The organism is Robbsia andropogonis (assembly GCF_034047095.1).
GTDB lineage: Bacteria > Pseudomonadota > Gammaproteobacteria > Burkholderiales > Burkholderiaceae > Robbsia > Robbsia andropogonis.
The window spans coordinates 115,343-173,013 of sequence record NZ_CP139168.1 but is presented as its reverse complement, the minus strand read 5'-3'; the positions used below and the strand labels follow the sequence as shown (position 1 = coordinate 173,013).

Sequence of the window (57,671 nt, the reverse complement as noted above, 5' to 3'; positions counted from 1 at the left end):
GCAGCAAGCTTGAAAACGCAAGGCACGCTTGCTGATACGTGGCCAGACTCGCCTAGATATGCCCAAGTCCAGTCTGCTGCTGAAAGTTCTGACGCTAGGCTTTTCGCGCTTATCCGCAAAGCAGTGCTTACACAGAATTAGAAGATCGCAGCGCGTCATGTATCGCGCGATGCATTGAAAGATGAACATCACCTTGCTCGCTGCGTTCGCGCAGCGATGCGTTCCGCTATTTTTCCGCGCTTGTCCTGTGTATCCAGTACACGCAGTGTCGTCTACGGAGATACCATGACGCCAGACATTGATCGAAAGCCCCTGCCGTTGCCCGGCCGACACGGCAAGGTGCTCCTGCATTCGTGCTGCGCGCCTTGCTCGGGCGAAGTAATGGAGGCCATGCAGGCATCCGGTATCGACTTCACGATCTTCTTCTACAACCCGAATATTCACCCGCTGAAAGAATACGAATTGCGCAAACAGGAAAATATCCGGTTTGCCGAGCAATTTGGCATTCCCTTTGTCGATGCCGACTACGATCGGGACAACTGGTTCGCACGTGCCAAGGGCATGGAGAACGAGCCGGAGCGTGGCATCCGCTGCACCATTTGCTTTGATATGCGTTTCGAGCGCACGGCTTTGTACGCGCATGAACATGGTTTCCCAGTCGTTACCAGTTCCCTGGGTATCTCGCGGTGGAAGAACATGCAACAGACCAACGATTGTGGCGTTCGCGCAGCGTCACACTATCCGGGCATGTTGTATTGGGAATATAACTGGCGTAAAGGTGGCGGCTCGGCGCGCATGATCGAGATCAGCAAGCGAGAGAACTTCTATCAGCAGGAATATTGCGGTTGCGTCTATTCGTTGCGAGACACCAATCGACATCGCGTGGAAAACGGCCGGGAACGCATTCAGCTCGGCGTGAAGTTCTACGGCGATGAAGATACGTCAAACGAAGCTTGAACGGAACAGCAACTCCTTTTGTGGCGTCGCAGGGCCATCCGGGCCAGGAAAGCAAAAAAGTCCGTTTGAGCGCAGGTCGAATTCATGACGGTTTATAATGAATAAATGAAATTAATTCACTTTTTCTCATTTACGCTCCCGCATAAAATCCGTTTCAAATATTGTTCGGCCCGCTGGTATGTTCCCAGCAAGAAGCATCGCGCGGACGGTCGAAAAATACCGCGCCATCTCGAAATTTAGGGCATCAGTCAAAATGAGCACAGACTTCACTTTTGCGATCAACAGCATTAATTTCGACGAAGACTACCAACCCGCGAAGAGCACACGTGCGACCACCAACTTCGCGAATCTGGCGAGAGGCGCAAGTCGCCAGGAGAATCTGCGTAACACCTTCAAGATGATCGACAATCGTTTCAATGCTTTGGCGCATTGGGATAACCCGAAAGGAGATCGTTATACCGTCAAGCACGAGATCATTTCTGTCGAGATGCGTGTGGATGGAACAAGCAGTGCGAATTCATTGCCACTGATTGAGATATTGAAGACGAATATTCTTGATCAGAAGACTGGCGAGCGTACTGACGGCATCGTAGGAAACAACTTCTCATCCTACGTGAGGGACTATGACTTCAGCGTACTGCTACTAGAGCACAACAATCGTCAGTCTGACTTCAGCACGCCCGACGATTTCGGTTTGTTGCATGGAAATCTTTTCAAAAGTTTCGTCAATTCCAGCGCTTACCGAGAAAACTTCAAAAAGCAGCCGGTGATCTGCCTGAGCGTTTCGAGTACTAAAACGTACCAACGCTTGGCAAATCAGCATCCCGTGCTGGGTGTCGAATACCTTCAAGATGCCTATTCGCTCACTGACGAATACTTCGAGAAAATGGGGTTGAAGGTGCGGTACTTCATGCCACCGAATAGCGTCGCACCACTGGCTTTCTATTTTTCTGGCGACTTGATTGCGGATTACAGCAATCTTGAGCTTATTGGCACGATCAGCACGATGGATACGTTCCAGAAGATCTATCGACCAGAAATTTATAACGCGAATTCCGCAGCAGGCGAGACCTATCAGCCCAGCCTCAAGCATCAAGACTTTTCGCTTACCCGCATTGTCTACGATCGGGAAGAGCGTAGTCGTCTGGCAATTGAGCAGGGCAAGTTCGCCGAAGAACATTTCATCAAACCGTATCAAGCATTGCTGCAGCAATGGTCTGCTAGCTACGCACTCTGATCTATCAAAAACGCAAGGTTATCTATTGTGAAAAAATTATTGCCCACTTTGACGGCGGGTAGCCTGCCGAAGCCCTCCTGGCTCGCAGAACCCGAAAAACTGTGGTCGCCGTGGAAACTGCAAGACGACGGACTCGTCGAAGGCAAGCGAGATGCTTTGCTTTTGTCGCTGCAAGAGCAGCAACATGCCGGCCTCGACATCGTCGGCGATGGCGAACAGACGCGTCAGCATTTCGTGACGACGTTCATCGAGCATCTGGAAAACGTTGACTTCGAAAACCGCAAGACGGTGCGCATTCGTGATCGCTATGATGCAAGCGTGCCGACTGTGATAGGGCCGGTATCGCGCAAAAAGCCAGTGTTTGTCGAACACGCCAAATTCCTGCGTCAGCAAACAGACCAACCCATCAAATGGGCGCTACCCGGCCCGATGACGATGATTGACACGCTCTACGACGATCATTACAAAAGCCGTGAAAAGCTGGCATGGGAATTCGCTAAAATTCTGAACCAAGAAGCGAAGGAACTGGAAGCCGCTGGCGTGGACATCATCCAGTTTGATGAGCCAGCTTTCAACGTGTTTTTTGACGAAGTGGAAGAATGGGGCGTTGCTACACTTGAGCGCGCTATCGAAGGGCTTAAATGCGAGACAGCTGTCCACATCTGCTATGGCTACGGTATCAAGGCCAATACAGATTGGAAAAAGACGCTTGGCTCGGAGTGGCGCCAGTATGAGAAGATTTTTCCTAAGCTGCAAAAATCTAGTATCGGCATGGTCTCCTTGGAATGCCATAACTCGCATGTGCCGATGGAGCTCATCGAGCTGATTAGGGGCAAGAAGGTGATGGTCGGCGCCATTGACGTCGCGAGTGAGACCGTCGAAACACCTGAGGAAGTGGCGGCTACCTTGCGCAAAGCGCTTCAGTTTGTCGACGCAGATAAGCTGTATCCTTGCACAAACTGTGGCATGGCGCCTTTGTCTCGTGCAATTGCAAAGGGGAAGTTGGAAGCGTTAAACGCTGGTGCGGAAATCGTTCGCAATGAACTTGCCAGTTTGAGCTAAGTTTATGGCCGACGCGGTATGCGGTGTATCCACGTCCGGCGTGACAGTCGGACGTTTATCGAGCGGTGCCGTCGCACCGATTCAACCCTGTCCCGGCCGATGGCTGGCGAGAGTGCGGCTTGCTTGGAAGCCCTAGGCAAGGCTATTTCGAAAAACAACGACTTTGAGATGTTGACAATCAAAGGTCGCTGCCAGGCTCCGTAAGCCACGCAATTCCGTTTTGGGGCTCCATAGCAAACCGGCAATCAACTGCTGGTAGGGTGTGATACCAGATGCCGAGGTCGCTCGCGTGAAACATCCTATGGTTTTGTCCGAATTTATGCCCTAGGGGCTTGGCGAGCGGTCCGCGTGCCGAACTGCGAAGTAGATGAAGAGAATTTGACAACCGGGGGGACGCGCACAGGGCTAAAAAGCGATCTATGAGATCGGCCATTCATCACGATGTTTAGTTTAACCGTGAATTTGCAAAACAGTGCCTCGACGACCAGGCGTCGGAGGCGTACCAGACAGGGCCCGAGCGCCGGTCAAACGGCTGCTGAAAAAGCGCTTATCACACAACGGGGGCGAAATGAAACGGTTACTGATCATCGGGATTGGTGTTGGAAATCCGGAATATGTCACTATTCAGGCCGTCAGTGCACTCAACCAGGTCGATGTATTTTTTGTTATTGACAAGGGAGCCTCGAAAGAAAAGCTCGTTAAATTGCGTAAGGAGATCATTGAGCGGTATGCCACGCATCGTCGCTTTCGTATCGTCGATGTTGAACTGCCAGAGCGCATTAAAAACGACTTTCCCTATGTGTCGACTGTCGAAGAGTTGAATCGCAACAAGCAGCAGATTTTCGAGCGAATAATTTCTGAGGAGCTTGTTGACGGCCAATGCGGCGGCTTTCTTGTTTGGGGTGATCCGTCGCTATACGACAGCACTATGCGCATCATGGACGCCATCTCTCGCACAGGTCGCCACGGGTTCGAATACGAAGTCATACCAGGTATCACCAGTGTGCAAGCATTGGCTGCGAAGCACCGCGTTGCGCTGAATTCAATCGGACAATCGGTCCAAATTACAAATGGACGCGGGATTTTGGAAGGGTTTCCAAACAATGTGGAAAGCGTGGTCGTCATGCTTGACACACAGAACGCGTTCTCGAAGATCGCTGACGCGGATCTGGACATCTATTGGGGAGCTTATGTAGGAACGCCAGACGAAATACTTGTCGCTGGAAAACTTAGCGAGGTCGTCGGTGACATAGAACGAATCCGTGCAGACGCCCGTGAACGGACTGGATGGATTATGGACACTTACTTGCTTAAGAAACGGGCCGACGCGGACGAGTAGGCATGCATCCCCGCAATAACGGAATGAATGCGTCCTGCCGCTCTTGCTCGATGGCACCTAGACTGGCAGCAATAGTTACAGAATGCACCATAATTCGTCGCTGGTTTTTGTTTTGCCATGGCTGCAAGTTAATAGCCGGCTTGCTCACTTTCCAGTTGCGTTCGCGGCACTAAGTGCTCGTAATTTCAGCCCGTTCGATCACGCAATATTAACGCGTAAAATGACGAAGCTGGAAGTCGGAAAGCGACTGTACGTCGGGGCGGTCTCGCCACTGTAATTGGTTTAGTACATCACGAAAGCCAGGCCAAGTCACTTGTCTGGCTAATTATTATCTACCGGGGCGCATATCCCCTAGGAAAGTTCAAATGAATGATGCAGTTATGAACCCAAGTGCATTACCAACCCCCATACCCCTGCGCGAGTTCGCGGTCGAGCATTTCGTAGAGGTCTAGGCCATCCATGCAATTGAGGTTCTGGTGCAAATAGGCGATGCGAATCGGTTAAAGTATTGAGCCTAACAATCAGGTTATCGCTGATGAGCAAGCCAAAAGGTCAGAGCGGGCTGTTTGATGGTCGACATTTTGATCGCGAAATCATCGTTCTGTGCGTGCGCTGGTATCTTCGCTACAAGCTCAGTCTACGCGATCTGGTGGAAATGGCTCTGGTGCAAATAAGCTCGGTGGATCGGTTAAAGTAACGACTGGATGAATCTGGTAGCCGGTGATGAGCAAACGAAAGCGACCCGAAGGTATGTTCGACGGTCGTCATTTTGACTGGGAAATCATCGTTTTATGTGTGCGTTGGTACCTGCGCTATAAGCTGAGCCTGCGTGATCTGGTCGAGATGATGGCCGAGCGGGGACTGTCACTGGCCCACACGACGATCATGCGGTGGGTCAGGCGCTATACCCCTGAATTCGTCAAACGCTGGAATCGTTTTGGCATACCCGTAGGGCGATCATGGCGTGTTGACGAAACCTATATAAAGGTTCGTGGCAAATGGGTTTATCTGTACCGGGCGGTGGATCGAAGCAGCCAGACGGTGGACTTCTTGCTCAGAGCCAAACGCGATGTGGCCGCAGCGAAAGCCTTCTTCAGCAAGGCCATCCGGCATCAGGGGCCGGTGCCCGAAACGATTACGCTGGATGGCTATGCGGCCTCGCACCGGGCTGTGCGCGAGATGAAGGCCGACGGCTTGCTGCCAGCTGAGACCGAAGTCAGATCGTCGAAGTATCTGAATAACCTGATCGAGCAAGATCATCGGAACATCAAGTCGAGGACAAAGGTCATGCTGGGCTTTAAGCGGCTCAGGAGTGCCGCGACGACGATTTCAGGTATCGAGTTGATGCATCGCATCCGCAAGGGCCAGTTTGATTTCAGCGCGCTCGGGCTCAAAGACAACGATACGCCAACGCTCTGGAACGCGGTTCTGTTCAGTTAATAAGGCATACTTATCTTATCTAAAGAACAATTTTAGCCCGACTAGATATTTGCACCAGAACCCTTTTACTCACCCTCTCAGTTGGTTCAGGACGCAAGACGCCATGGCGTCACCGTCTTGCCGGTGGATATCACCGCGAGCGACTGGGATAGCACCTTGGAAGGCGATATGGAACGCCCGGCCGTGCGCCTCGGCCTATCCCGAATTAACGGTCTACGACAAGAGGCTGGCTGGCGTATCGAGGCCTCGCGCGCAATGCGGCCCTTCAAGGATGTCGCAGACCTCGGGCGGCGCGCCGATCTCAACCGCCGCGACTTACAGATCCTGGCTACGGCCGACGCCCTGCGGTCAATCGCCGGGCACCGGCGCGAAGCCCTGTGGCAAGCGATCGCATCGGTACCGGAAAAATCGCTGCTTCGCGACGCTGGCCAGGACGATCACACACCGAGCCTGGCCGCGCCACGAGAAGCCGAATCGATCGTCGCGGACTACCAAAGCACGGGCCTTACCCTTGGGCGCCACCCCGTCGCGCTCTTACGCACACACCTCGACAAACTCGGACTGGTGAATGCCCAGACGCTGGCCACTTATAAAAACGGGCGCGTCACACGCGGTTGCGGCATCGTCACCGTGCGACAGCGCCCTGGCACGGCCAAGGGCGTGCTGTTCATGACCCTTGAGGACGAAAGCGGGTCGATAAATGTCATAGTTTGGCCATCGCTCCTGGAGCGGTACCGTAAGGAAGCGCTTGGCGCCACGCTGCTCGGCGTGCATGGCGCCTGGCAAACTGACGGCAAGGTCAAGCACTTGGTCGCCAGGCGGCTTTTTGATATGACGGCCCTGCTCGGCGATCTCACAACGACGAGTCGTGACTTTTGCTAAACGGCGGTAGGCAGTTTTTTACAATGCGTTGACTAAAGATCGCGCTGTACCGTTTCAAGATGGCTGAACTGGGATTCCCGACAACGCAAAAGTCCAAACTCAAAAATGTGAAGATCCAGCCGATCTACCGAGATCCAGAGACTGGCTGGACGTGGTCCGGTCGCGGCAAGCCGCCGAAGTGGATTGCCGGAAGGGATTACGATCAATTCTTGATCCAACGCACATCGTAACGGGCGAGCCTGAGCGCTTTCGCTTAGCCTGACGAAGCATCAGATTGCCCTAAGGTCCTCCGTGTCTTGCATCGATAGGCATTACCGCCTCCATGGCTTTTCAGCGCGCGTCGTCTTCATCTGACCAGGCTCGGTTTGGCCTATGAATTCCTGGAAGAGTCAGACAAGGCCGGGCTCAGCCAGGGTGGCATTGACGTCCGCGAATCAAACGAGTTTGTCGCTCATTCAGATATCCGAGTAGCATGGCAGCAGGTCCTGATCGACCAGGCGGATCTCGATGCGGTTGGCAATCTCGACGTGCTCAGGGTTGTCCACAGAAAACACAGCGTCGGTCACGCTCACGATGATAGTGCCGGTTTGTTTGCTGCCGGCTTCGGGAACGGGAATCAGTGCGCGCGCTTCCGGCACCTGCTGCACGGTGAGGATCTTCGGAAGGTAGAGCATCCAACCCACGCCGGGCTTGTCGTCAAACACCTGCCTTGCTGCATATTTACGTGGCGCTACCGTCACATATGCAGGAGCGTACACTTCAGCAATTGTGGCCACGACTTCCGCGACAGACTCGAAGTTGCCGAGTCGCGACGACTCAGCGTTTTCTTCGCCAATCGACAGATCAAAGTCGCGCGGCATCGAACCATTGTCGAATGCGAGCGAAAGTGCCGCTCCGTCTTTCTTTGCGGTCTGCCCGTTCCAGATGCTAATAGATTTCGCTAGGTGATCTTCGCCACGATACTCTTCTTTGAGCACTGCGACGGCGGCCGTCGAAGGCGTGTCCGCAGTTTCGTAGACTGGATAAAGGAGAGCATCCGCCTGCGTATTTCCTGTCAGAAACCATTCCGACAGACGACTATCTTTCGAAGCGAGCACTTCGATGACCAGCCATAGTCGCTTTAGATGGAAAGCGTAATCGGCCTGACCGACGTCGAGCGTCTCGCGAAATTGAGCTATGAGTTGCATGGCTTCACGGTTGATAGACAGAGGAGACGCGCGCCCGACGCAGATCGGGCAAGAGATACTCGCGCGCGTGCGGTGTCATGAAATACCACATGAGGCGCGCGGGCGGATTAGCATTTACTACGACCGCCTGCCGATTCAACTGATCACGCACGCCCTTGAAGCCCCTGTACCAGAAAAGTGGCTCCTCATCATCGTCAAGAAATTGATCGTAATCGCCCTTGGTCTCCTGCAGAAGGCACTCGCCGGGCTGAAAGCCATCGAAATCGATGGTAAGCCATTTCCACTCTTCGCTCCAGCGGCATTCCTCAGCATCGAATGCGAAACCAGTTATCCGCGCTTGGTAACGGTAGGATATCCAGTTCACGCCGTGATTCTGGCGAATTTTCGCGCCGGATTCCGGCGGGCACTTCTTGCAGCTCTCGCCGGTGCGCGGCAGCGTGCGCGCAGCGGGCGAAGCCTTGCTGTCGTCCTTTGCGGTGTCGCCCGAGAGGCTAGCTGTTCCCGCCGTTGCCGCTCCGCCCAATAAGGCTGCGCCAGCGCGCGCCAAGACTGGCCCAAGCTCGGCTACTGCGGCCTCCAGTCCGGTCAACAATATTCCCGCCATTTATCACTCCCCCTACAAACTCAGGATGTTGGATCTTCCAGCGCATGACGCGCAGATAATCATGGAGCCTTTCGTCTGCCGAGCGGCCAGGGCGTGTCAGCCGGGTGCGTGTGGCCGGCTTGTCGTAAAAACCCGGCGCGTAAGCTTCCAAACGCAGGAACGCGACGAGGTTGTCATCATCCCGAATACCAAACGCCCTTGCGGCCTTGAACGCGCGCCAGAGCCTCGGCGACAACGCTGAATCCTCGGCGAGCCGTGGGTCTGCCTTCACGAGATCTTCTCGCACCCGTTCCACAAAACCCTTGGCGTCGACCTCGGCAAGGGCGGCTACCTGTTCGGCAGTCAACTCAAGCATGTGGATGCACCCTGAACAAATCGCCGTTGATCTGGACCAGCCAGTCGAACGTCGGCACAAAAAATTCTGCCCGCTGGGAAAACGACAGCAACCCGGCGATTTGGCCAATGACCCGTGCATCGTAAAAACGCAGCAGCGCCGTACGCCCATCCGGCATCCGGACATCCAGCCGCTCGCGCAGCTCGTGGGCGAGCCCCCGAAATGGGTACGCGCTAATGAGCCACGACACTCCCTCTACGCCGGCGGCAAGCGCGAGCAGCGTGCGCTTGATATCAACCGACGCGTCAGCGACATCGATCAGCCACGGGCCAGCATCGGCCAGCGAGGCGTCGGCGGTTCCATCAAACAAGGCGACAATGCCTGTTGATCGCTCGAGCGCGGTTGCACCAGGCGCTCGCGCATAGAGCAATGCATCGACGAGGGCGTAGAGCCGAACAGGCAGTGAAATTTCAAGCTGGCGTTGCGCAAAATACAGGTCGATCTTCGACGGCTCCACCGGCTACTCCCGCATCACAGTCGTTGCGCCGCTCTCGGCTGCCGCTTTGAGGCATTCCAGGCAAAGCGTTGGGCTGGGTGAAAGCGCTTGGCCCGTCGATGCGGCTGACGCCACTGCGGCGGCACCGGTGTATGAGTCAGCCTCGCCATCATCCGTGATTGTCGACGATGACTGCGATGCGATCAGAACAGCGCCACATGCCGTGCGCATGCCTTCAACGGCCGTATCTCGGCCGTTTATGCGATGTGGGTAACGTCGGCCCAACAGGTCCGGCAAAATCGCAAAGACGCCTTTGCAGCGCGGGCAGGAAACCTGATGTCCGACGCCCGCGATGCATCTGCCGTCAATCTTGCCTGCGGGACTTCCTTCGATTACCGTGCCGCCATGCGACGTGGTATCGCCTTCGCAAATGATGGCGCGTTTTACCAATTGGCCCTCTCTAGGATGTTCTTTAGTATGAATTTACCACGCGCGACGATACATCCCTGCGCGCGCCTGTACCGCAGCAGGTGAGTTTACATTTGCTTTACGGATTGTCACAACAACTCGCCTCCTTGATTGTCCGCCTCAGGTCGATTACTCGAACCGTTCGGCTTCGCTGGATTTTGATCCTTGAGATCGGCAAACTTGGCCGCCATCGCCGGATTGCCCCGCGTCAATCTCTTGATCGTCACGTCCTGCGCCTTGTCGTTAGCCAGGCGCAGGTTCCCACTTCGTCAGCAGCCGCGACAGAATCGCCGAGTTGTAGAAGATGATCACGTTGGCGATCAGCCGGGCGCACTGGTTACTGATTTCGATGTCGGTGCGGCCGGTCAATTCCTTCTTGCGTCGATCTCGACCACTTCGATCTACCAGCACACCGATGATGTCAAGCGTGCGCGGCAGTTCGGGCAGGCATTTACTGACTGAATGACTCCTCCGTCACCTCAGGCAACAAGCCGATTGATGTTCACAATGTGGAACGGGGCTAAAAGTGCCCAACGCCCATAAATGGAAAATCCATCCGTAACCCTTGTCAGATGAGGCTTTGGGGAGGGCGGGCGAGTCGTTACGCGGGCGAGCGTCGCGTGAAGACATGCTCGATCTGTTGCGTGCGCCGCACCTCGTCGTCGTCGAGATAGACCGAGGTCGTGGAAATCGATGCGTGCCGCAGGTTATCGCGCACGGTCGTGAGCGTTGCCCCACCGGCCAGTGCGTGTGTCGCGTGCGAGTGTCTCATCCAGTGCGGCGTGGCCTGTCGCAGTTTGTCTGCGAGAGGTGGATGGTCGGCTTCGATGGCATCGGCCGCGTCGCTAAAGAACCGGCGCAGCATCTGCCTCAGGCGCGGCGTGGTGATGCCGCACGGCTCGCCGAGGTGACCCAGTATCGGCGTATCAGGTGCCCATCGGGACGGCGTGACGGGCAAACCGCGTTGTGCCAGATACTGGTCCAGCGCGAAGCTTGCGAGTGACGGCAGGACCACCTTGCCGGGTTTCGCTCCCTTACCCGTGAGGTGAAGCCAGCGCTCACCGCGTGCGCCATGCTCGATGCCGCCGAGTGTCACACCAACCAGTTCGGCGGCCCGCAGGCCGGTCGCGTAACCGAAGTCGAGCAGAAATCGCAGGCGCTGTGCAGCCGGCACTGCCCAGCCATACGACCACTCGAGCCCGTCGGCGATCGTGCGTACCAGCTCCCATTCGCCAGTCGTAAAGGCCCGGGATCTGTCCAGTTTGCCCTTGCGGCGCGCACCACGCACCTTGAGACCCGCGAACGGATTGGCCAGCACATAACGTTGCTCGATCAGCCAGCGGAACATGGCGCCGAGCACCGACAGCGCATAGGCGATGGAATCCGACGACAGTGCCCCCGTAAACGGCCGCCATTCGGGCGACGATCGTGGCCGCGCGGGTGCAACCCAGCGAGCGCGGGGCGCGGGGTGGCGCAGGAAGGCACGCCAGGCCGCCGCATCCTCGCTGGTCAGTGACGATAACGCCTTGCCGCGTTCGACAATGCCCCACAACAGCAGCCGTTCTGCCTCGCGGCGGTAGGCGCGCTGCGTGTCACGGGCTTCGTGCCGTTCGAGCCACGCGTTGATGGCCTGCCAGTCGTTATCGGCCTCGAGCGCGCACATGGATTTCGGCGCACGAAAAAGGCCGCGCGAACCATCGACTTCGCGTGGTACGAGGATGTTTTCCCACGGCACCACACCCTCGGGGGATGTAACGGCAACCAGTGCGCGCGCCCGCTCGGTGAGCGCGGGATGAGCCGCAAAGAATGCTTCGATACAGCGTGCGCTGCGCTCGCCGAGTCCGGCCACCGGAAGCCACCAGCGCCGCCGGCGGGGGATGCGTACGGTCAGATCGGCGAGCGTATGGATACCGTGCCGATGCAGGACTGCTACAACCCGTGCCGGTAGCCAGACGTCGACCTGGTCAGAGACCTGAGGTTGTGGGATCTGCAGCGATGGCAGTATATCAAGCGCCCGGCTGGCCGCCTTGCGATAAGACTCACGTTCATCCGCGGGACACTGGAAGAGTCTGGCCACATCCTCGCGATGCCGACTGAGGGCAAATTCGACGATCTGCCGGCGAATGCGGCCGATTACGCCGCGTGCTGACGTACCGTCCCCGAGCGCTTCAGGTTGATAGCGCTCGACAGCCTCACGCGAACCCATGCCAGCGTACCACGCGCGCAGCACGGATAACGACGGGGTATCGGGAAATGTGAAGGATGGGTCTATGTTCGGCATCTTTCGATTATAGATACGACAGCGCGATGGTGTGCCAGCCAGGTGAGACGCGTTTTGCAAAACGGAAGTTTTAGTATAAAACAGAAGTCTATCGCTAATAAGCCTTAGCGATAGACATTCGAGAGCGCTCACCTCCATGTGACCGACGGACCGATTCAGACGCTGTGCCGTCGGGTAAAATGTGCGCAGCGATTGCCTTCCATTGTCTTCAGCGAAAATCTCCTCATGACCAGCACATCGCGGTCCATCAGCATTGCGCACGACCACACTCCGTCAGCACTGTCAAAAGCCCGGAAGACATTCAACTCACTGATCGGGCAGATAGGCAAACGACGCAAGCGCCTGCGCGACTGGGAAACGGTGACGCCAGTCTTCCAGAAGCAATATGTCGATGAAATTCTGCCCCTCGATAAAACGTCGGCACAGTTGCAGGCACCGGATGGCGCGCCGTCTCGACCAGGCCCATGACCAGTTGACCCAGGCTGAACGCCGCAAGGTGGCGCTCGTGATTGTCGATCTGGCGGGCGAGCTGATAGGCGGCGAAGACGACGAAGGGCAGATGAAGATCATCCACGACAGATACAGTCCAGAGAGCTACGACAGTCAGGTGGCCGCTGAGGTCGACGGGATGAAGAGCATGATCGAGACGATGTTCGGCGTTGACCTGGGAGACGATGAAGACCTGAATTCCCCGGAAGATCTGCTGCAGCGTGCGCAGGTCCATCTCCAGCAGGCCCAGGCGCAATGGGAAAGCGAGAATGTGCAACGCGATACCCGGCGTGCGAAACGGAAAAAATCATCCAGACAGCAGGCCGCCGAGGCGCGGGCACAGGAGCAGCAGGCGCAGGTCAACCTGTCCCTGCGCGAGGTTTACCGCAAACTGGCCAGCGCGTTGCATCCTGATCGTGAAACCGACCCTCAGGAGCGGGAGCGCAAGACCTGTCTGATGCAGCGTGTGAACGAGGTCTACCAGAAAAACAATCTGCTGCAGTTACTGGAACTGCAGCTTGAACTCGAGCACATTGACCAGCACGCGCTCAACGGCCTGAGTGAGGAGCGGCTGAAGCACTACAACACGATCCTGCGGGGTCAGGTGCGCGAACTCGATCAGGAAATCCTTCACGTCGAATCGGCCTTCCGGGATGCGTATGGGATGGATCCGTTCGGCCCGATATCACCCGATACGGTCCTGCGTGATCTTGCCAGCGAGATCGGGGAATTCCAGAACAACATCTGGACTCTCGAGCAGGACCTTGCAGCGTTCGAAGATGTCAGGAACCTGAAACGCTGCAAGCTCGTACGCGCCAGGCCAGAGTTCGAATTTGCACCGTTTTGATGTGGAAGGAGACGCCTGTGCTTGACTATCAGTTGCTGAAAAATCATGCCGGCATTTTGCTCGTCGGCGACTACCATTCGCTCATCGAGCTGCACGAGGTCGTCCATGACGTCAATGAACGCTCTCCCTTGATCCCGCAGGAAGAAGGGCCATTTCTAGGCCTCGCGTATGATGTGCGCAAGGTTTATGAGCAGCAGCGGGAAATCCTGCAACCGCCCGAAGGCTACGAGGAAATGGGCGTGCGCTACGGTGTGGAGATTCTCTGGCCCGTTCTCCTCGTGCAGCATCGGATGCTTCGGGTCTCACTCGGATACCTTGACCATTCCAGGCGGCATCAGGCCATCACCTACTCGCTGGAAGCGGTCATCGAGGCGGCATTGCGGGAAGACTTTGGTGCGCAGGGGCAAGCGATGGTCGATCACTGGCTACGAATCGATCCCACTGCGGACATCTTCGAAAAACTCGACAGCCGGGGCGCCATGTTCTGTTCCTGGTCGAAGGCCGAGCGGGCGGGTCGCCTGGCTTCGCTGCTGCTGAGCTTCGACTTTATGTACGACCGTTATTCCACGCCTGCGAACGGACGGCACACCCCGGAATCGATATCACCTCGCGAACTAAAGCGATGGGAAGGCGTTGAATGGCCTGACCCGAACTGGTAACCAGAAACCGCCCATGCATGCACCGGAGCGCTCGCACCGTCTGTCGATCCTCACCCGGCAGGAGATCGACGATCTCTATGGCGTGCCGCGCTTTACCGGCGAGGAGCGTCAGACGTATTTTGAACTCGACGAACCGGAGTCGCGTGCGGTCCACTCCCGCACGACACCTGTTGCCGTTCACCTGACGCTGCAGCTTGGGTACTTCCGGGCGAAGCGGCAGTTCTTCGATTACAGCCTGGAGGCGGTGCGGGAGGATCTGGACTATGTCGTGCGGCGGCACTTTCCCGAGGTAGATCCGGCTACTATCAGTCTGCCGTCCCGTCCCACACGGCGAGCCCTGAGGGACACCATTCTCGATCTGTCCGGATATCGCCTGTGCGACAGCGTAGCGCGCGAGGACCTTGAACGTCGCGCACAGCGTATCGCCATGCGCTCGACGCAACCTGTCTACCTCCTGCGCGAGATGTTGCAGTACCTGAGCCAGCAACACATCGTCGCCCCGGCCTACGCCATCCTGCAGGACATGACCGGTCGGGTCGTGACCAGCGAGCGCCAGCGCATCACTGCACTGCTGGATGAGGCGCTCACGCCAGACATCGCACACCAGATTGACGCGCTGCTGCAGGCCGACGAATCCGCCTACCGGATCACGCTTCTGAAGCGCGAACCGCGGGATTTCAGCTGGCGTGAACTGCGCGAGGAAGTGGCCCGCCGACAGTCCTTCGCCTGCCTGCACGAATTTGCCCGAAGCTTTCTCGAGCTCGCCGGCATCTCAACCGAGAGTGGCCGGTATTACGCGTCGCTCGTCCGGTACTACACCGTCTACAAGCTCGGACGCATGCCGGCGCGGGTCGCGAGACTTTATCTGCTGTGCTTTGCGTTTCACCGGTTCCGGCAGATCAACGACAACCTGATCGATGCATTCATCCATCTTGTTCGCCAGTACGAGAAGTGGGCTCGCGCTGCAGCCCAGGAGGCCATGCTCAAGGCGCAGTCTGATGCGGGTTCGCGCCTTCAGGCCGCGGGCAAGGTGCTGGGCCTGTTCGTCGACGAGACGATTGCGGATAGCACGCCGTTCTCGAAAGTTCGAAAGCAGGCCTTTGCGCTACTCGAGCGCGAGCAGTTCGAGCCGGTGTCGGGCTATCTGCGCAACGTCGCCTTTGATCGCGCCGGCTTCGAGTGGGCGCACTACGCAACGCTGTCAGCGAAAATCAAGCGCAACCTGCGGCACCTGTTCTGTGAACTTGAGTTCTCCGGTCGCATCGAGGATGCGCCGCTCCTAGAGGCCATCGCATTCCTGCATGATCTGCTGCGCAATGGCCGCTCGCTGCGGCAGGTGAAACCGGCCACGTTTCCCGTGGCGCTGATCCCGAAGAACCTGCAGCGTTATCTTTATACATCGGAGCCGGGCCGGAAGAAACAGCTCGATGTCGACCGTTATGAATTCCTCGTCTATCGGCTCCTGCGCAATGCGCTTGAAGCGGGTGACGTGTACGGCGAGGACAGCACGGAGTATCGCCGGTTCGAGGACGATCTGATCAGCGATGTCCGTTGGGAACAGAAGGACGCGCTGCTCAGGGACATCGGCGCGCCGGTTCTGCTCGCGCCCATCGAACAGACCCTGACGATGTTCCACGATGCAATCGACGCCAGCTTCAAACGCGTCAACGAGCGTATCGACAGCGGCGAGAACACGCACATCAACATCGGCCAGCGCAAGGGCGTGCGCCGGTGGACGCTGCTCTACCCTGAAATCGACGAAACGGTCAACGGATCGTTTTACGGCCAGTTGCCAGGCGTGAGCATCGCCAATCTGTTGTGGTTCGTCGCGGGCCGTACGGATTTCCTGAAGGCATTCACTCATGTGCTCGAACGTAACGCACGCCAGGATGCCGATCCACGTGAAATACTCGCCTGCGTGGTCGCCATGGGCACGAACATGGGGCTGCGCCGGATGGCCGAAGTCTCGGGCCTGAGCTACGCGAGCCTGCTCACCGCCGCCAGGAACTACCTGCGCCCGGAAACCCTGCATGGGGCCAACGATGCGATCAGCAACGCCACGGCCAGCCTGCCGGCGTTCCGGCTGTTCGACATCCGCGACGAGATTCATTCGAGCAGCGATGGACAGCGTTTCGAAACGCAGATCGACACGTTCAACGCCCGATACTCGCCAAAGTACTTCGGTCTGGACAAGGGCGTGAGCGCCAGCACGCTGGTCGCCAATCATGTACCGGCCAATGCGACCATCATCGGCACACACGAGCACGAATCCCATTACGTATTCGACCTGCTCTACAACAACACGTCCGACATCCAGCCCGATCGCCACTCGACCGACACGCATGGCACGAATCAGGTCAATTTCTTCACGCTGTTCACGTTCGGCTACCAGTTCGCGCCGCGCTATCGCAATCTGCACAAAAAGATCGATCGCCTGGTCGCCCGTCACCCGCCGGGTCATTACAATGAAGACTGGCTGATCCGGCCGTCGCGCAGGTCCGACGACGAACTGATTATCCGCGAGTGGCCCAACATCCAGCGCATCATGGCCTCGCTCGCGCAGAAGAATGTGACGCAGGCAACCATCGTACGCAAGCTCAGCAATTATGCCCGCCAGAACCAGACAAAGAAGGCGCTGTGGGAACTCGACAATCTGTGCCGCACGCTCTACATTCTGGAATTCATCGATGATGTCGGGTTGCGCCAGAGTGTGCAGAAAGCCCTGAACCGCGGCGAAGCCTATCACCGCCTGCGCCGTGCGATTGCCTTCGTCAACGCTGGCAGGTTTCGCGTGCAGACAGAGGCTGAACAGCAGATCTGGAATGAATGCTCGCGGTTGATTGCCAATGCGATCATTCACTACAACACGGCATTGCTTTCGCGGGTGTACGAGCAGAAGCGCGCCGCGAGCGACGATGCCGCAATGGCGCTGATCGCCAGCATGTCGCCCGTCGCCTGGCAGCACATCAACCTGTTCGGGGCATTCGAGTTCACGCCGGGCGGTGCCAACGTCGACATCGATGCGCTGGCCGCGTTCTATGCCGATCCAGCGTGGTGGAGCAGGATTGCCCGGCCGGGGCAGACACGGCCGGACGTATAGCTGCCATGCGCAGCATTCGCCCCACGGGAAGTCCGGCGGACCGATCACGGAGAATCGCATGGGTGAGGCAAAACGCCGGGCAAACGAGGCTGCTGCATCGATTACACCGCAACAGCGGGAGCTCGCTGAGCGCATCGACGCGCAGATGCAACGTTTCCAGGCCGCAGGGCTGGACGAAGCGGAGATCATGGCGGCAATGGTCGACCATATGCCTGACTTCCATCGCCTGATGACGGAGCTGGAAAACGCCGCCATCAATCTTCTGGCGCGTGAGTTTGCCGGCTTCTATCGCTATGCGAAAATCGTTGAAACGGTTGCCTCAGGTATTGCAACGGGGCAGATTCAGGTGCCCGGCAAGGAGCGAAGATTTGCCGACGAGCACCGGATCGCCGCCGCGATCGACCAGCGCGTGCGTCAACTTGAAGCAAACGGCATCCGCGGCGCAGCCCTGCTTGCGCATATGGCTGCCTATACGCCCGAGCTGCAACGGCTCTGGAACACCACCTCCAACGAACTGCTCGTGTCGCTGTGCCAGACGTACCCAGGCCTGTACCGCTATGGCGAGCTCTTCGAGCAGGCATGGCTCAAGGATGCCGGCAGGACAAAGTCCGGACAGGAGCTGCCTGATTCCATCAAGCCCACCGTCCTGCGCCTTCTCTCGGACGGCGCGACGCTCGAGCGCGAGTTCCAGACGATTCTCGATGCCCGTCCGCAGCGCGATCTCTGGGTGAAGGCCGAACTGCTGGAGCACACCTGGCAGCAGTGGACCACCTTGCTTGCGCAATTGCCTGCCCTGTTGCTGCAGGCCGATGTCCCGGAAGTCTCCCGGGAAACGATGCGCGCCATCTTTGAGCCCATGGCGCTGCGGATCGAAAACCTTCGCACCCAGGTTCAGCGCCCGTAAACCCGATACGTCCTCCCGAAAGCCTTGTCTGGCAGGAGGTACAGGGGGATTTTCCATTTATGGGCGTTGGGCACTTTTAGCCTATGTGGAAGCGCGATCACGACGTGGACGTGCACCGTCCGCGCCTCTTAGTCGGGGCGTTCGGTGAGGCTTGAGCCGCGTGAGTTGGAAACTCTCACGCACGGTTCTTAGAGGCGGGATCGGCGGTAACGCCGATCTCCTACTCGGCATCAAAGCCGAGGATGGCAAAAAGCAACCGTATCTGCTACGTCCAAAGGACCAGAAGCCGCTTTTACTCGCTGGGATGACGAACGTGACGGTCGAAGCGGATTCAGGAATGCGATCGCCTGAGGCCGGCGCGCTCGTCGACGGCGTGGTCATTGTGACGGATGCATCCGACCAAGGCATGGTGGACATTCACGATAGACATCCCGTCGCGCTGAACGAACAGGACGCCAATACTTGGCTGGATTCGCAGACGCCGCTCGAGCTGGCCGCTGAAATCGCACGCCACGGCAGTCGCGCAGTGAACGAATTCGAATGGTATGAGGTCAGCCGCGAGCTCAATAATGCGCGGCATGACAGTCCCGAACTGGTCAAGCGAAACGTTTGACCCCATCGAATGCTAAACGATGCCGCATCACTGCCCTTGCCTGCATCGTGGATGACGTAATTCACCTCTTTTCGGTGCTCGCGTCATACATGTGGTCAAGACAATAGATGTTTGCTTTTTAGCCTGAAATGGCATTGCGCATCGAAGCATCGCTCGGCGAGCGCAGCGGCCGGGCCGACGTCTGGCTGGCCCGTCAGGCTACTTATGACCTCTGGTAGGCACGCCGGACGAGCTCGCTACACGTCGAACGGGCGCGACTAGAACAAGGGGCGCGTTCGAACGAGGCGCGGTCGAGGTCGCCCGCCGCGTGCCGATCGGCGCGCCCATTCGAGTTGGTCGAGCAATAGGGTGTAGCAGGCTTGTAATTCCCAGGGCGCAAAAACCTCGGAAAGTGCGGGTACGCGGTTCGTTCGAGCATAGCCATGGGAGCCACTCGTCCGACTACGGCAGACCCCGCTTGGATTAGCATCGCTTCGGCGGTATGCTTATCTGCAATACTTCCACACTTGCGCAAATAAAACGGGTTTTCCAAATCGGTTGTTACGAGGCACATATAATGACGAACATCGACGCAGCCAAGCTAACATTCGATCGCCTCTGCTCTGAGTGGGAAGAGCAACGCACCGAAATCGAGACCGAGCAAGACGCCCGATTTCGGATCATAAACGTTCTGCTCACGGACGTTCTTGGATGGCCACATAATCACGTACGGACTGAAAAACACGTAGATGATGGTTACGTCGACTATCTGATGATCGAGGGTGCCCGGAATCGGCTGGCAGTAGAAGCGAAAAGGCAGAGCGTTTTGTTGATCGATACTCGTCTTCCGGGCAGGCAGGCATATAAAATCAAGGGTCCCGCCTTAAAAAGTGCTCGTGACGGCATTAACCAGGTCGCGGCGTATTGTTCCGAGACAGGGGCGCCATTTTGCGCCTTGACTAACGGCTTCGAATGGATCGGACATTGGCCTTTTCGCGGAGATGGGCGACCGGCCTCGGACTACTCTGCAATCGTGTTTCCGAGTCTTGAGGCTATTGCTCAAGACTTCGCTGAGTTTTACGATCTTTTTTCGCGAGAAGGCGTGGCCCGAGATCTTTTCAAGCTGCGAATAAATGCAGCAGAAGGCCTAGCTATAGCCCACCATGAACCGCTGCGGCCGTTGAGGGACGCGAAATTTCTGCGCCGCCTTGAAAAGAACCCCCTCGCTCGCGACTTAAGCGACGTGTTAAGAGGTTTTTTTAGCTCAATGAACGGCGAGGACGATCCTGAGATGCTTGCGTACTGTTTCGTGGAAAGTACGGAGAGCAGAGAGGCAGAATCAAATTTGCAGAAAATAGCTCAGAACATATTGCACAACATCGAACTCGTTAGCAATGATAGTGCGGAAAACCTTCAGGACGAAATAAGAGGTGCAGTTGAACTCGAGCGCAAAGAGTTTGTTCTCATTGTCGGCAATAAAGGTTCCGGCAAGTCTACATTTGTTGACCGGTTCTTCGGGCTTACACTAGATAGATCGCTCCGGGGCAAATGCACTCTACTGACAGTGGATTTACGGGACAGCGATGGTCAAATCGAATCGATCCAACGCTGGCTTACCGAGCAGTTAATTATCAAAATTGAAAAAGCACTTTTCCCCGGTGCCAATCTCAGCTATGAGCAATTGCAGGGAGTATTTCACAAACAATATACACGATGGGCCCAAGGAGAGTTTCGACATTTGCATGAATCCGACAAAATCGCATTTAAAATAAAATTTGGCGAATATGTCCACGAGCTAAGAAGAAATTATTCGGTCGAGTATCTTCAAGCATTTCTCGCTCATACTGTGTTTGCAAGGCAACAAATGCCCTGCTTGGTATTCGATAATACAGACCATTTCAATCAAGAATTCCAAGAGGCGGTTTTTCAGTATGCGCAATCAATTTACAGGGCAATTTATTCGTTTATAATTTGCCCTGTTACTGATAGGACGATATGGCAGCTTTCCAAGCATGGGCCAATGCAGTCATATGAAACCAAATCGTTTTACCTCCCCGTACCGTCGACGAAGGACGTACTCCAAAGAAGAGTCTCATTCTTAAAAGAAAAGCTTCTTTCTCCGTCAAAACAAAGGGATCAATATTTTTTATCTAAAGGCATAAGACTTTCGGTTAAAGACATGAGCGCGTTTGCGGCATGCGTTGAAGAAGTCTTTATTAATACTGAGTATATTTCTAGGACTGTCAGTTGGTTATGCAACTATGATATTCGACGAGGATTGCAACTTTCAGAGAAAATCTTGACATCACCACAAATCCCTATTGATGATCTGGTAAAAACATACGTTTCTGGGCGGAGACTTACAATTCCAGAATTTAGGGTTAGGAAGGCGCTGTTTTTAGGTGATTACAATCAATTTAGACAGGAGGATAGCGGGTTCATTTTGGATGTATTCACTATGTTTCCGGATGCCATCGGGACGCCGTTTGCAAAACTCAGCATAATACAGGTGCTAAAGGATAAGCAGGCTCAGGCGGACTCCCCCGCGGATGCATACATGGAGATCGGAGATGTTGCCGCGTATTTGGAACCGATGGGCATGCCGCCGGCGACTACGCTACGTCATTTCCAATCTCTGATGGACTATCGTCTTGTTGAGCCCTACGACCCAACCGTCAACACTTCTGATTACTCTGTTCCGGTGAAAGTAACCCCGAGTGGGCTCATCCACCTGGAGTTCGCGTTGGCCGATGCGGCATATCTTGAGCATGTGGGATTAACGACCTCGGTGAGGGAGGATAAAAGCGCGGACGAGATCCGGAACATTATGGCAAAGAAATGGAACCCCAATGAGGCAGCCGAGCTTTGGGACGAGCTAAAGAAGACCTTTGCTGAATATATGCTTGAAGAGGACCTGCGCTACTGCGTTGTACCGGAACAGTTCGACGGGCAGCGCCTTCTTCGGTCTTCCTTCCGCTCAAAATGGGTTGACATGTTTATTTCCACTCGTAACGAAATAAACTCGTCAATTCGCATAAGTCCGCATTAAATTTGTCAATTCATGTTCTTGGGAAAGTCTGCACAAATGCGAACAAAAAGTGCTTGCCTGACTGGGCAGGGGCCTCAACGGGAGCTGCCGAATGTTCCTGGATCTCCGCACGCACGAATTATCAAAAACTCAATGCTTGCTTTTCATCGATATTTTCGTATCAGCGTAATTTACGCCGATTTCTACACGACGGTTGACTGCATTGCTGCGCTTCATATGATGTGGTCGAGGAGTCTTTAGGGCAGGCCACCTTCGGCTCGCGATTACCGGCGCGTTCTGATGGCATCAGTTGCGTGAGGTGGCGAGTGGTAGCCCCAGTAGAATACGAAGCGTTACGTTTTCCAGAGACATTGAATGAACGACAGCGGAAGCACTCCTGTGGACTGGACGAAGCTCTACGACTGGTACCGGCACAATACGGAAGCGCTTGAAGAGCAGGTTGAAGCGATTACCGACTACTTGCCCAAGGTGAGGGAAGAAGTTGCGGCTGCACGAAAAAGCGCACAGTCCATGGCCCAGACGGCCGAGACAATTCGATCTCAGGTCAGGCTGGCGCAAGAAGCCTGGGACAAGGCTGAGGACATCGCGAATACCGTTGGCCTCACTGCCGCGTCTTCCGCAACATCAGCAGTGGCGACCGCGACGAATGGCATGGTGTCGTCCTTGGAGCAGGCCACGAAGCATGCGGGAGAGGTCGCTGCGGCCTTGAAGAGAACCGTCTCTCTTAGTCGTGCGACCTTCATCGCATATTTGCTGTTGTTGATCATCGCCTGCATCGCGTGCTCTTACCTGGCTTATAGAAAGGGCGTCAGCGACGAAATGGCGCGTAATACAGAGCCGTCGGCGGAACGCAGCGCGACGCTGCTGCACGAGGGTGTGGCGCTCGAAAAGATGTATCAGGAAGGGTCAGCAAACGACAGGAAGAAACTCGAGCAGCTCTATAACCGGGCCACGAAGTTGCCATCGTGATACATCAGAAACGCATGCCAAAGTGCTCGATGCTGCGGTCTCGTTCTAATTCAGGAACTTCCTTCTGGACGGCCTGCGCAGGCAATTCCCTGCCGAGGGTAAGCGAGAATAGTTGCTCCAGGCCGCGGAACCGAACCGAGCAAAGCTCCGCAGGGCGAAGATCTTCCTTTGGGATATACACATAGACAGAGCCTTCGATTGATTTGAGTTCATCTCCCGAGCAGGAACCGGCAATTGTGAAAAGCAAAGCCAGGTACTTCTCAAATTTGGCTGCGCTTGAGCCGAGCAGTTTGCTTTCGAGAAACATCTCGATGAATTTATCTGCATTGATTTGTGTCACCGGTGCCTGAACAGGAATGCCAAATAGCGGGCAGATAGTGCCGGGATAATTTGCGAATGCGATTGATTCGACCTCCGCCGTGCCGATCCCGGGAAGCGACTTGGAGGTCTTGGTTCCCCAGCCTATAAAGTGCGTGGATCGCGCCCAACGCAGTGGATTCATCTGACCCGAGAGTATCTTGCAAAGTGCAACGCGCAACTCCTTACGCGCTTCCGACCGAAAAGCTGCTTCGTTCGCCTTGAATTCAACGAGACAGTAGCGGCCGCGTCGCGCAACGATATAGTCAGCCAACGCCTTATCTTGGCCACCGAGCGCGGTCGCACTGAGCGCATCGGGGATTTGAGGCTGTCCCGCGTAAAGTGCGGAAAAGCGCCGGTCGAGTTGCGTAGAAAATCGAGCAACAACGTCGGACTCCAGAGCCCGGGCGGCGGTTTTGCCTAGTTCATGCGTCGTCAGGGGGTCCTCCCGATTGAGCTGTTAACCACTGTTTGACGGATCATAGCCGAACCGCATCGTCTTGCGTCAGAGACGCAATAACGTAAGCGCCCACCCAAGGCATCTTTCGTCGTGACATGAACGTCATCATGCTGTCGGATTTTCGACGGATACAGACGATGGAAGGTAAGCAAGTGGTACCTGTCACGCCGCGCACAGCGCGACGCCGTTTCACCAAGGAATTCAAGCGCGAGCTGGTGCGCGAAGCGATGCTGCCGGACGTGTCGCGTGCAGCGCTAGCGTTGGGCAATGGCGTCAACGCCAATCAATATGTGATGACACGCCCGTGCCGACGCTGGCACTGGATAAAGGCACGATGGTGACGGGTCGCCTGTGGGCGTCTGGGCGTGACGAACGCGACGGGCATCATGTGCGGTTATCGTACCAAGATCAGTCATGGCACGTTAGATCTATCTCTAACAATGAATAATTATTAAAAGACCTGCTTCGATCGCTTTCAATAAAGATCGCGACGGGTGGTCCTCCGGCGCGTGCAGCATAAATATTGCTTGTCGCGAAAAGGGCAGGCAATAAATACCCCTTAATCGAAGGTTGCCGTCATTCGCTCGCCATTGTCTTCAAAACAATATTGAACTGTCTGGTAGTAGCCGGTACTATTACCGTTTAGTATTAACGACTTACTTAAAAGGATTAGTCATTTCGATTTTGGATTATCCATCTTGTTTGCACTTGCAATGCGATCATGTGTTTCGGTTCGTGCTTGTTCGACCAGCTTTTTTGTAGCCGAGAGACGCGTGCCATGCTCCGGCGGCTGTCGTGCCGTTACGTGTGCGGTAGACGGCGCTACTCGCTGTTCCACTAAGCCAAGCCGGCTTTAATGAAATCGATGACCAACAGCGCGTAACCGCGCTATGAAACGAACTCAAAAATCATGGATGCCTACGAGCAGATCCAGTCCAGTAACCCGCGGGGGGTACAGAACAACCGGCCGCTGAAGCTCGATACGCCGGCGGGCAAGGATGTATTGATGCCGTTGCGCGCGGTGGGGCACTCACGCATCGGTCGCGGTTACAGCTTCACGGTCGACATGGTGTCAACGTCGCGCAAGCTCGAACTCAAGCAGTTGATTGCACAGCCCGTCACGCTTTGGATACGCCAGAACGACAAAACGTACAAGCCGCATCATGGTTACGTGCATACAGTGCGTCGCCTTGGCATGGACGGTGGGCTCGTCCATACGCAGCTGGAATTTGCGTCCTGGCTTCACTTCCTGCGCTTTCGTAAGGATGCCAGGATCTGGCAAGGTAAGACGGTCATCGACATACTGACTGACGTGTTTAATGCGCATCCTCAGGCACGGGGCAGATTTAAGTTCAAGCTGTTCGGGGAACTGCGCGATCCCTTGCCGCAACGCTCGTTCTGCATGCAGTACGAGGACGACTGGAACTTCGTGCACCGGCTTCTGGAGTCGGAGGGATTGTGGTTCTACTTCGAGCAGTCGCCGGATGGGCAGTCCCACACGATGATCATCACGGACTACAACTACTACTGCGACGAACTGCAGCCCGGTCAGATCGATTTCTCCCGTGCACAGATGGATGCCGAGGTGGAAGGATTTTCGCATTGGTCCGGCACCCGCAGGCTGCAGAGCACGCGCTATACCGGTGTCACCGGCGACTACAAGTCCCCGGGCTCAAGCAACGCGCGCAGCAAGGATACCCTACCCAACCAGGGCGATTTGCCGCAGCAGAACGAAGTCTACGAATACACCGGCAAATATACGTGGCCCGACTATAAGCGTGGCGACCATCTGGCTACCTTGCGGATGGAGGAGATGGAGTCACGGGCCAAGCGGTTTCATGGCGCGGGCAGTATCCGCCGGATGGACGCGGGCCGATATTTCGAGTTGCGAAATCATCCGGACCATCAGAATGATGGGCAGCAGGAACGTGAGTTTCTCGCCATCGACGTGCGGTGGTTTATCGCAAATAACTTGTCAACGGGTAACACCCGACCATTGCCCGGGAGCCTGGAGACCGAAGTAGCCGATGCACGTGCAGACTACCTCGGTGACCAACTGGGGGCTGAGAAGACCGGGAGCGCAAAACTGAGTGCGTCCGCGCGCGGTGGGAGCGCCGGCTTCTTCCTGACGCTGGTTGAAGCGCAGCGCATGAGTGTGCCGTACCGCAGCCCGTTCGAGCACAGGAAGCCGCAGATGCGGATTCAGACGGCGACCGTGACGGGACCTGCGGGCTCGGAGGTCTACACGGATTCGCTGAACCGCATCAAGGGCAAATTCGAGTGGGACCGGCTGAACAGCGGAGACGAAAATGCCTCGTGCTGGCTACGGGTGGCGATGTCGGATACGGGTGGAAGTTACGGCGGCGTGCACGTGCCCCGTGTGGGCGAAGAAATCTTGGTAGATTGGGTTGACGGGGATTGTGACAGGCCGATTGTGACGGGGCGCGTATACAACGGTTCGAAGACGCCAAATTGGCATTCGAACGGACTGCTGTCGGGTTATCGGTCAAAGGAATACGGCGGCAGCGGGTATAGCCAGATGGTACTGGATGACTCGACGTCCCAGCCACGTATGCAACTTTACAGCTCAAGTGCGAATTCTCAGCTCCACCTGGGGTATCTGGTTGCGCACAACGGCAACACGCGCGGGGCTTACCTGGGCAGCGGCTTCGACCTGAAATCGGACGCGTATGGTGCAATTCGCGCGGGCCAGGGACTGTATGTCTCGACCCATCCGGCAAACGCTGCCCAGCCGATGAACGTCACGGCGGCAAGCGAGCAACTGGCGAGCGCGGAAAGTGTCACCGAGCTCGCGTCGCAGGCCAGCACATCAAATCAGGCTGAAAGCCTGCAGGACGGCTTGGACGCACTCAAGAAGCTTACCGATGCGACGCAATATAACGTGGCGGGCAACAGCGGCGGTGTCGGTGGTAACACGGGGGGCGGGGGCACGGGTAACGCAAATGGCTTCTCGACCCCAATCATGCTGATTGCAAGCCCTGCGGGCGCTGGCCTGTCCACGCAGGACTCGGCTCATATCACTGCGAACCAGCAAGTCAATATTGTCAGTGGCAAGAGCACGAACGTGGCAGCGGGTAAATCGCTCATCGCCAGCGTGATGGAGAAGATCAGCCTGTTTGCGCAGAATGCGGGGATCAAGCTTTTTGCCAGCAAGGGCAAGGTCGAGATCCAGGCGCAGAGCGATGAGATGAAGCTCGCCGCGCTCAACGACGTGACGATTACCAGTTCGAGCGGCAAGGTCGTGATCTCCGCGGATAAGGAAATTTGGATCGGCGCGGGCGGTTCATACATCAAGATCACATCTGAGCTCATCGAAAACGGGACAAGCGGACAGATCTTGGAAAAAGGCGCGTCTTGGAGCAAGCAGGGGGCATCGTCAATGCGCTTGCCCACGCCGATCACAAGCGTTACGAAGGGATGTTCCTGGAAAACCGCGACCGCATCCGCTAATAGCGCGTCAAGCGTACCGCTGGAGTAGGCATGGTCGAATCTACGCAGACACACGGGCGCGACGATCGCCCTTATCCAGCCACTGTTGATCTCGGTGCACCTCAGGTCCGGGAGCAGGTGGCGGCTCTCAAGAGTTGGTTTCGTCGACACCCAGATATGCGTTGCCTGCTCATTATCGATCCGACTCAAAATGATCCCGCCGCCGACGGTAGCCAATTGCTAGCAAGTCTCTCCAGGATTGACTTGACGATCGATCATGAGGCAGTGTCGCCAGCGCATTACCCTTATCTTCTTGAGCTGGATCTTGAAAGTACCGCGGGGGCCGATGCGCTTGCGCAAAGCGTGGAATTGGCATTTGACGATCGTCGGCCGCAGGCGATGGCTGAAGGCATGGGGCAACGCATCGGTGGTTGGCTCGCGACTACGGCGGCACCGCAAGAGGTTGCGTCGCATTGCTCTCGCATGATGCTTCAACGTGACGATCGAGATCGTCTTTGCCTGTTGAGGTTTTACGACCCACGAGCATTTGCGCTTCTATGGCACGTGCTGTCGCCGGTACAGCAACAGTCCCTGTTGGGACCGATCCAGGCATGGCACACGCTCGACTCGAGTGCGATGCCAGTGAGCCGATTGAATACCATGGGCCGTCGGGACGAGTTCGAGCTCGACGCCGCGCAGTGGCAGGCGATTCATCGCCACGGCATCGTGAACCGTGCGCTTGCGCTGCATGCTTACGACCAGGATCGTCAACCGCACCAGCATGAAGTCGACGTGGCGGTCGCGGCGGCCGCGCGAGCGCGCCAATACGGCTTGATTGACGAGGAAGATGAGGTGACGTTTGTTAGTCACGCACTAGCATGGCACCCAGAGTTTGATATGCATCCCAAGGTTTTACAGATTCTTGGTCGTAAAGCAGACGATGAGTTTTATGCTGAACAAATCGAACAACTCACGCCGGAAGAAATCGAGGAAATTTGTGAAGGGGTTTGGCATGAGCGCCTGAGAACCTCGAATAACGCGGGTGGTCGTACCTGAACATCACGATAAGATCATGGAAAACGCTGCTTCAACCTCTACCGAAAATTGCCCAAATTGTGATAAATCCGGACTTGCGATTTTGCCGGTTCGGTACACGGTCGTGCCGCAAACGATATCGAGTGCCATGCCTGCGGACATCATCGGGCTCGGTGTGATGGATGTTCCGCTGAGCGCACATCACTACAGCTTGCGAACCTTGCGTGAAGGCTGGCTTTATCTTTTCTACGAAAAAGGTGCGAGAGGCAGCAACTACTGGGAAGCCTACCGAGTAACGGAAGACGGGCGGCTCTGGAACCACAAAACGCCTGTGCCTTCGGAGCGCAAAGCGCATGCTGCCTGCGGGAAGCGCGGTAGCGCAGTTCCTATGGAGGTGATTGCCATCGAGAAACCTGAAAAGGCAACAAAGGTGTTCATCGCGTTTTCAGAGTATCCGTGGAACAAAAACGTTTTCGAGAAGTACGCGTCCAACGCACAGTTGCGTAGCGATCGCATGCAGGTGATCATGCCGTCCACGTGGATTCAGACGGGCAGTGGTATGTTCGGCATGAGGAAAGGTGAGGCTGGGCATGCGACGGCAGCCACTCAGGCCAGCATCGACCAGATCGTCGAGTACCAACCGGGTTTGAAATCCGACCTGCTAGCGCCTCCTGCTAAGCCGATCACGACGGATGCCGATGGCCGAGCTACCGACGATAGCCTGTGGGCGCAGGAAGCAACGCGTTATCCATTGTATATTCGTCAAACCTCTCCGTCCGGTTCAGCCAGCAAGGACCTGGTCAAACTCATGGAAGAGATCGGCAAGAATGAGGGCGGTACCCCGCACAAGCCGATGCTCCTAGCGCTTTGGGATGGGGTAGGCATCGCCCACGAGCTCGCGGGATTCCACAACGACCCAGCGGGTGCGCTGATGCGCTATACCAGTGCGCAGACAATGCGGGTTGACGCGGCTCAATCCATCGATTCGGCTGAAGCGGCCGTTCGCAGTGGTGCAGCCTTGAGTGAAAGTGCCTGGCGCCAGTCCCTCATGAGTAGTGCTCTGGGCGGCTATGAAGGAATGGGACTCATGATGCCTGGCACACAAGAGCAGATCGACAAGGCCGGGCAGCTCACGCCCGAAGAAAAGCAGGCTGCGGGGGATAAGGCTTGGAAGAAATACCAGGCGAGCCTCAAAGGGGGCAGGTGGCCGAACAGCTTTAGTAAGTGGTTTGATCAAGTGACTGACAAATGCGAGCAGTTGCAGAAGCAGCGTGTTCCTGATCGCGATGCTTGGCTATCCGCTGATACCTTCCGCCACGCACTGAATGACTATGATCCGAACGATGCGGGCGACGGAATGGCGTTTACCGGCGTGATCGACGAGGCGTTTGCCGGATTGCCAGCCACCGATGCGGGTTTGCATATTGTTGAAAAGGTGATCAACAACATGGACCCGATGGACGAGCGTAGCTACTTTTGGCGGGCGTTCGCTTATAACCAGACGGATATTCGTCAAGATTTAAAGACGTTCCTGGCTGGGGTAAAGGCGAAGAAAAGTGAATCAACGCTGGACCAGGTGGCGTCGTGGTACGAAGACAGGCAAGCGGACATTTCCAGCTATCTCGGCTATCTTAAGTCGTTTACGAAATTTTACGAGAAGATGGATGAAGTGTTCAAGCGTGAGCGCGCGGGATCGGCAACCGAGCAGCCGCTCAAGGCGCTGCAGGTCGATCGGCTGACGATGTGGTCCGGGCGTGCATTGGTCAACGTATTTGGTCCGATTTCACGCAGTATCGGAGGGGCTTTGATCAAGGGAGCCTTGATGGTTCGCGGAGGAATCGCACTTGAAGATGCCAAGCGCATCACGGTCAAGCTTGCGGCGTGGGAAGGGCAGATGGACTCGTTGGTGAGACTGAAGGTTAGCGAGTTCAAGGCTCAGAATCCAGAAATGAGTCCGCTGCAGCTTCGTGCGAAAGCATATGAGGCGTTAGCGAACGATGAGCGGGGAGCACTTGTACGTAGGCTCTACGCGGATGTGCAGGTGACATCGAATGCGACTCGGGATAAGGCGATCGCTTCTGTGAAGCTGTCCGGCGCATTATTCGTTATCGAATTGATGAATTATTTCCTGTTGTGGACCAAGCCAAATAAGACGACGGATGATGATTTGGCGATTGTGAGCGGGACATTTTCACTGGCGGGCGCCGCACTCAACGTGCAAACCAAGTGGCTGGGATCTTTTGCAAAGTCCGCTGCCAGCCTTACGCTTTCGAACATGAAAGTGGCGGCTAGCTGTCTGGGGGGGATTTCGTCTTTTATATCGCTTTGGACTGATTCAGGAAAAGCAATGGCTGGTAAAAGATCCGGAAATACAAGGCAAAGTGTCTTTTACGTTTTTAAAGCCATGCTTGATCTCGCCTCTGGCACAGTATCAGTTCTAACGGCACTGAGTTCGTCCGCGCCGTTACTGATGAAATCTGTCTCGCCGAGTAAGCTGAAATTTCTAGGGAAACTCTCTGCGCGCGTGGCGGGTGCCCAGGCCCAGATAGACGGAAGAGCAGCTGGTCTGACAGAGGAGGCTCTAGAAGCAGCAGTGAAGCGCGCAGCATGGAAGGCCGCGGGGACTATTACGGGCGAAACGGTTGCTGCCGGGATCGCATCGGAAGTTTCGGCAGGCGGATGGCTATTGATCAGCGGGCGCTTGATCCTGATCGCAACCGGCTGGGAAGTTGCGTTAATCCTGACGGTCATTACCCTGGTATACAACTATTTCCAGCCGGACGATCTAGAAAACTGGCTCGCAAACTGTCCTTTTGGGACGGCGCCAAAATCTGAATGGACGCTGGAAAAACAGCGTGAAGCATTTGAGTCGGCCTTGGCCGCGACGGGATATAACTGACGATGGAAAATCAACAGAGTGCGGGCCCAGTACTTCTGCGCGGAAGCATTACTGGATTGACGAAGCGCCGAGCGTCCTATAGAACCGCCTTTACGGAATCAGACAAGCAAGCCATGGAGCGTACTGCGCTCGTTGCGGCGCTTGCTGGCCTTAACGATGTTGCATTGAATCTGAGTGCTTCGACCGAGTTCACGGACACGGTAGCCGATCTTGTAACGTTTAATCTGAACGGTGAGGTGGTCCGCGCGTGGATCTGGCTGTCGGTCTTCGAAAATGGGGATGAGGTAGAAGTCGTGGCCGAGCGCGCAGGCGAGGACTGGATAGGGTATGCGATCAGGCGATGCTCGGACGGCGTTCTGTCCGTTCATCCGCACTGTGAGCGGGGGAGCAAAGCGAACTTCAAGTTCTTTCTCAAATGGTCAGTTTCATTTTGGAGCGGATGTGCATTGGTTGTAACCATCCTACTACTACTCAGGTCTTTAGACGATATGGACATGTGGTTTGGCTTACTTAATAGTATCGCGATAGCCACGTTGATGGTAGAAGCTCTGGCAGTTTTTATCGCATATAGAATCAGTCGGCGTTTCAAGAGACAGCTGCCGATGGCAAACAAGATATTCGCGACCTTTGGCTGGTCGGACCCGCCCAACGTCGATTTGCCAAAAGCTTCGAAAAAACTAAGACAACCAGAGGATACCTGGGAGATGGGGAAGCTGATTTTCCGCTACGGTAAGGTATGACTTGTGCAAGATAAATGTGGATGCTCATAGCGATATGCAAACTCGTCCCTATGGCGACCTATGGCATTCGCTCGGGCGGCTCAGGTGCCCTGACAAGATGACGGATGGTCCACTCAACACGGCCACCGTACTTCTGCGTGGAAGCATTACTGGATTGACGAAGCGCCGCGCGTCCTACGAAACTGTCTTCACGGAATCAGACAAGCAAGCCATGGAGCGTACTGCGCTCGTGGCGGCGCTTGCTGGCCTTAACGATGTTGCACTGAATCTGAGTGCTTCGACCGAATTCACGGACACGGTAGCTGATCTTGTGACGTTTAACCTGAACGGCGAAACGGTCCGCGCGTGGATCTGGCTGTCGGTCTTCGAAAATGGGGATGAGGTAGAGGTCGTGGCCGAGCGCGCGGGCGAGGACTGGATAGGATATGCGATCAGGCGATGCTCGGACGGCATTCTGTGCGTTCATCCGCACTGTGAGCGGGGTAGTCGGGCGCTTACAAAATTCTTTATGAAATGGTCACTGACATTTTGGAGTGGATGCGCTTTAGCCCCAACACTTTTTTTAGTATTGCCGCCACCTGATAGTTACGAGGAGTGGGTATTTGTTGGAAGGGTCTTATTCGTTATTTGGTTAGTCATTGAAGTAATGGCGGTTTTTATCGCATATAGAATTAGCTGGCGTTTCAAGAAACAGCTACCGATGGCAAACAAGATATTCGCGACCTTCGGCTGGTCTGACCCACCCAACGTCGATTTGCCAAAAGCTTCGAAAAAACTAAGACAACCAGAGGATACCTGGGAGATGGGTAAGCTGATCTTTCGCTATGACGTAAAGTAAAAACCAATCGAACGCTAGATCTTCATTTGAGAGACGATGAGTAAAGAACTCGTGTGTGATGGCGACGCGACTACTACAGGCGGCCATGTCATCGCGGCAGTTTCAAGCATGTACGACGGCGAGAGGCGCGTCGCGTTGGATGGTGAAATGGCGACGTGCGGCAATTGTCCGGGAGAGCATCCGATCCAGGGCTCTGGCACCGATATGCAAGAAGACGGACGCGCTTGCGTGCTTGATGGCGATCTTGTTCTTTGCCCCTGCGAGAAAAACCACGTAAAGGCCAGTGCTGATGCAGGCTGCAAGTCTGCTTAACGCAGATCTTTCTTCTCTATACGTTCAGCCAGGTCGACGTGCCGGACTTGGTAAAGTTTGAGAAGTACTGCTGGTCTTGACCAGCCGTTTGGGACGATCGCTGAGCATAGGCGGCATCGCCGCCCGGCTGGCGAGCAACGGCTGGATCGAGGTGTAAGGTTTTTCAAGATAAGGCGCGTTCTCCACATTCCCGCATTACATGATCATGAATCGACCGACATTGACTTCCGACGAAAGCATTCCGGAAGTTGACATTGAATCGCTACGCTTTGCGCTCGGGAAGCACGTCTTGCTTTCTGATGGCGCAATGCTTGCCTCCGGCGACCTTTTCAAGGTGGTGCTGTCTGGCTCGATGGCGCTGGATGGCCAACCTCTACGGTGCGCTGGTTTCTTACCAGGGGTCACGCTATGGTTGAGCGCGGGTCACGTGCGTCCGATGGACGGCGAAGACCCAGATGAACTGCTTGACTACATCTGGCAGAAGATCCGCCCGAGACTCATCGAGTGGTTGGGCGTGCCCGCGTCGCCCGCAGCCGTAAAAATGGCGTTCCGTGATTTGCGCCTCGAAGCCGGGTGGGACGATCGGCATCGTGGGCAGGCCGGCGCCATGGAGATTGAGGTGCGGCACGCGCCAGAGGCAATCGCCCAGTACCGCAAACGTCGCCGCTCGCAGCCACTTGTAGAGCGAGCGCCCACACGGGAAGAAGAAACCCGTCAGCAGCACGCAACGATTCGTGCCTTGCTCATCGAAGCAATCAGCCGCAGTAGCGATACAGCCAACCCGAAGCTCGCTCGCTTGCCGGGCCTCGTGCGGTATCGTGTGAGTGGCGCAATGAAAGCGTGGCAGGCCGCCCGGGACGCGTTAGACGCGGTGGACTCGCAGAGCTTCACTCAGGCGCTAAGGACAAAAGGGGTGCTTACGCTGATGCGATTCATCGATCCGTTCATCCGGGACATACTGCCTAACGGGGCAGACGGATTCAACGCCATGCAGGTCCGGATGATCGCGCAATACAGCATCATCTGGCTTGCATTCGAGGTGCGTCATGGTGTGTTCTATGAGCCGACCCCCCCCTTGCACCGACTGCTCGACGACTCTTACATTGCTGACGACGTGCCGGTCGGAATGATCACGCTGCCAGCCGACACGGTGTGCATTATTCCCGAACCGTCGCGGTGGAAGAAGGCGGGGGATGTCGAGGCGATCGCCATTTTTCGCACCGAACAGACGCTCGACCTGGTTGCGTGGACATGCCAGGATAGCGCGACGACCGGCGCGATGGACGTCATCAGCTTGTCGTTGGACGATCCGGATAAAACCATTCATGCGCTGCTCGATGAATCCTTTCGCAACTCACGGGACCCTGAGGATGCGGAGACACTTGCGCTCTGGCGCGGCGCCATGGATTACAGCATCAAAATGTTGCTGTACCTGAATGCGCGAGATGCGCAGATCGTACACGAGCAGGCGTATACCAAGGCACCGCGTCAGTTCAATGGTCTGGGCAAGCGCCGGCGCGCTGAACGACTGGCTGAGATCGAACAGCTCTATGACCGACATATTGTCGGTCCGGCGATTCTGGATGCGGGGCTGGCACCGTCACTTGGTGGAGACGGAGACCATCACGAGGTTCGAGGACATTGGCGGCGACCGCACTTCCGGATGCAGCCGCATGGGCCGCAGGCAGCGCTGCGCAAGTTGATTTTCGTGGGACCGACGATCGTACGGCCGGACCGTCTTAACTGATCATTGACCTTCTAATCGTCGAAGGCAATCCGAATTTCATTGTTGATGGGAAGGCGGTTGCTCTCGATGGGCATAAAACGTGCTGTGGGGCCGTGTTGATATCGCGCCTGTCCACGGAAATAAAACCGTATGAGTGGTGCCGCGGCGGGTGTTCTGAATAGTCCGACTTATGTGCTCCGGGCGAGTGATCAGCGTCTTTTCTCGAAAAGTTAAAAATGATGCGCCAAATAATTATTTGCGTCGTGAAGTGTTTTTTCGGCAAGCATCAGTGGCAACAACACAGGGACTATGGATATCTCCTTCACGGCATGGGCATTCATACCTATCGATGCAAGACATGCAGGACGATAGAAGAATTTGGTGCCCCGCCGGGTTAATGGAAGACGCTCAGGCTTGCGCGTGATCATGGGCGTTAGATCAAGGATTGGCCATGATCTTTGTCGACAATCGACTGCGGCCGCTTGCCGCGACCGGACCAGGTCCGGCCAGTCTCTAGATCTCGATATATCGGCTGGACTTTTGCGTTTTCGGGACGCCCAGTTCAGCCATCGTGAAACGGTACAGCGCGATCTTTAGTCAACACATTGTAAAAAACTGCCTACCGCCGTTTAGCAAAAGTTGCGACTCGTCGTTGTGAGATCGCCGAGCAGGGCAGTCATATCAAAAAGCCGCCTGGCGACCAAGTGCTTGACCTTGCCGTCAGTTTGCCAGATGCCATGCACGCCGAGCAGCGTGGCGCCAAGCGCTTCCTTACGGTACCGCTCCAGGAGCGATGGCCAAACTATGACATTTACCGACCCGCTTTCGTCCTCAAGGGTCATGAACAGCACGCCCTTGGCCGTGCCAGGGCGCTGCCGTACGGTGACGATGCCGCAACCGCGGGTGACGCGTCCGTTTTTATAAGTGGCCAGCGTTTGGGCATTCACCAGTCCGAGTTTGTCGAGGTGTGTGCGTAAGAGCGCGACGGGGTGGCGCCCAAGGGTAAGGCCCGTGCTTTGGTAGTCCGCGACGATCGATTCGGCTTCTCGTGGCGCGGCCAGGCTCGGTGTGTCATCGTCCTGGCCAGCGTCACGAAGCAGCGATTTTTCCGGTACCGATGCGATCGCTTGCCACAGGGCTTCGCGCCGGTGCCCGGCGATTGACCGCAGGGCGTCGGCCGTAGCCAGGATCTGTAAGTCGCGGCGGTTGAGATCGGCGCGCCGCCCGAGGTCTGCGACATCCTTGAAGGGCCGCATTGCGCGCGAGGCCTCGATACGCCAGCCAGCCTCTTGTCGTAGACCAGTAATTCGCGATAAGCCGAGGCGCACGGCCGGGCGCTCCATATCGCCTTCCAAGGTGCTATCCCAGTCGCTCGCGGTGATATCCACCGGCAAGACGGTGACGCCATGGCGTCTTGCGTCCTGAACCAACTGAGAGGGTGAATAAAAGCCCATTGGCTGACTGTTAAGCATGGCGCAGAGGAAGGCGGCCGGATAGTGGCACTTCAGCCAGCTACTCGCGTAGACGAGCAGCGCGAAGCTTGCCGCATGGCTTTCCGGAAAGCCATACTCGCCAAACCCCTCGATTTGTGCAAACAAGGCATCCGCGAATGCCTTTTGGTATCCGCGCTCAAGCATTCCGTTGACGATGCTGTCGTAATAGTGGCCAAGTCCGCCCTTGCGCTTCCATGCTGCCATCGCGCGGCGCAGCTGGTCGGCCTCGCCGGCGCTGAAGCCGGCGGCCACCATGGCGATTTGCATCACCTGTTCCTGGAAGATCGGCACACCCAGGGTGCGCTCAAGCGCGCCTCGCACCTCGTCGCTCGGATAGGAGATTTTCTCCAGGCCTTGCCGGCGCCGCAAGTACGGATGCACCATGCCACCCTGCACGGGGCCTGGGCGCACGATGGCAACCTCGATGATCAGGTCGTAGAATGTGCGCGGTTGCAGACGCGGCAGCATGCTCATCTGCGCGCGTGATTCAATCTGGAATACGCCGATCGTGTCCGCCTGGCAGATCATGTCGTACGTCGCGCTGTCCTCAGGCGGGATATCCTGCAGTTCAAAAAACTCACCGCGTTGCTCCGACACCAGATCGAGCGTGCGGCGAATCGCGGTGAGCATGCCGAGGGCGAGCACGTCGATTTTAAGCAGGCCAACGGCGTCGAGATCGTCTTTGTCCCACTGGATCACACTACGATCGGGCATCGCGGCGTTTTCGATGGGCACCATGCGCGATAGCTTGCCCGCGCTGATGACGAAACCACCGGAGTGCTGCGATAAATGCCGGGGAAAACCCAGCAGTTGGATGGCCAGCCTCGCCCACTGCTGAATCATGGGCGTATCGGCATCCAGGCCGCTTTCCACAAAGCGCGCAAGCAAATCCTCTTTCGAGTCGAACCAGTGGTGGGACTTGGCGACCTTGTCGATGATTGACGGATCGACACCGAGCGCACGGCCTGCGTCGCGAAGCGCGCTTTTCGGTCGGTACGTGGCCACCGCCGCGGCAAGTGCTGCGCGATGACGGCCGTACTTTCGATAGATGTACTGGATCACCTCCTCACGCCGCTGATGCTCGAAGTCGACATCGATGTCAGGGGGCTCGTTACGCTCCTTGCTGATAAAGCGCTCAAACAGCATATTGCCGCGCTGTGGATCGACCTCGGTGACGCCCAGGCAATAGCAGATAGCCGAGTTGGCGGCGGAGCCGCGGCCCTGACAAAGAATGCCTTCCTCGCGGGCAAATCGGACGATGTCGTAGACAGTGAGAAAGTAGGGCTCGTATTTCAGATCCGCGATGAGTTGCAATTCGTGTTCGATCTGCGCCTGTACGACATAGGGAATGCCGTTGCGATAGCGGCGACACGCGCCGATATACGTTTCCTGGCGCAGATAGGCAGCGGGGGTGACGCCGGGGGGAGCCAATTCGTCCGGATATTCATAGCGCAGCGTCTCGAGCGAGAAAGCGCATTGCGCGGCGACGTCGAGCGTTGCTGCAAGCATCGCCGGCGCATACACGTTAGCCAGGCGCAGACGCGCACGCAGGTGCCGCTCGGCGTTGGGCTCCAGCGCATAGCCGCACTCGGCGATCGACTTGCGCAGTCGCGTAGCCGTGAGCGTGTCTTGAAGCGGCTTTCGGGAGCGCACGTGCATGTACACCCCGCCAAGCGCGACGATCTTCACACCGTACGCTGCGGCGGCGCTCTCGGCGCGCTCGCGCAGTAAATCGTCGTCTGGTCCGCCATGCAGTGCCAAGCCGATCCACAGTCGCGCGCCGAACGTGTCAAGGGCCCAAGCGACTTGCGCCAAAAACGCCTGGTCCACCTCTGCGGCACCAGGCGGAGTGCCGATGATCACGGTGCAGTCGGGAAGGGCGCGCAGATGGCCATAAGGGCGTGCGGGCCGTGCGAAGTCGTCCCGGCCAACCTGGTAGGTGCCTTTGTTCGCGCGCGTGCGCGCCATCGTGATGAATTCTGAGAGGTTGCCGTAACCCTCCCGGTTGCGGGCAAGGATCGTGAGTGAGGCATCGGGTTGACCATCCGGCCCGCTCAGTTGGAAATAGGCTCCGATCAACAGCGGCATCCCTGCCGCTTTCGCTTGCGCATGCGCGCGAACCACCCCCGCGAGCGAACACTCGTCCGTGATGGCCAAGGCCGTATAACCGAGTGCCTTGGCGCGCGTTACCAGTTCCTCGGCGTGCGATGCGCCGCGCAAGAACGAGAAATTCGTGAAGCATTGAAGCTCCGCGTAGGCGGGTAGGAAGACGGATGCGAGCATGGCGTTTTACCCGAACAGTCCGTGCAGGAACCAGCGTGGGTCGGTATCGTCGGAGAGACTGCCGCGTTCCCGATAGATCCAATAGCAGCGATGGTCGGCGCCCTGCGCGACGAAGTAGTCGCGCGCGGCGAATGGTTCGCTCCACCAGCCAGCCTCGATGCGCTCAGGCGCGGATGCCAAACGCAGCGCACTTCCGTAGAAGGGGCGGTGATTGCGGGTTTTAAGCTCGATCGGCTTGTCCAATAACCAAAGCGGGCGACGCAAGTGTTTCGCGGGCGCGATTGTCCCTGGGCGATGATAGGGAACCCACCGGTTGGCGACCTCTGGTCGATGATCGGCAATCGGTGCGGGCCTGCGCAACCGCTCCTCGCCAAGGCGCGCGGCGAGCAGCTCGATCAGGCGCGCGTGATCGGCGGGAGTGCCGCCGGGCTCAGGAAAGAGCGAGTCGCTCAATTGCTCGGCAGCTCGAACATCGTCAACGCGCAAGCGCAATATAATCGTAAGCGGCTGGTTATCCCATCTGGCATTCGGTATGAGCGCGTAAGAGCATACGTTTCCACGATCATGGATGCGGACACGTGTACCCTATAGAAGAGCAGTCCCGTAAAGGACGAACCCATCGTACCTATTCCCCTGAATTTCGCGCCGACTTGGTCGCTCAAAGTCAGCAACTCGGCATGTCGTGCTCCGCCCTTGCGATCTCCCACGGCATGAATCCCAATGTGCTGCGTCGTTGGATCAAGGAGGCTGGCCAGAAACCCGCACCGAAGATGGCAATGCAGCACATCGATACGGTGCCGGCATTCATCCCGTTGCCAATGGCAGTAACGTCACCTGCGCCCGAGAGCCCCGCGGTGCCGGTGCGCATCGAAGTGCAGCGCAACGGCATCACGATTGCCATTGATTGGCCTGCTGAGCGCCTGAACGACAGCGCCGCCTGGGTGCGGGAGATTTTACGGTGATCCGTATCGACGCCATCTGGCTCGCCATCGAGCCCATGGACATGCGTGCCGGCACCGAGACCGCACTGGCACGCGTGGTCAAGGTCTTCGGCGCCGCACACCCGCACCATGCCTATGTGTTCGCCAATGGCCGAGCCAATCGGATCAAGGTGCTTGTGCATGATGGATTTGGCGTGTGGCTGGCAGCCAGGCGTTTGAACACGGGCCGCTTCGTCTGGCCGCAACGTGGCGTCGGGCAACCATTGCCACTGTCCTCGGAACAACTCGCAGCACTGGTGCTCGGCCTGCCTTGGCAACGCCTGGGAGACAGTGCCGTCGTGCGTGTCACCTGAAGGGCAATCGGCACGTGCGCCAATAGGCGAGGCCGTCTTGCCCTGGCACAATAGCGCCTATGATCGATCCGACACAACTCCAGTCCATGAGCGCAGAAGAACTGCGTGCACTGGCCGTGCAGTTGATATCGGATGTGCGTCACAAAGAGGCCGTCAACGCGAAGCTCACCCACGAGATCGCGGTACTGCGGCGTTTGCAGTTCGCCGCCAAGAGCGAGAAGTTGCCACCCGAGCAGCGTAGCTTGCTGGACGAGGCAATCGATGCCGACCTGATTGCCGTCGAACACGAACTCGCGCACATGTCCGGGCAGCCGCCGCGCGAGACCAAGCCGAACAAACCGCGTCGCGCGGCGCTCCCAGCAGCATTGCCGCGCGTCGTTTTACACCACGAACCCGAATCAACGCTGTGCCAATGCGGCTGCCAACTCAAACGCATTGGCGAGGATGTCAGCGAGAAGCTGGACTATACGCCGGGCGTGTTCACGGTCGAGCGACACATCCGGGGCAAGTGGGCGTGTGCGAAGTGCGAGACGCTGATCCAAGCCCCCGTCGACGCGCACGTCATCGATAAAGGCATTCCTACGGCGGGGCTGTTGGCCCACGTATTGGTCGCGAAATACAGCGATCATCGTGTGTTACGAACACAGCCTCCATAGCAGGAAGGAGAACTGTGGTGCTTTATTGAAGATGAGGGTGGGCCCCTCGGAGTCGGTTTGCAGGAGCAGGCTCCAAACCACCTCAAGCTGCTGGGGTAAAGAGCTCTGGTGGTGAGCGTTGAGGAAAAGGCGCAGCAATGACTGCGTCAGGTGCGGTACAGAGAGACGAATGAAAATGAACCGTCGATGTGGTGTCGAAACGTATATAGATGGCGTCGAAACCGGGCCTTGGTGGTTAGCCCGGGATGAAGGTCGAGGGAAGCCTGCCGACTGCTCGACCGGCGCCCGGCATGAAGGCGGCGTGACTCTGTATCAGGCTTCAGTAAGGAACGTAAGAACCTGTCGTCCCGATGTTAAGGGAGAAGTTCAAGTGGTGAATCGCCCCGGGTATCGAGTTGGCCGGTTGGGTTAAGTTAAAACAGCTTCCTGGGACTCGTGGGCGATTTTACGCCAGTAATTTGCTTCAGCTTCTGCCGGTGGGATGTACCCGATAGGTTCGAGCAGTCGAATATGGTTGAACCAGTGCACCCATTGCAGCGTAGCCAGCTCTAGCGATTCCCTCGTTTTCCACGGCGCTCGACGGTGAATCAGTTCCGTTTTGTACAAGCCGTTGATGGTCTCGGCGAGCGCATTATCGTAACTGTCGCCGCGACTGCCAACCGACGGTTCGATGCCAGCCTCAGCGAGGCGCTCGGTGTATCGAATGGATACGTATTGGGACCCCCTATCCGAATGATGTATGAGAGCATCCGACGCAGCAGGCTGACGGTCATATAACGCTTGCTCCAAGGCATCAAGAACGAAGTCTGTGCGCATCGTGCGGCTCAATCGCCAACCGACGATGCGCCGCGCGAAGACATCGATGACGAATGCGACATACACCCATCCTTGCCACGTCGAGACATAGGTAAAGTCCGACACCCATAGCTGGTTCGGGCGCTGCGCTCTGAACACGCGTTGAACCCGGTCAAACGGGCATGATGCTGATGTGTCTGGCGTCGTGGTACGCACCGTCTTGCCACGTCGCGCGCCTTGCAAACCTCGACGCTTCATCAGCCGTTCGACCGTACAGCGCGCAACACGGATGCCTTCGCGGTTCATCTGCTTCCAGACCTTGTCGGCACCATAAACCTGCCAATTCGCGTTCCAGACTCGCTCAATCTCTGCCATGAGCACGTCGTCGCGCTGAGCCCGCTCGCACCGCAGCGCCGGGTTGCGCTGCCGAGCAGCATGGCGTCTATAGCACGACGGGGCAATCTGCAAGACTTTGCAAATGGGCTCGACCCCGTATGCATCGCGATGCCGGTCTATATACGCCTTCACGACTTCAAGCGGCGGTCGAGCTCCGCCTGCGCGAAAAACGCGCTGGCCGTCTTCAAAATATCGTTGGCGCGGCGCAGTTCCTTGACCTCGCGTTCCAGCGCCTTCAGGCGCTCCCGTTCGTCGCTGGACAGACCTTCACGCTGCCCTTTGTCGACCTCGTCGCGCTTCACCCAATCCAACAACGTCTGCGGCACGCAGCCTATCTTCGGCGCGATGGACTCGACTGCTGCCCACAACGACGGGTATTCGCCACGGTGCTCCTGCACCATGCGCACCGCGCGCTCGCGCATCTCTGGGGAAAATTTGTTTGTCTTGGTCATGGCACTATTCTCTCAAGAATTGGTGCCAACTCAAAACCCGGGGCGATTCATGGAAAGCCTCTGCGAGAACGAGAGTACCGATGCGGGGCACAGGGACGGAGATGCTCGTAGTAGGGTAGAAGGCTCTGTAATGGAGCTGGACCGAAGGGGCGTCGTCGTTCGGTCTCAGCATGGACACAACCTGCAAGGGGATGACGTTCATGTCTGAGGCAAAGTCGTTTGATATTACCAAGCGTGAAGTTTGGGACGCGTACAAGCGCGTCAAAGCGAATCGTGGCGCGGCCGGAGTTGACGGGGTCGGTATCATCGAGTTCGATCGAGATCTAAGCAGGAATCTTTACCGGATCTGGAATCGAATGGCCTCGGGCAGCTACTTCCCGTCACCGGTCAAGCGAGTTGACATTCCGAAGGGGGATGGCAAAACGCGACCGCTGGGTATTCCCACGGTTGCTGATCGGATTGCACAGATGGTCGTTCGGCGACGGCTTGAGCCGTTGCTGGAGCCGGTATTCCATAAGGATTCTTATGGCTATCGACCGGGGCGCTCGGCACACGATGCCTTGCGCGTTGCCAGAAGTCGTTGCTGGCAACGTCCCTGGGTGCTTGACCTTGATATCAAGGGGTTCTTCGATAACATCGATCACGCCCTATTGATGAAAGCTGTGCAGCGGCATACCGACTGCCGGTGGGCTGCGCTGTATGTTAGGCGCTGGCTGAGCGCGGATGTGGTGATGCCGGACGGAACACGGCAAATGCGCGATAGAGGCACGCCGCAAGGGGGTGTTATTAGTCCCTTGTTGGCAAACCTCTTCCTGCATTACGCGTTCGACAAATGGATGGAGCGACATCATCCTACGGTGTCGTTTGAACGCTATGCGGATGACGTCATCTGCCATTGTGAAAGCGAAGCGGAGGCGCAGTCGTTATTGACTGATCTTAAAGCTCGTATGGCACAGTGTCAGTTGGAATTGCATCCAGAGAAAACTCAGGTCGTATATTGCGTCGATGCGAATCGGCGTGGTGACTTTGCTGTGAAGCGGTTCGACTTCCTTGGTTATACGTTTAAGCCAAGACAGGCGATGAATCGGCGAGGGGAGTTGTTCACAAGCTTCTCGCCGGCCGTGAGCGACAAAGCGGCGAAAGCTATGCGGCAGGAGATGCGTGATTGGGGCCTATCTCGCCTGAGCCGATATGATTTGGGGGAGCTGCTAGCGCGGCTTCGACCGAAGATTGTTGGTTGGGTACGGTATTACGGGCTCTTCCATCCGTCGACCTTGCAACGTTCCCTGAAGGCACTGGACTTCCATCTAGTGCGATGGGCGCGACGCAAGTACAAGAAGCTTCGCGGCCATATCTCGAGGGCCTGGGATTGGCTGTCTGATCTTCAACATCGCGCTCCGACGCTATGTCCGCATTGGGGCGCGGCAATACAAGCGACTGGACGATAGGAGCCGGATGAGTCGAGAGATTCACGTCCGGTTCTGGGAGAGCGCAGGGGTGAGATTCCCCTGCGCCACTCACCTCCCGCTTTACCGTCAAGAGAGTATCTTCGAGCGCGCGGGCTTCGCCATCCCTCGCTCCACCATGGGCGCGTGGATTGGCGCATGCGGGGTGCAGTTGCAGCCGTTAGTTGACGCCCTGCGTGCGCAAATTGTTCAGCACCGCGTGCTGCAAGCGGACGAAACACCGGTCTCGATGCTGGTGCCAGGCAAACATAAGACGCACCGATCCTATCTCTGGACTTACTGTCCTGGGGCGTTCGAGTCAATGAAGGGCGTGGTCTACGACTTCGCTGAGAGCCGTGCGGGAGAACATGCTCGTGCCTTCCTCGGCAACTGGCAGGGCAAGCTCGTTTGCGACGACTTCAGCGGATACAAAGCCTCATTCGCCCAGGGCGTGACGGAAATCGGCTGCATGGCGCATGCACGGCGCAAGTTCTACGAGTTGCACGCGAGCAATAAAAGCCAGATTGCCGAAGAGGCACTGCAACACATTGGGCAGCTCTACGAAATCGAGCGCGAAGTACAAAATCTAGAACCCGATGAGCGTCACGAACGACGGCAGCGACGAAGTCGACCGATTGCCGATGCGCTCCATACATGGATGCTACTGCAACGTCAGCAGGTAAGCGAAGGGTCCGCAATCGCTAAGGCGCTCGACTACAGCCTACGTCGCTGGGAAGCGCTCACGCGATTCTTGGACGATAGCCAATTGCCCATTGATAATAACTGGGCAGAAAATCAAATTCGCCCGATCGCAACGGGGCGTTCATTGTGCACCTCCTTCTGAAACCTGGATAAACATTGGGATCTGGCCTTCGACATCGTTGCGACACGGGCGATACTTGCGCGCCAGTGCTGCGGTAACCGCTTCGCTGTGCAGATCGATCGTCCGAATCTGCCATGGGGCATCAGGCACGACCTGCTCGGCAGGCAGAATCCGATCGTTGATCAAACGCCGGATCATGTAGTGAGTGACACCAAGCTCCTTCGCTGCCTCAGACATCGTCAGCCAGTCGCCATCCTTATCTGCCGACTTGTAGGCGTGGATATCGCGGACATGCCGTACAGAGCTGACACGATGTGCGGTCCAGGTCTTGCCCTGTCCTGTGCGTATTCCCATGCGGTTCAGTGATGCAGCAATGTCCTCGTCGGACCATCGGGTTACCATGCTGCGAATAACCGCGAGCGCTTCGTCTGACGTACTGCAGCCATGCTCGCCAGTTCGCGGCCTGCGAATCCGTAGCCGGGAATGTTGACCGCCTTGCCAGTGGATCGTCAGAATGATTTCGCGTGTAGCCTCGTCGACGTCGGCAACGATATCGACGATGAGCGCGCGAACAAGCTGTTGACGTGTGCGCATGGCGACGCTCGGTGCATTCCACGCAGCATGAAGATCTTCGGCGAGCTTCGTAAAGTCAGGCAGGGGAGCCTGCGCCTTTGGTGCAGTCACCGTCTCCACGCGCGTCTGGCAGGCCTGTACACGACGTAATGCCGCTTCCCAGTTCTTCTCCAGCTGCGCGGCAATCAGGCGGTTCTCGGGATCACAGGCGGCGTAGCGCCGCTCAGCCAGCGTGGCCTCGTACTGGGCCTGCTGCAGTTCGAGTTCCACGATCTGTTGCTGCTCGTTCAGGGTATCCATGTGCATTTGCTCAGCCTGTTGTGCCGCTTCGATCGCCAATGGCTCCACGACGCGCAGAAGCTCCTTGCTGACAGTCGCATCGATACGGGAACCACCGAACCTCATACATCGCGCTGACGTGTCGAAGCGGTCACACCGGTACACGGCCTGCGGGATACGTCCAGCGTAGGCCACCGACAGGCGACGTCCACAGCGTGCGCAGGCAAGCAGGCCAGCGAGCAGCGCGCGGCCACCACGACCGGATTTTACGTCGCCCGCCTTGCCGTAAGCATTTGTCGCGAGCTTCTTCTGGTTGCGTTCAAACTCCGCCCAGTCGATGTAGCCTTCGTGGTGTTCCCGGAGCATGACGTCCCAGTTCTCAAACGGCTTGCGGTGCTTGTAGCTCTTGCGTGCCCGGCCTTCGACGATCGTCATCTGCTTGCCGCTCTTGCCATACGCGTAGACACCAGCATAGAACGGATTCTTGAGCACCGAAATCACGTTACGGTAGCGTATTGGAGTCCAGTCGACCCGCGTCAGCGTCCGGCCGTCAGAGGGGCGCGGGAAGTGGACCTGTTCAGCGTTCATCGACAGCAGAACCTGCCGCGCGCTGCCCAGTTGCCGGAAACGAGTAAAAATCAGGCGTATGACTTCCTGCAACCGTGCGTCTGGATCGAAACCCAGACCAACATCACGATGCCAGATATAGCCGACCGGCACGCTGATACGTAATTCACCACGGTGTGCCTTCTCTCGTTTGGCGTCGTGCATGCGCGTTCGAAGCACGTTGAGTTCGAATTCGCTGATGCTGCCCTTCATGCCAAGTAATAGCCGGTCATTTGCCCGGCAAGGATCGTACACACCGTCAAGGTCGATTACCCGCGCTTGAACGAGACCACAGAGCTCGAGCAGATGATGCCAGTCGCGTCCATTGCGGGCAAGGCGTGAGGCGTCCAGGCAAAGCACTGCGCCGACATCGCCTGCACACAATAACGCGACCAGACGATCAAAGCCCGGTCTCGCAACTGTGCCGCTCGCCGAGCGTCCCTGGTCGTCGTCGATGACTTCGACGTCGCGAAATCCATGTCGCTTTGCTTCCTGCACGAGGTCATACTGCCGGCGCCGGCTCTCGAGGTTCAGTTGGACCTGCGTTCGGCTGGACTGTCGGACATAAACTACCGCCTTGCGTTTAAGAAGATCTGCGGGCAAACGATCATCATTCGTCATCGTTACGCCCCTTCGCAGTCGGGATGCCCGCCGCCTGCATCAACAGGCATGCGAGATGCCTGAGCGTGTTTGCCCGTTGCACCGCGTTCATCCCCTGAAGCTCGACCGCGTCGAACATCAGGTTCATCTGGGGCGGCATCGACCGCGATAACTGTTGACCTGCTGGAACGACGTTTGGCAGATTGCCCATTGCGTTTCTCCCGGACGTTGGTGGAACCGTCCGGAGAGTTTCCCCGCAAATGCAGATCGACCAGCAATTGATGCAGATTATGCAGTGTCGCTACGGTAACTCTCGGTTCGCCGAGAACCATCGCTGAACAAATCGCGGCATCGAGCATCCATCCCGCGATCATCCTGATTACACCGGGGTCCGCCTCCACATGGACGACCTGACCTCCGCCGCGACGCTCGATGTCTTTAACCTTGACGCGACGCCCATACAGCGGATGCCAACGATAATGAATCTCGACTTCCTGCCCGATATGGGCAGAATGAACGGGAAATTGCGCTGGGCCGCAAGAATTATCTATTTGCTGGCTCGGAGTCAGGGGGCGAACGTGCGGCCGCCATGTACAGCCTAATCGGTACGGCCAAACTGAACGGCATCGAGCCCGAAGCGTATCTGCGCGATGTGCTCACGCGCATCGCCGACCACCCGGTTAACCAGATCGACGACCTGCTGCCGTGGAACATTGCTTCCAGCAAACCCCGCTAAGCTTAAAAGGCTTATTAAAGTGCCCATTTATTTTTAAATGGGCACTACCGGCATGCCGCCATTCGATACCCGGCCACATGAAATACGCGGCTAACAAGATGCCTTCGGTCGACGCTTACACTGATCGCAAGCTCTCAGGCGCAGCTCATCCGTGCGGCACGCAACAACAACGACGCGATCCTCGGCACCGTGAAGGGTCCTGAAGCGCAGGAGGCGGAAGTCGACAGCTTCCTTCGGGACGTCGACGTGCTGAACGCCGGCTTTGCTGACCGCGCAGCCTGGCGTGCCTCGGTCGTTGCAACGCATGACTGGCGGCGCGCGGCAGCCCAGATCGGCCGCGAACAAACCAACCGCCTGCATTGGCACCAGCCGCATCAGACGTCGACGGAGGTCTTACTGAAGCTGGTGGAACTGCTTGACCGGCATGGCTTCACGCCGTCTGAACGTCGAGATGTCCTGACGCACGTGCGCACCAGCACCCCGTGGCGCGCGTAACTGGGATTCCCGCTTAGAACCCCGAATTCGTTTGGTGCCGCGCCGAAGCCTTAACCGAATGCCATTGGTAGCGCTATGCAGGAACGGTCCCTAACGAAAAGCCGAATTCCTCATACAAGGATGGCTTTCCTTGCAAAAACTCCTCCCATGTCGGCGTTTTCGTCTCTGCTGTAGGAACTCGGAATCCATGAAAAGGGACTGAAAATGTTCGTCTCAGCGGGATCTTCGAAGTAAGTGATAGCTCAACGAGACGTTGATACCGGCCATAAATTTCTGGCGGTACAACTAGCTCGATATGAACGGAGTCCTCGCCTTGTGTTTCGCGACCTGGATACATGAAGATACCAACGTGCAAACCATTCGGTTTGGAACGTACCTGTTCTAATAGTCCCGCATTGTTGCCGTCAATATTTACGTCCGGAACATCGCATGCGTTCAAGCTCCAGCTAAGCTTCGCTTCTTTCAGACGCTCAACAGGGAAATTCCCAGTCACAGAGTTTGGAAAAAACAGGCTGGCACACTCACCCTGCATTCCATGTGCGCTATTTTCATAAATGGTAAAAGTAATCGGATGGGAGTCGTCAATCTGAAAGAGCCAAGTCATCTTCAATCTCTTCAAATGGCAAGAATTTGGAACAGACTAGAAGCATCTAGTCGTTTACGGAGGCGTTCGACGAAATGTTCGCCAAAGTACGCTAAGCCGATGACGGCGGCCGAAATGGCCTGAAGAACGATCACCCAAAAGTCGTCTCAGAAAACGGAAAAAATCGTACGCTAAGCATGCGTTGAAGCTGGCACCCAGCGGTACAGCGTCGGAATGGACACGCCGAGGTTCTTGGCCACGTCCTTGGGCTGGACGCCGTTTGCCAGCAGCTTCTTGGCCAACGCTATCTTGCTGTCGTTCAGGTTGGGAGCACATCAGCCTGTCCGATGATCACCTCTGGCGCAGCGGCGCAAAGATCGGCGCGGGCAAGTTCAGGCCGCTGCCGCCACTGCAACCGGCTTAGCGTACGATTTTTTCCGTTTTCTGAAGCGCCCCCTGAAAAGCCGACTCAGTTTGTCAGTTGGCTGCGCCTCACCGCTTTTTTGCTTGCTGTAATTCAATCTCTGTTAGCTGACTCAAATGAAGGTAAGCGCCTGGTACGGGTGGAACCGAAACTAAATGTGGTATTTTGCCTGCCTTCGATTGTTCTGCACCAAACGCACCGACAAGACCGATGATTTCGCCATCTTCTTTCATTCCCCATGCAGCTAAATTCCATACGATAGGTGGATCAGTGTCCCGCACTTGCTTATGCGCAAAATACCAGTCAGATGCAGGAATAATTGACTTATACATGTCAAGCCTCAAGAAAAATAAATAGCCGATTTTGGAGTTCAAGTGCCTGTCACTCGCTAGACATCTAGCACGAGAACGTCGGTATTTGATAAATCGAACGTCCCATCAGGCCGGCATTTCCCCGACCGACAGGAAGTCTCCCTGATCATCATCGCTCAAACTTACATATTCCAGCCTCCACTGGTCCACACGCCTTAAGTCGGCCAGAGTGATAACCGTGTCAGCAATAGCCTCGCAGGCATCGAGCGCGATTTCGGTCGCGGTGTCGGGCTTTCCGTAAGCATGCCAAAAAAGATTGCGTAAATTGTCTGCAACCTTTTCTGCAGACTGCCGCGCCTGCATACCGCCCTCGTTAGCGTCGTATACCACTGATACCGATAGCGCGTAAGGCTCACCAACCGGAACTTCCTGCGACCGCTGTTCCCCCAGATCGAAGAACAAGCCGAGCAGGTGCTTCGCTTCAGGCGCGAGGATTTTCCCAATCTGCCGCTCAACCCTATTTTTCTTTTCTATAGGTTTCCTCAGCCGATCCTCAAAAGCACTGGGAAACGCAGGCCGGCCATAGCGAGCAGCGAGCCACTGCTTCAGCGCGCGTTTTGCATCAACAGACAACAAGGCACTGTCATCTTTAGCCGCATGCGCTAGAAACTCATCTTTAGGGATGGTATGCCGTTCCGCGTGCCTAAGTTCGACAACGATCGACTCGACGCCGTGCAACGAGTAATTTAGATGAAGCGTACGCGGGTGTTTTGCGTAGGTGTACTGCGCATTAGCTGTGGCGGCCACATTGGCGATGATGATTTCGACTGAGGTCTCCCCTTCGTTTTGAAGGTCACAGTCATGCGTAATGACGACGATGCGATGGTTTTCGTCAACCACGCCCTTCAGTGTCGTTAATTTGGTAGCTGATTCCTGAGAAAGAAGATCACCTTGGCGCCATTCCGTATCAAGCGGCAGCATCGATCATCGTCCGAAGTATCAGTCGGGGGAGCCGGGGATGGACAACTCTGCGAGCCAATCGTCAGACTGCGCAGCCTTTGACTTTGCCAAACCCGAACGACTGTAAGCTGCATCCATCGCCTGTGCCTCGGTAATCAGCATCTGAGTGTGTTCGGGCAAAAGCTGCCCAGCAGCAACCAAATCCAGAAGGGAGCGGCCTTCAAACGCTTTCATCTTCAGTAAGGACGAGGCGCGAGTCACTTCAGCTTGCTTGAAAGCGTCAGCGGCAGCGCTTAACAAGCCGATACGCTCCAGGTTTTCAGGTTCGGGCGTTGTGTCGCCTCCGATCCACTTGTATATGGCTTGACGCGAAACGCCGAACACCATAGCTAAGTCCGCAATGGCTGGATTCAGCACCTGCCGAATATTCGCAAGATGCTCTGCAGCGGATCGGATGTCCAAACGCACGGGATCCGGATCTGCCGTCTGGACATCGAAATATGGAACACGACTATCCACCATCTTGCTCCAATCCTTAACATGGGAAAGAGCAAACACGCTGCCAGTACCGCCAATCATGCAGGCGATCACCATGGCTTTGCTAACGGATTTATTAGTTACAAAACCGCGAGTGGAATAAGCGTCGGTGTACATGGTGTCTCGATCTTATGCTGTGTCAAGCCCACGCCTTATGCGCGTGATCCGTTGTCGTTGCAAAAAATACTGATTTAATCGTAGAGTGCAGTGAACGCAACTGCTCGTGCAATTTTTGCATCTCCACAGGCATCCGGCCTTGGACATAGTGATCGGTGTCAATGATCGCGTGTTCCCGTACTTCTGTGGATTTAAACTGTGGAGCGATATCCAATCCCGCTGGAATCATGTCCGGCGGGAAACCCGGGGGGGCGACCACCCTATATACCCTGACAACCAGCGTTCCCTTCGACATAAGCGGACCGGTATCGGTGGCGAATACGGATTCTGTCATTGCATGCTGACGGGTAGCTTTAAAATCAATACCATGCAACCCCCCTACGAGATATTGCTCCGCGGTTTCTCCCGCGCGAGGTAAGACGGCATCGAGATAGCGCAAACCCACTCGACTTACATGGTCAAGCGAAGCCACCGTATGCACAATGCTCAGGCCTTTCAACAACTCTGGAATGAATTCCTGGTGCGTCTGATAGTGCGTAGTGTGATACGTGATAGCGGAAGGTCCGAGGATGAACCCCGCCGTCCGGTCACTGCGTGTCATTAGCCACGATTGTGCCTGCTGAATCTGTGGTTCTTGCTGCGCTTGCCCCGCCCCCGGCACGACCAGTTGCATGGTCTGCTGCGGCTCATACAGAGGATACCCCTGCCGCCGCAGTAGATCCTGGATACGATCGACATACGTTGCCATAGCAGCAACGGGATTGAAGTGTGCCTGCACCAGCGCATAGTAGACAGGCGCATTCGACATCTTTTCAATCACAGTTCGCTCCGATTCTCTTGCTCTTGCGGTTGACATATCCGTTGTCAGTTTACACCGAAGTTTACACTATTGCCAGCAGCAAGGGGCGCGTAGGACCCGAGGCGAATCAAAACGCCTCCTCAAACCCCGGATGCGACGATCTAATTCCGTTGTTACTATCAGCTTGAACGCCAGTACCAATGAGCAACGCCTCCAGAGGCTGCGGATGCCGTCAAGGGGCAATTTGCAATCGGAGCGAATGCGATGTCATACACTGATCAATTTTTTGCACTGGCAGGAATCGTCCGTCCAGTTTGATGGACATAGCGCCGCTCCAGGGGGTGAAAGCCGAAACCGCCCAAAATTCCCACGACTCTGGCGTACTCCCCCAGTCGATAGCCAGAATTCCCAGGTCCGCCCCTGAATGATGGCGTCGAGGTCGATTGCCTGCCCGCCACCGAGTCAGAAATCGGCCTTGCAAAAACGGGGGTGACCATAGATTAGTTGAAATATAGCTACAACATTAGTTGCGTAAGCGAATAGCGCCGGCGCAACTAATGTTGTAGAGAAATAAGCGTTTTCAACAAAACTTGTAGCTTTCTCTACGTCGCCTTGTGTTACTGACAAAAGGCCACTATCGACCCAAATCGGCCCACCATGCCGGGGGGCTACAACCGAGCCTGCTTGGACTTCGGGGTACGATACCCGCTCTGCCTTTGCTTCCCCCACGGGTGGCTTGTTGGAGGCTGCCCCAAACGATCGTAAGTTATGGACCCGCTTCATCCCTACTTGTTCGATGTGTTTGCCTTGTCGCTGCCGAAAGGACTAGATTTTGGCGAGGATCCCCCGGTAAGCGCTTGGGTCGGCAGCGGTCAACTAACCGTCGGCGCGCTGACGCAGAACCGCCATAGCGGAAAGCACGGTGTTCTCGTCATGCGGCGTCGAGAGGACGACGTATGGGCGGTGTTGCGTAGGGACACAGATTCCTTCAGCGAAGAAGATGCTATGGCGATCATCCGTCAGGCATGCGATGAGCCCGCTTGCCCTGTTCTCGTGCCCTCCGGTGACCGTAGACGCGCACCTCTATGGGATCTCAATGACAGTGAGTCCAGCGGCATCTTCAAGCTACTCGGACACCCCTGTCGAGAGCGTGGGGCATGGATGCTCAACCAGCTGTACCTCGCCATGCCAAATCCAGATGTCAACTAGGCCCGGGACTGTCAGACTGACAATTTCCACACCAGGATGTGGGAAGCCCAGCTTCTTGCAAGCTTCCGAGAGCAAGGGCTGTTGGTGACTCAGGAATACCCATCGCCAGACTTTCACGTGACGAATCGCAAGGGTGGAGATGCTTGGGTGGAAGCGGTTACCGCCAACCCGCCAGTGCGCTACGACCATGCCTGCGCCGGGACAAATCTGTTTCCTATGGACCGACGCGAACGCATGTTCGGAGCGGCGGCTGAGCGTTATGCCAGGACCTTGCGGAACAAATTATGCAAGGGCTACACCAACATGGGGGTGTAAGCCCGACAATGGCATTCGGTTAAGGCTTCGGCGCGGCACCAAACGAATTCCATCGCGTGCGGGGCTTGAAGGAGCGTCGCGGGTAGCGCCGCCCCGGGCGATTGCGTTGCCTGATTCGGGCCACTGCCGCCATCGCCTTATCCAGCCAGTCCGCAACAGTACGCCCTGCCATCAGAACAAGATTTTCCAGGTGGCGTCCGACAACAGACAGGCAATGCTTGAAATTGATCTTCAACGTCTTGCCGGATTGAGGCCATGAGATCGTGCGGCAGGATTCCTCTGGCCGGCCATTGGAAGGTAGCCGGTTGCGGGTATCTATTTCAAACAGTCGGGCAAGGTTGATCAGCAGGAAATGCCCATAGATCTCATGCTTTACACCGCGCTCCGTTTGCGAATGAAAGTCCTCCATGCCGATGATCTCTTTCGAAATCTTGTACAGCTCTTCGATGCCCCAGCGCCCGTGATACAGATCCGGAAAACAGTCTGCAGGATAACCGGCCTGATCCATCAGGGTCGTGGCATACACGTGGGTTTCATCCTCGATACGGCACTTCACCAGCCTGACTGAAAGCGGCTGAGGACCCACGGTGTGTCCGCGTTTTTTGAGCCCATGTTTCACTGCGGGCGACGGGACGTACTCGATAATGGCGTCCCTGCGCTCACTCCCCCAGAACGCGGCCACTTGCGAATTGGTGGTCCCCTGCTGCAGGCGGAACACCGCGTATTGTCCGCTGGCCAGAACCTGATGCAGCATCAGGTAGCTGAAGTAGCCCCGGTCGAAAATGACCAGATCTCCCTCCTCCAGTTTTGCCAGATGGTCAGGCACACAGCGGCGTTCATCGTTGTGGGGTACCAGTACGAAATCGTAGATCAGTTGTTCCTGCAGGTTGTACAAGCCGCTCACCATGCCGCAAGGGTAATGCCGGGTCGTCTCCCGCGGAGTTTTATAGCCGTATTCCAGCAGGCCGCGGGGCGCATTGATTTTCGAGCCGTCTATGGCGAAAACGCGATGCCCTTTCCAGTTCGGGGTATCCCGGTGAGCATGCCACAGTGAAATCAGTTCGTTGTTGAGCGTTTTAAAAATGGCTTCTGGAAGCTTTTGCCGGGCCTCACACAGCGACGAAGCCGCAACAGCATCGGTACGGGGCAGAGTGATCCCTTTGTCCGAACAGGACTCCCAGAGTGCGCACAGACTGCTGCCATAGCCCTGCCGGTTTCTACTCAAAACCAGCTTCAGGATGAATACGACCAGCAGCCGGGTATCGATCACGCGCTTACGTTTTCGCCAGATTGGATCCATGGCTTGACAGGTTTGCTCAAACAGTTCGCCGGCTTTTGTCCAAAACACTGATATTTCTTCATGAGGCATCGGGAAGAGGAACCTTGCTCGATTTTTTGAGAAAACTAGCATAGCGCTTAACCGAATGCCATTGGTAAGCCCGAACCGCCGAAATTTCCCGCTGCGCTGGTGTCAAACGAACTAAACATGGAACCTTGATCTGGACTGAAACCCGCGCCAGACAGGCAACTCTCCGGTCTGGGTTCCAATTTTGTGTCAATTTTGATTGACTTAAAGTTGGAACTTCGAATGAAATTGAACTAAAGTTGAAGCATTCTGGACGTTCCAACTTTATGTCATGACCAGCCCGGTTCCCTTGCCCATTCGGCGCCTTCCCAGACAGACCCTCCATCATGCCTGGGCGCCAAAACTGCAACGTCCGATTCTTTTCTCCTCGGTAATGCAGCTTCGCCTGTGGATCATTCTTGAGGCAAATCCCGGGGTATCGAGCTACTGTGAGCGGCCTGCACTATCCGTCGAGGCCGTGACGGAGCCGTTAGCTGACTTCTGGATCATGCGTGACGGCAGGGAGCGGTGGCTGAGCGTTGATGATAGTGCCGACGCACAGGACGAAGCACACAAACCGCAACCCGCCGCGCTAACCGGCCGGTCCGCGCCAGATGTCGAAATCATTTCCACGAAGGAAATCGAACGTCATCGCATCTGGATCCAGAACTGGATGCTATTGCTTCCCTATCTGGCGACAGGTGCACATTTGATCGAACCTACATTGCTCGCGAAGGCACTGTCAGGTTGATGGGAAGGCGGCGGTAGAATGAAGTGATGAATAAGAGACCGTTTCAAAAAGACTGCTCGGCACGTCTGAAGATGTTCCAGCAGACGAGCGCGCAACCAAGTTTAAGGAATGCCTCGTGAATGTCGGCTCGACGCTCGAAGCGAATGCGAAGACGACGAAAATTGTGCAGCCATGCATGCGTACGCTCGACTACCCAGCGGAATTTGCCGAGTCCGCTGCCGTGTTCGGTACGGCGCCTAGCGATCACCGGTTCGATATCGCGCGCACGAAGCCGCTCGCGATGCGGCTCGGAGTCGTATCCACGATCTGCGTAGATGACTTTGGGCTTGCGAAGCGGTCGACCGCGTACGCCGCGAATGGGCGGGATCGCGTCGATGAGCGGCAGCAACTGGGTAACGTCGTTGCGATTCGCGCCAGTCAGGATGGCACTGACGGGGACGCCATTGGCATCGACGAGGATGTGATGCTTCGAACCTGGTCGCGAACGATCGGTGGGGTTCGGGCCAGTTTTTCGCCCGCCCCAACGGCTCGCGCCGAAGATGAATCGACCGCCGCTCGTGAGAAATCGAGTTCGCCGAGTTCGCGTAACTTCGCCAGCAGCAGTGCGTGCAACGCGCTCCACACGCCGGCCCTTTGCCAGTCGCGCAAACGCCTCCAGCAGGTCGGCCCAGAGCCGAATCCGAGTTTGGTCGAGAGGTCGCACCAGCGCATCCCGGTCTTGAATACGAACAAGATGCCGTTCAGTGCAGCCCGGTTGGAAACCGGGAGCCGTCCTGGGTATTTCTTGCGGCGTGGCTTGGGCAGGGGCAGCAAAGGTTCTATCAATGCCCACAGTTCGTCATCAATGATCGGTGCACCCATCCCCTTGGTTCCAGTTGTTCAGACGACCAAGGTTAACAGTTTGCCGAAAAGGTTAACAGCCCCCTGGCGGTCTTTTTGAAACGGCCTCTAAAACGAAATCGCTTTATCACGGTCACCGCTTCCCTGCTATCGTCATCAGCTGCGCGGTTCGGTGGTATTTCAGGTTCAGCCTGAGCCTGCGCGACGTCGAGGAGTTGTTGCTCGAGCGTGGTGTCGTAGTCACGTACGAAACGATCCGTTGCTGGTGCGACAAATTTGGCGCCAAATTCGCCCGGAGCGCCAAACCCCCTGTGTCAGACTAGTTGGAACATGAATCGCTGTTAGAGTTTGAACCGTGACAGGGGGCAGAGGGAAGAATCCAATGAAGTACTCCGAAGAGCGCAAAGAAGCGATTCTGAAGAAGCTGTTGGCGCCACATAATCGTAGCGTTGTTGAGGTGTCGCGTGAAGAAGGCATTAGCGAGGCGACGATCTACAACTGGCGCAAAGCTGCGCGGGATCGTGGCCGCTTGCTACCGGCCAACGCGACCGACAGCGAGGGCTGGAGTTCGCAAGACAAGTTCAACGCGGTGTTGGAATGTGCGGCATTATCCGAAGTGGAGTTAGCCGAATATTGCCGCCGTCGGGGTTTATATCCGGAGCAATTGCGACGTTGGCGTGAGAGCTGTGAAGGAGCCAACGCGCGCAGTGAACAAAGCATTCGCCAGGACAGCGAGGCGCTCAAAAGCGAGCGCAAACGTAACAAGGAGTTGGAGCGCGAGCTGCGGCGTAAGGATGCGGCCTTGGCGGAAACGGCGGCCCTGCTGACGCTGAGAAAAAAAGCGCGGGCGATCTGGGGGGGCGAGGAAGAATGACCAATGCCCGAGATCGCCGTCATGCGGTGGAATTGGTCAACGCGGCGTGGTGTGACGGTGCGCGCCTCGAACGGGCATGCGCCGAGATGCGTATAGGGCTCAATACGTATCGGCGCTGGAGCGCTGGGGGCGAGGATGGCCGAGCGAATGCGGTGCATGGCAAGCCGTCGCACGCGCTGAGCCAGGCCGAACGCGATGCGGTCCTTCAGACATGTCTGCGGCCTGAATTTGCAAGCTTGCCGCCATCGCAAATCGTGGTTCGCTTGCTCGACGAAGAGGCGCGCTATCTGGCCTCGGAGTCGACGTTTTACCGGGTGCTGCGTGAGGCCAATGTACAGCATCGCCGCGGGCGAGCGGGCGCACCGCGTCATGTTAGTCCTCCCCGTAGACACCGTGCCGACGGTCCAAACCAGCTATGGAGTTGGGACGTGACCTATTTAAATACGCGCGTGCGCGGCCAGTTTTATTACTTGTATCTGATCGTGGATATCTACAGCCGCAAGATTGTGGGGGTGGAAGTATTCGAGGCGGAAAACATGGTCAATAGCAGCACGGTGATTCAACGCGCAGTACTGCGTGAGCAGAACCTGCGCGCGTCGCTGGTGCTGCATGCGGACAACGGCAGCGCGATGAAGGGTTCGACACTGCAAATCACGTTGGAAAAGCTAGGTATTACCGCCTCGCATAGCCGTGCAAGAGTATCGAACGATAATGCCTTCTCCGAAGCCCTGTTCCGTACCTGCAAGTACCGACCGAGCTATCCGCCGGAGGGCTTCGACAGCCTTCAGGATGCCCGTGTGTGGGTGCATCAGTTTGTGCGTTGGTACAACCACGAGCATCGTCATAGCGCGATCCGATTCGTCGCGCCGGCCCATCGGCATGCCGGGCAGGAGCCAGAGATATTGAAGAAACGCCATGCGCTGTATCAGCGTGCTCAAGAACTGAATCCGGGGCGATGGTCCGGTAA

The 57,671-nt window shown here is 56.6% G+C and carries 53 protein-coding genes, 8 pseudogenes and 1 other annotated feature (1 of these 62 cut by a window edge); of the genes and pseudogenes, 36 read left to right on the top strand and 25 right to left on the bottom strand.

Going from position 1 to position 57,671, the window contains the following annotated elements; all coding sequences use genetic code 11:
* Positions 1 to 285 precede the first annotated feature (285 nt).
* From SJQ66_RS12535 to SJQ66_RS12500, 8 genes and pseudogenes are all read left to right on the top strand, one after another.
* Positions 286 to 957 (top strand): epoxyqueuosine reductase QueH, encoded by a 672-nt coding sequence (locus tag SJQ66_RS12535; protein WP_320534346.1) that lies wholly within the window; start codon positions 286 to 288, stop codon positions 955 to 957.
* Positions 958 to 1,210: 253 nt separating this feature from the next.
* Complete coding sequence (locus SJQ66_RS12530; protein WP_320534413.1) at positions 1,211 to 2,194, top strand: DUF1852 domain-containing protein; 984 nt, start codon at positions 1,211 to 1,213, stop codon at positions 2,192 to 2,194.
* 27 nt (positions 2,195 to 2,221) lie between these two features.
* Positions 2,222 to 3,256: a methionine synthase gene (locus SJQ66_RS12525; protein ID WP_320534345.1), complete on the top strand. Its 1,035-nt coding sequence runs from the start codon at positions 2,222 to 2,224 to the stop codon at positions 3,254 to 3,256.
* Between the two features lie 568 nt (positions 3,257 to 3,824).
* Positions 3,825 to 4,595 (top strand): precorrin-6A synthase (deacetylating), encoded by a 771-nt coding sequence (cobF, locus tag SJQ66_RS12520; protein WP_320534344.1) that lies wholly within the window; start codon positions 3,825 to 3,827, stop codon positions 4,593 to 4,595.
* A gap of 535 nt (positions 4,596 to 5,130) precedes the next feature.
* Entirely contained in the window at positions 5,131 to 5,292 is a 162-nt protein-coding gene (locus SJQ66_RS12515) for a hypothetical protein (protein WP_407691498.1), read from the top strand.
* 26 nt (positions 5,293 to 5,318) lie between these two features.
* Positions 5,319 to 6,035, top strand: coding sequence for an IS6 family transposase (locus tag SJQ66_RS12510; RefSeq protein ID WP_407691497.1), 717 nt, complete (start codon positions 5,319 to 5,321; stop codon positions 6,033 to 6,035).
* A gap of 54 nt (positions 6,036 to 6,089) precedes the next feature.
* Positions 6,090 to 6,917: pseudogene (locus SJQ66_RS12505) on the top strand (helix-hairpin-helix domain-containing protein); the annotation flags it as partial.
* Positions 6,918 to 6,976: 59 nt separating this feature from the next.
* Entirely contained in the window at positions 6,977 to 7,147 is a 171-nt protein-coding gene (locus tag SJQ66_RS12500; protein WP_320534343.1) for an H-NS family nucleoid-associated regulatory protein, read from the top strand.
* Positions 7,148 to 7,372: 225 nt separating this feature from the next.
* Here the strand turns inward: SJQ66_RS12500 and SJQ66_RS12495 are convergent, their stop codons facing one another.
* The 8 genes from SJQ66_RS12495 to SJQ66_RS12465 form a co-directional block, all read right to left on the bottom strand.
* A complete protein-coding gene (locus SJQ66_RS12495; RefSeq protein WP_320534342.1) occupies positions 7,373 to 8,104 on the bottom strand; it encodes an immunity 52 family protein in 732 nt (243 codons plus the stop codon).
* Between the two features lie 4 nt (positions 8,105 to 8,108).
* Complete coding sequence (locus SJQ66_RS12490) at positions 8,109 to 8,708, bottom strand: restriction endonuclease fold toxin 5 domain-containing protein (RefSeq protein ID WP_320534341.1); 600 nt, start codon at positions 8,706 to 8,708, stop codon at positions 8,109 to 8,111.
* Positions 8,596 to 9,063: a hypothetical protein gene (locus tag SJQ66_RS12485; RefSeq protein WP_320534340.1), complete on the bottom strand. Its 468-nt coding sequence runs from the start codon at positions 9,061 to 9,063 to the stop codon at positions 8,596 to 8,598. Before SJQ66_RS12485 ends, SJQ66_RS12490 begins: the two co-directional genes overlap by 113 nt.
* The gene (locus SJQ66_RS12480; protein WP_320534339.1) at positions 9,056 to 9,559 is read right to left on the bottom strand and encodes a DUF4123 domain-containing protein; all 504 of its coding nucleotides are present in this window, start codon (positions 9,557 to 9,559) and stop codon (positions 9,056 to 9,058) included. Before SJQ66_RS12480 ends, SJQ66_RS12485 begins: the two co-directional genes overlap by 8 nt.
* Before the next feature lie 3 nt (positions 9,560 to 9,562).
* A complete protein-coding gene (locus SJQ66_RS12475) occupies positions 9,563 to 9,988 on the bottom strand; it encodes a PAAR domain-containing protein (protein WP_046154480.1) in 426 nt (141 codons plus the stop codon).
* A gap of 107 nt (positions 9,989 to 10,095) precedes the next feature.
* Entirely contained in the window at positions 10,096 to 10,233 is a 138-nt protein-coding gene (locus SJQ66_RS29695; protein WP_407691496.1) for a hypothetical protein, read from the bottom strand.
* A gap of 16 nt (positions 10,234 to 10,249) precedes the next feature.
* The gene (locus tag SJQ66_RS29690; protein ID WP_407691504.1) at positions 10,250 to 10,375 is read right to left on the bottom strand and encodes a hypothetical protein; all 126 of its coding nucleotides are present in this window, start codon (positions 10,373 to 10,375) and stop codon (positions 10,250 to 10,252) included.
* Positions 10,376 to 10,607: 232 nt separating this feature from the next.
* The gene (locus tag SJQ66_RS12465; protein WP_320533703.1) at positions 10,608 to 12,287 is read right to left on the bottom strand and encodes a site-specific integrase; all 1,680 of its coding nucleotides are present in this window, start codon (positions 12,285 to 12,287) and stop codon (positions 10,608 to 10,610) included.
* A gap of 225 nt (positions 12,288 to 12,512) precedes the next feature.
* On the opposite strand from SJQ66_RS12465, the gene SJQ66_RS12460 reads away from it, so the two are divergent.
* From SJQ66_RS12460 to SJQ66_RS12420, 8 genes are all read left to right on the top strand, one after another.
* Complete coding sequence (locus SJQ66_RS12460; protein WP_320533704.1) at positions 12,513 to 12,755, top strand: hypothetical protein; 243 nt, start codon at positions 12,513 to 12,515, stop codon at positions 12,753 to 12,755.
* A complete protein-coding gene (locus SJQ66_RS12455; RefSeq protein WP_320533705.1) occupies positions 12,727 to 13,623 on the top strand; it encodes a J domain-containing protein in 897 nt (298 codons plus the stop codon). Before SJQ66_RS12460 ends, SJQ66_RS12455 begins: the two co-directional genes overlap by 29 nt.
* Before the next feature lie 17 nt (positions 13,624 to 13,640).
* Entirely contained in the window at positions 13,641 to 14,282 is a 642-nt protein-coding gene (locus SJQ66_RS12450) for a DUF6904 family protein (protein WP_320533706.1), read from the top strand.
* Positions 14,283 to 14,295: 13 nt separating this feature from the next.
* Entirely contained in the window at positions 14,296 to 17,382 is a 3,087-nt protein-coding gene (locus SJQ66_RS12445; RefSeq protein ID WP_320533707.1) for a Tn3 family transposase, read from the top strand.
* Between the two features lie 58 nt (positions 17,383 to 17,440).
* Positions 17,441 to 18,286 carry a hypothetical protein gene (locus SJQ66_RS12440; RefSeq protein WP_320533719.1) on the top strand — a complete coding sequence of 282 codons (846 nt, stop codon included), beginning with the start codon at positions 17,441 to 17,443 and terminating at the stop codon, positions 18,284 to 18,286.
* A gap of 160 nt (positions 18,287 to 18,446) precedes the next feature.
* Complete coding sequence (locus SJQ66_RS12435) at positions 18,447 to 18,899, top strand: SOS response-associated peptidase family protein (protein ID WP_320534338.1); 453 nt, start codon at positions 18,447 to 18,449, stop codon at positions 18,897 to 18,899.
* A 556-nt stretch (positions 18,900 to 19,455) separates the two neighbouring features.
* Positions 19,456 to 21,927 (top strand): ABC transporter ATP-binding protein, encoded by a 2,472-nt coding sequence (locus tag SJQ66_RS12425; protein WP_320534337.1) that lies wholly within the window; start codon positions 19,456 to 19,458, stop codon positions 21,925 to 21,927.
* A gap of 354 nt (positions 21,928 to 22,281) precedes the next feature.
* Positions 22,282 to 22,896, top strand: coding sequence for a hypothetical protein (locus tag SJQ66_RS12420; protein ID WP_320534336.1), 615 nt, complete (start codon positions 22,282 to 22,284; stop codon positions 22,894 to 22,896).
* A gap of 4 nt (positions 22,897 to 22,900) precedes the next feature.
* On the opposite strand, the gene SJQ66_RS12415 is transcribed toward SJQ66_RS12420, so the two are convergent.
* Positions 22,901 to 23,527: a hypothetical protein gene (locus tag SJQ66_RS12415; RefSeq protein WP_320534335.1), complete on the bottom strand. Its 627-nt coding sequence runs from the start codon at positions 23,525 to 23,527 to the stop codon at positions 22,901 to 22,903.
* A 323-nt stretch (positions 23,528 to 23,850) separates the two neighbouring features.
* On the opposite strand from SJQ66_RS12415, the gene SJQ66_RS12410 reads away from it, so the two are divergent.
* The 9 genes from SJQ66_RS12410 (at position 23,851) to SJQ66_RS12370 (ending at position 34,895) form a co-directional block, all read left to right on the top strand.
* Entirely contained in the window at positions 23,851 to 24,054 is a 204-nt protein-coding gene (locus SJQ66_RS12410) for a transposase (RefSeq protein ID WP_320534334.1), read from the top strand.
* 569 nt (positions 24,055 to 24,623) lie between these two features.
* Positions 24,624 to 27,212, top strand: a complete 2,589-nt coding sequence (locus SJQ66_RS12405; RefSeq protein ID WP_320534333.1) for a type VI secretion system Vgr family protein — start codon at positions 24,624 to 24,626, stop codon at positions 27,210 to 27,212.
* Positions 27,213 to 27,214: 2 nt separating this feature from the next.
* Complete coding sequence (locus tag SJQ66_RS12400; RefSeq protein WP_320534332.1) at positions 27,215 to 28,219, top strand: DUF4123 domain-containing protein; 1,005 nt, start codon at positions 27,215 to 27,217, stop codon at positions 28,217 to 28,219.
* Positions 28,220 to 28,235: 16 nt separating this feature from the next.
* Entirely contained in the window at positions 28,236 to 31,097 is a 2,862-nt protein-coding gene (locus SJQ66_RS12395; RefSeq protein WP_320534331.1) for a T6SS effector BTH_I2691 family protein, read from the top strand.
* A gap of 2 nt (positions 31,098 to 31,099) precedes the next feature.
* A complete protein-coding gene (locus tag SJQ66_RS12390) occupies positions 31,100 to 31,837 on the top strand; it encodes a putative type VI secretion system effector (protein WP_320534330.1) in 738 nt (245 codons plus the stop codon).
* A gap of 97 nt (positions 31,838 to 31,934) precedes the next feature.
* Positions 31,935 to 32,675, top strand: coding sequence for a putative type VI secretion system effector (locus tag SJQ66_RS12385; RefSeq protein WP_320534329.1), 741 nt, complete (start codon positions 31,935 to 31,937; stop codon positions 32,673 to 32,675).
* Between the two features lie 36 nt (positions 32,676 to 32,711).
* Positions 32,712 to 32,987 carry a PAAR domain-containing protein gene (locus SJQ66_RS12380; protein WP_320534328.1) on the top strand — a complete coding sequence of 92 codons (276 nt, stop codon included), beginning with the start codon at positions 32,712 to 32,714 and terminating at the stop codon, positions 32,985 to 32,987.
* A gap of 205 nt (positions 32,988 to 33,192) precedes the next feature.
* Complete coding sequence (locus SJQ66_RS12375; RefSeq protein WP_320534327.1) at positions 33,193 to 34,734, top strand: AcrVA2 family anti-CRISPR protein; 1,542 nt, start codon at positions 33,193 to 33,195, stop codon at positions 34,732 to 34,734.
* Complete coding sequence (locus SJQ66_RS12370; protein ID WP_407691503.1) at positions 34,731 to 34,895, top strand: PAAR domain-containing protein; 165 nt, start codon at positions 34,731 to 34,733, stop codon at positions 34,893 to 34,895. Before SJQ66_RS12375 ends, SJQ66_RS12370 begins: the two co-directional genes overlap by 4 nt.
* A gap of 48 nt (positions 34,896 to 34,943) precedes the next feature.
* On the opposite strand, the gene SJQ66_RS12365 is transcribed toward SJQ66_RS12370, so the two are convergent.
* From SJQ66_RS12365 to SJQ66_RS12350, 4 genes are all read right to left on the bottom strand, one after another.
* The gene (locus SJQ66_RS12365) at positions 34,944 to 35,141 is read right to left on the bottom strand and encodes a hypothetical protein (RefSeq protein ID WP_320534326.1); all 198 of its coding nucleotides are present in this window, start codon (positions 35,139 to 35,141) and stop codon (positions 34,944 to 34,946) included.
* A 5-nt stretch (positions 35,142 to 35,146) separates the two neighbouring features.
* Complete coding sequence (locus tag SJQ66_RS12360; protein WP_407691502.1) at positions 35,147 to 35,242, bottom strand: H-NS family nucleoid-associated regulatory protein; 96 nt, start codon at positions 35,240 to 35,242, stop codon at positions 35,147 to 35,149.
* A gap of 100 nt (positions 35,243 to 35,342) precedes the next feature.
* On the bottom strand, positions 35,343 to 38,489 hold the full coding sequence (locus SJQ66_RS12355; RefSeq protein WP_320534325.1) for an error-prone DNA polymerase: 3,147 nt from the start codon (positions 38,487 to 38,489) through the stop codon (positions 35,343 to 35,345).
* Between the two features lie 6 nt (positions 38,490 to 38,495).
* Positions 38,496 to 38,975 carry a hypothetical protein gene (locus SJQ66_RS12350; RefSeq protein ID WP_320534324.1) on the bottom strand — a complete coding sequence of 160 codons (480 nt, stop codon included), beginning with the start codon at positions 38,973 to 38,975 and terminating at the stop codon, positions 38,496 to 38,498.
* A gap of 92 nt (positions 38,976 to 39,067) precedes the next feature.
* On the opposite strand from SJQ66_RS12350, the gene SJQ66_RS12345 reads away from it, so the two are divergent.
* The 3 genes and pseudogenes from SJQ66_RS12345 to SJQ66_RS12335 all read left to right on the top strand — a co-directional run.
* Positions 39,068 to 39,451: a transposase gene (locus tag SJQ66_RS12345; protein ID WP_320534323.1), complete on the top strand. Its 384-nt coding sequence runs from the start codon at positions 39,068 to 39,070 to the stop codon at positions 39,449 to 39,451.
* Complete coding sequence (gene tnpB, locus SJQ66_RS12340; RefSeq protein ID WP_320534322.1) at positions 39,448 to 39,783, top strand: IS66 family insertion sequence element accessory protein TnpB; 336 nt, start codon at positions 39,448 to 39,450, stop codon at positions 39,781 to 39,783. Before SJQ66_RS12345 ends, tnpB begins: the two co-directional genes overlap by 4 nt.
* A 59-nt stretch (positions 39,784 to 39,842) precedes the next feature.
* Positions 39,843 to 40,430: pseudogene (locus SJQ66_RS12335) on the top strand (IS66 family transposase zinc-finger binding domain-containing protein); the annotation flags it as partial.
* Positions 40,431 to 40,847: 417 nt separating this feature from the next.
* Here SJQ66_RS12335 and SJQ66_RS12330 read toward each other — a convergent pair.
* Positions 40,848 to 42,082, bottom strand: a protein-coding gene (locus SJQ66_RS12330) for an IS3 family transposase (RefSeq protein ID WP_320534321.1) whose coding sequence is annotated in 2 segments (ribosomal slippage) — positions 40,848 to 41,794 and positions 41,794 to 42,082 — 1,236 coding nt in all. Because the reading frame shifts where the segments join, the coding sequence is not laid out codon by codon here.
* Positions 41,688 to 41,804, bottom strand: a sequence feature (AL1L pseudoknot). (Overlaps the previous gene by 117 nt.)
* 200 nt (positions 42,083 to 42,282) lie before the next feature.
* Between SJQ66_RS12330 and ltrA the strand changes: the two genes are divergently transcribed.
* Entirely contained in the window at positions 42,283 to 43,530 is a 1,248-nt protein-coding gene (ltrA, locus tag SJQ66_RS12325) for a group II intron reverse transcriptase/maturase (RefSeq protein ID WP_320534320.1), read from the top strand.
* Positions 43,531 to 43,594: 64 nt separating this feature from the next.
* Positions 43,595 to 44,353 (top strand): annotated as a pseudogene (tnpC, locus tag SJQ66_RS12320) (IS66 family transposase); the annotation flags it as partial.
* Here tnpC and SJQ66_RS12315 read toward each other — a convergent pair.
* Complete coding sequence (locus SJQ66_RS12315) at positions 44,351 to 46,429, bottom strand: recombinase family protein (protein WP_320533729.1); 2,079 nt, start codon at positions 46,427 to 46,429, stop codon at positions 44,351 to 44,353. The pseudogene tnpC and the gene SJQ66_RS12315 sit on opposite strands and share 3 nt — an antisense overlap.
* A complete protein-coding gene (locus SJQ66_RS12310; RefSeq protein WP_320533730.1) occupies positions 46,419 to 46,619 on the bottom strand; it encodes a hypothetical protein in 201 nt (66 codons plus the stop codon). Before SJQ66_RS12310 ends, SJQ66_RS12315 begins: the two co-directional genes overlap by 11 nt.
* A gap of 306 nt (positions 46,620 to 46,925) precedes the next feature.
* Between SJQ66_RS12310 and SJQ66_RS12305 the strand changes: the two are divergent.
* Positions 46,926 to 47,144: pseudogene (locus tag SJQ66_RS12305) on the top strand (transposase domain-containing protein); the annotation flags it as partial.
* Positions 47,145 to 47,333: 189 nt separating this feature from the next.
* Complete coding sequence (locus SJQ66_RS12300) at positions 47,334 to 47,639, top strand: hypothetical protein (RefSeq protein WP_320534319.1); 306 nt, start codon at positions 47,334 to 47,336, stop codon at positions 47,637 to 47,639.
* A gap of 73 nt (positions 47,640 to 47,712) precedes the next feature.
* Here SJQ66_RS12300 and SJQ66_RS12295 read toward each other — a convergent pair whose 3' ends face one another.
* From SJQ66_RS12295 to SJQ66_RS12270, 6 genes and pseudogenes are all read right to left on the bottom strand, one after another.
* Positions 47,713 to 48,243: a hypothetical protein gene (locus SJQ66_RS12295; RefSeq protein WP_320534318.1), complete on the bottom strand. Its 531-nt coding sequence runs from the start codon at positions 48,241 to 48,243 to the stop codon at positions 47,713 to 47,715.
* A gap of 170 nt (positions 48,244 to 48,413) precedes the next feature.
* Positions 48,414 to 48,551 (bottom strand): annotated as a pseudogene (locus SJQ66_RS12290) (helix-turn-helix domain-containing protein); the annotation flags it as partial.
* A 163-nt stretch (positions 48,552 to 48,714) separates the two neighbouring features.
* Complete coding sequence (locus SJQ66_RS12285) at positions 48,715 to 49,020, bottom strand: hypothetical protein (RefSeq protein ID WP_320534317.1); 306 nt, start codon at positions 49,018 to 49,020, stop codon at positions 48,715 to 48,717.
* Positions 49,021 to 49,083: 63 nt separating this feature from the next.
* Positions 49,084 to 49,938 (bottom strand): hypothetical protein, encoded by an 855-nt coding sequence (locus SJQ66_RS12280; RefSeq protein WP_320534316.1) that lies wholly within the window; start codon positions 49,936 to 49,938, stop codon positions 49,084 to 49,086.
* 18 nt (positions 49,939 to 49,956) lie between these two features.
* A complete protein-coding gene (locus SJQ66_RS12275) occupies positions 49,957 to 50,571 on the bottom strand; it encodes a helix-turn-helix transcriptional regulator (RefSeq protein ID WP_320534315.1) in 615 nt (204 codons plus the stop codon).
* A 22-nt stretch (positions 50,572 to 50,593) separates the two neighbouring features.
* On the bottom strand, positions 50,594 to 51,391 hold the full coding sequence (locus tag SJQ66_RS12270) for a TIGR04255 family protein (protein ID WP_320534314.1): 798 nt from the start codon (positions 51,389 to 51,391) through the stop codon (positions 50,594 to 50,596).
* Positions 51,392 to 52,138: 747 nt separating this feature from the next.
* Here SJQ66_RS12270 and SJQ66_RS12265 point away from each other — a divergent pair.
* Positions 52,139 to 52,579 (top strand): hypothetical protein, encoded by a 441-nt coding sequence (locus SJQ66_RS12265; RefSeq protein WP_320534313.1) that lies wholly within the window; start codon positions 52,139 to 52,141, stop codon positions 52,577 to 52,579.
* A gap of 334 nt (positions 52,580 to 52,913) precedes the next feature.
* Here the strand turns inward: SJQ66_RS12265 and SJQ66_RS12260 are convergent, their stop codons facing one another.
* Positions 52,914 to 54,194: an IS4 family transposase gene (locus SJQ66_RS12260; RefSeq protein ID WP_320533958.1), complete on the bottom strand. Its 1,281-nt coding sequence runs from the start codon at positions 54,192 to 54,194 to the stop codon at positions 52,914 to 52,916.
* A gap of 337 nt (positions 54,195 to 54,531) precedes the next feature.
* Here SJQ66_RS12260 and SJQ66_RS12255 point away from each other — a divergent pair, with 337 nt between their 5' ends.
* Positions 54,532 to 54,990 (top strand): hypothetical protein, encoded by a 459-nt coding sequence (locus tag SJQ66_RS12255; protein ID WP_320534312.1) that lies wholly within the window; start codon positions 54,532 to 54,534, stop codon positions 54,988 to 54,990.
* 43 nt (positions 54,991 to 55,033) lie between these two features.
* Here the strand turns inward: SJQ66_RS12255 and SJQ66_RS12250 are convergent, their stop codons facing one another.
* The gene (locus tag SJQ66_RS12250) at positions 55,034 to 55,612 is read right to left on the bottom strand and encodes an IS5 family transposase (protein WP_320534311.1); all 579 of its coding nucleotides are present in this window, start codon (positions 55,610 to 55,612) and stop codon (positions 55,034 to 55,036) included.
* A gap of 44 nt (positions 55,613 to 55,656) precedes the next feature.
* Positions 55,657 to 55,851, bottom strand: a pseudogene (locus tag SJQ66_RS12245) (transposase); the annotation flags it as partial.
* 128 nt (positions 55,852 to 55,979) lie between these two features.
* Here SJQ66_RS12245 and SJQ66_RS12240 point away from each other — a divergent pair.
* Positions 55,980 to 56,126 (top strand): annotated as a pseudogene (locus SJQ66_RS12240) (IS6 family transposase); the annotation flags it as partial.
* A gap of 86 nt (positions 56,127 to 56,212) precedes the next feature.
* Positions 56,213 to 57,671 (top strand): annotated as a pseudogene (locus SJQ66_RS12235) (IS3 family transposase) (it continues 94 nt past the right edge of the window).

Coding starts and splice junctions, on each gene's coding strand:
- SJQ66_RS12535 (WP_320534346.1), top strand. CDS start 286: ATGACGCCAGACATTGATCGAAAGCCCCTGCCGTTGCCCGGCCGACAC.
- SJQ66_RS12530 (WP_320534413.1), top strand. CDS start 1,211: ATGAGCACAGACTTCACTTTTGCGATCAACAGCATTAATTTCGACGAA.
- cobF (WP_320534344.1), top strand. CDS start 3,825: ATGAAACGGTTACTGATCATCGGGATTGGTGTTGGAAATCCGGAATAT.
- SJQ66_RS12515 (WP_407691498.1), top strand. CDS start 5,131: ATGAGCAAGCCAAAAGGTCAGAGCGGGCTGTTTGATGGTCGACATTTT.
- SJQ66_RS12510 (WP_407691497.1), top strand. CDS start 5,319: ATGAGCAAACGAAAGCGACCCGAAGGTATGTTCGACGGTCGTCATTTT.
- SJQ66_RS12500 (WP_320534343.1), top strand. CDS start 6,977: ATGGCTGAACTGGGATTCCCGACAACGCAAAAGTCCAAACTCAAAAAT.
- SJQ66_RS12495 (WP_320534342.1), bottom strand. CDS start 8,104: ATGCAACTCATAGCTCAATTTCGCGAGACGCTCGACGTCGGTCAGGCC.
- SJQ66_RS12490 (WP_320534341.1), bottom strand. CDS start 8,708: ATGGCGGGAATATTGTTGACCGGACTGGAGGCCGCAGTAGCCGAGCTT.
- SJQ66_RS12485 (WP_320534340.1), bottom strand. CDS start 9,063: ATGCTTGAGTTGACTGCCGAACAGGTAGCCGCCCTTGCCGAGGTCGAC.
- SJQ66_RS12465 (WP_320533703.1), bottom strand. CDS start 12,287: ATGCCGAACATAGACCCATCCTTCACATTTCCCGATACCCCGTCGTTA.
- SJQ66_RS12460 (WP_320533704.1), top strand. CDS start 12,513: ATGACCAGCACATCGCGGTCCATCAGCATTGCGCACGACCACACTCCG.
- SJQ66_RS12455 (WP_320533705.1), top strand. CDS start 12,727: ATGGCGCGCCGTCTCGACCAGGCCCATGACCAGTTGACCCAGGCTGAA.
- SJQ66_RS12445 (WP_320533707.1), top strand. CDS start 14,296: ATGCATGCACCGGAGCGCTCGCACCGTCTGTCGATCCTCACCCGGCAG.
- SJQ66_RS12440 (WP_320533719.1), top strand. CDS start 17,441: ATGGGTGAGGCAAAACGCCGGGCAAACGAGGCTGCTGCATCGATTACA.
- SJQ66_RS12425 (WP_320534337.1), top strand. CDS start 19,456: ATGACGAACATCGACGCAGCCAAGCTAACATTCGATCGCCTCTGCTCT.
- SJQ66_RS12420 (WP_320534336.1), top strand. CDS start 22,282: ATGAACGACAGCGGAAGCACTCCTGTGGACTGGACGAAGCTCTACGAC.
- SJQ66_RS12410 (WP_320534334.1), top strand. CDS start 23,851: ATGGAAGGTAAGCAAGTGGTACCTGTCACGCCGCGCACAGCGCGACGC.
- SJQ66_RS12405 (WP_320534333.1), top strand. CDS start 24,624: ATGGATGCCTACGAGCAGATCCAGTCCAGTAACCCGCGGGGGGTACAG.
- SJQ66_RS12400 (WP_320534332.1), top strand. CDS start 27,215: ATGGTCGAATCTACGCAGACACACGGGCGCGACGATCGCCCTTATCCA.
- SJQ66_RS12395 (WP_320534331.1), top strand. CDS start 28,236: ATGGAAAACGCTGCTTCAACCTCTACCGAAAATTGCCCAAATTGTGAT.
- SJQ66_RS12390 (WP_320534330.1), top strand. CDS start 31,100: ATGGAAAATCAACAGAGTGCGGGCCCAGTACTTCTGCGCGGAAGCATT.
- SJQ66_RS12385 (WP_320534329.1), top strand. CDS start 31,935: ATGACGGATGGTCCACTCAACACGGCCACCGTACTTCTGCGTGGAAGC.
- SJQ66_RS12380 (WP_320534328.1), top strand. CDS start 32,712: ATGAGTAAAGAACTCGTGTGTGATGGCGACGCGACTACTACAGGCGGC.
- SJQ66_RS12375 (WP_320534327.1), top strand. CDS start 33,193: ATGAATCGACCGACATTGACTTCCGACGAAAGCATTCCGGAAGTTGAC.
- SJQ66_RS12365 (WP_320534326.1), bottom strand. CDS start 35,141: ATGATCACGCGCAAGCCTGAGCGTCTTCCATTAACCCGGCGGGGCACC.
- SJQ66_RS12355 (WP_320534325.1), bottom strand. CDS start 38,489: ATGCTCGCATCCGTCTTCCTACCCGCCTACGCGGAGCTTCAATGCTTC.
- ltrA (WP_320534320.1), top strand. CDS start 42,283: ATGTCTGAGGCAAAGTCGTTTGATATTACCAAGCGTGAAGTTTGGGAC.
- SJQ66_RS12315 (WP_320533729.1), bottom strand. CDS start 46,429: ATGACGAATGATGATCGTTTGCCCGCAGATCTTCTTAAACGCAAGGCG.
- SJQ66_RS12310 (WP_320533730.1), bottom strand. CDS start 46,619: ATGGGCAATCTGCCAAACGTCGTTCCAGCAGGTCAACAGTTATCGCGG.
- SJQ66_RS12295 (WP_320534318.1), bottom strand. CDS start 48,243: ATGACTTGGCTCTTTCAGATTGACGACTCCCATCCGATTACTTTTACC.
- SJQ66_RS12280 (WP_320534316.1), bottom strand. CDS start 49,938: ATGCTGCCGCTTGATACGGAATGGCGCCAAGGTGATCTTCTTTCTCAG.
- SJQ66_RS12275 (WP_320534315.1), bottom strand. CDS start 50,571: ATGTACACCGACGCTTATTCCACTCGCGGTTTTGTAACTAATAAATCC.
- SJQ66_RS12265 (WP_320534313.1), top strand. CDS start 52,139: ATGGACCCGCTTCATCCCTACTTGTTCGATGTGTTTGCCTTGTCGCTG.
- SJQ66_RS12260 (WP_320533958.1), bottom strand. CDS start 54,194: ATGGATCCAATCTGGCGAAAACGTAAGCGCGTGATCGATACCCGGCTG.
- SJQ66_RS12255 (WP_320534312.1), top strand. CDS start 54,532: ATGACCAGCCCGGTTCCCTTGCCCATTCGGCGCCTTCCCAGACAGACC.